Raw genomic sequence first — 56,950 nt, 5'->3', positions numbered from 1 at the left:
CGGTGAACTCCAGCTGAATGTCGAGGCCGTGCGGCGCACCGGTCAGGGCCGGCTCTACGAAGCCTTTCTGCGACTGAAGGCGCAACTCGAGGCCGAAGGGCTCTTCGACCCCGAGCGCAAACGCGCGCTGCCCTCGCATCCGCGCGCCATCGGCGTGATTACGTCGATGCAGGCCGCCGCGTTGCGCGACGTGCTCACCACGCTGTGCCGGCGTGCGCCGCACGTGCCGGTGATCGTCTATCCCGCGCCGGTGCAGGGCGCGGGCTCGGCCGAAAAGCTTACGACAATGCTGGAGACAGCGAACGCGCGCAACGAAGTGGACGTGCTCGTGCTGTGCCGCGGCGGCGGCTCGATCGAGGACCTGTGGTCATTCAACGACGAAGCGCTGGCCCGCGCGATCGCGGCCAGCGCCATTCCCGTGGTGAGCGGCGTAGGGCACGAAACCGATTCCACGATTGCCGATTTTGCCGCCGACATGCGCGCGCCGACCCCCACTGGCGCGGCTGAACTCGTCAGCCCGCAGCGCACGCTGCTGCTGCGCGACCTCGACCAGCGCCATGCCGCGCTCGCGCGCGATTTCGGCCGCCTGCTCGAGCGGCGCTCGCAGCAACTCGACTGGCTGGCGCGCCGGCTCGTTTCTCCCGTCGAGCGCCTTGCGCAGCAGCGCACGCATTTGCGCCAATTGACGATACGGCTCGCCTCGGCGGGCTCCCGCGCCACCGCCGAGGCCCGTGCGCGCCTGAACGTCATGCAGATGCGCTGGCAGCGCGCGCGGCCCGACGCCGCCGCGCAGCGCGCTCAACTGGAGTCGCTTGGCCGGCGTCTGGACGCCGCCTTCGCGCGCACGCGCGAGCGCGAAGCGGCGCGCGTATCGGAACTCACGGCGCGGCTCGAAGTGCTGAGTCCGCAGCGCACGTTCGAGCGCGGCTATGCAGCGCTGCTCGACGCGCAAAGCGGCGCGGCTGTGCGCTCGCCCGCCACGCTAAAGCCTGGCAAGCGGCTTACGGTGCACCTCGCGCAAGGCAGCGCCGACGTTGCGCTCGCCGATGTCCAGCCGCGCCTCGCTGACGGTTTCTGAGCCGGGCTCGCTGTTTGCTGCGCAAGGAAGAACCGGCGCGATCGCCTGCTCCACGACGAAAAATCGTGGCGGCGAGCGATTGTGGCAGTCTCGTTGCAGGAAGTTTGCATGGCGATTGCGCGAAGATTGCAACGCGATTGCAGCCGTCTTGTTTGCGCCCGAAACCGGCTTGGATCGCATGGCTTCGCAAAGTGCTGTTCGAGCGTCATTGCGTCGAGCATCACGTGCTGTGCAATCGGTGCAGCACGGCACCCATGAAGCGGGGAATCGGCACAAAACCGCTTAGCGGTTCATGCGCGAAAGCCCCGCGCAAACGATATCCGGCATAAAGGCCGCGCGTTTGCGGGGTTATTCCAACTCGCCTACAATCGAGTGCTCCATGCCGGCGAATTTGCAGAACTTCACGCAGAACTCCCCATAACACGACGAAGGAACCGCATCATGTCATTTACGCTCCCGCCGCTGCCGTTCGCGAAGAACGCCCTCGCTCCGCACATGTCGGAAGAGACGCTCGAGTTCCACTACGGCAAGCACCACCAGGCTTACGTCACGAATCTGAACAATCTGATCCCGGGCACCGAGTTCGAAAACCTGTCGCTCGAAGAGATCGTCAAGAAGTCGTCGGGTGGCGTGTTCAACAACTCGGCGCAGATCTGGAATCACACGTTCTTCTGGAACAGCCTCTCGCCGCAGGGCGGCGGCGCACCGTCGGGCGCGCTCGGCGACGCGATCAACGCGAAGTGGGGCTCCTACGACGCGTTCAAGGAAGCCTTCACGAAGGCTGCAGTGGGCAACTTCGGTTCGGGCTGGACGTGGCTCGTGAAGAAGGCCGACGGCTCGCTCGACATCGTGTCGACCAGCAACGCCGCCACGCCGCTCACGACCGACGCCAAGGCGCTCCTCACGATCGACGTGTGGGAACATGCTTACTACATCGATTACCGCAACGCACGTCCGAAGTTCGTCGAAGCGTTCTGGAACATCGTGAACTGGAACTTCGCAGCGCAAAACTTCGCGTGAATTTCGCGTAATACGAAGTCCTGTTCGATGTGCCGCAATGGCTGCGGCACATGCAAAAAGCCCTCGATGCGAATCGAGGGCTTTTTTGTTTTGCGCGAAGTGATTTACGCAAAAGCGGCGATGGTTTCCTGCGTCGAGCGCACGTGACCCATGTGCGGGAACAGCTTGTTGAACGAGAAGTGATGCATCTCTTCGTTCAGGCCCGAAGTGGCGTCTTCGACGAACACGAGCTTGAAGCCGAGATCGAACGCCGCGCGCGCGGTGGATTCGACGCCGAAGTTCGTGGCGATCCCGCCGATGACGATGGTGTCGATGCCGCGGCGGCGCAACTGCTGCTCGAGATTGGTGCCGTAGAACGCGCCCCATTGGCGCTTGGCGACGATCACGTCGCCGGCTTGCGCGCCGATCTCGGGCACGAGTTCGGAGGCCTCGGCCGGTGCGGGCGGCGTGTCGGGCGTGCGCCCGGGCGCGTCGGCGGGCAGCGCGAGCAGCTCGTTCAGGAGCACGTGGACCCAGACGACGGTGCCGCCCTTGGCGCGCAGGGCGTCGGCGAGCGGCTTGGCCTTGGCCACGACCTGTGCGCCGCTATAGGGCGCGACCTGGCGGCCGACGATACCGTGCTGGAGGTCGATCATCACGAGCGCCGTGGTGCGCGCGTTCAGTGAAAGTGCTTGCGTCATGGTTCACCTATATGTGAGGATGGCTTCACATAATCATACACGAATGTGAAGGAGGCTTCAGATATGGCGGCAGACCCGCTCGCGCGCAAGGAGGCGCAAAAGGAAGACGCACGCGAAAACGCACGGCGCGTGCCGCGTCAGGAACGCGCGGCGCGCACCGTAGACACGCTGCTCGAAGCCGCGGGCGAAGCCTTTGCCGAGCGCGGCTTCGAAGCGGCGACGATGACGCAGATCGCCCAGCAGGCGGGCGTTTCGGTGGGCGCGGCGTACCAGTACTTCCCGAACAAGGAGGCGCTGGCGCTGGCGCTGCGCAAACGCTACGGCGACGAAATGGACGCGCGCTGGAGTGCGCTCATCGCGGCGCACGACGATGCGGGCAAGCTGCCGCTTGCGCAACTGGTCGAGCGCCTGTTCGACCTGATGGTCGATCTGATGCACGACTATCCCGCGTATTTGCCCCTGCTTTCCGTGCCGCTCGGCTTCAAGCGCGATGCGGCCGTGCGCAATCTGCTGCGCCAGCGTTTCACGGCGCTCTTCCTGCGTTATCAGCCGGTGCTTTCGTCCGACGAGGCCTATCGCGTGGCCGAAGTCATGCTGCAGGTCATCAAGAGCCTCAACCCGCTCTACGCCGCGGCGAAACCGAAAGAACGCAAGCTGCTGGTCGCCGAGTACAAGGGCGTGCTGGCGGCGTGGCTCGCCGTGCGGCTCGCGTGAGAGCGCGAGCCGCCTGCGCCCACACCGCTCCCTAGCGCAGTAGCGGCTCTTCGCGCGACGTCAGCACACGGTCGATCAGGCCATATTCCGCGGCCGCCTGCGCCGACATGAAATTGTCGCGATCGCTGTCGTGGGCGATCTGCTCGATACCGCGTCCGGTGCGCTCGGCGAGCATCGCGTTCAGGCGCTCGCGCAGGTAAAGGATCTCGCGTGCCTGCAACTCGACATCGGCAGCGGTGCCCTGGCCGCCTCCCGAAGGCTGATGGATCATGATGCGCGCATTGGGTAGTGCGAAGCGTTTTCCGTGTGCGCCCGCTGCGAGCAGGAACGACCCCATGCTGGCCGCGAAACCCGTGCACAGCGTCGAGACATCGGGCTTGATGAACTGCATCGTGTCGTAGATCGCGAGTCCGTCGTACACCGAACCGCCCGGCGAGTTGATATAGAGGCTGATGTCCTTGTCCGCGTTTTCCGCTTCGAGAAAGAGCAGTTGCGCGACCACGAGGCTCGCGCTTTGCTCGGTCACCGGCCCAACGAGGAACACGATGCGCTCGCGCAAGAGGCGAGAGTAGATGTCGTAGGCACGCTCGCCGCGCCCCGACGTTTCGATCACGGTCGGGACGAGATTGAGCGCGCTTGGCGGCATTGCTGCATGATTCAGTGCAAAGGATGGCATGAATGGCCTCGCGTTTTTCCGTTGACGGCTGTTGGCGTTGGCGGCGCGATCGCGCCGCAGCTGCCATGACGCCCGGCGAAGCCGTCGCGTGACGAGAATATTTTTGCGTGGGGCTGTCACGCCGGCCTTGCGCCGAACGTCATGAGGGGAACGGGCGGGATCGGGCACGCATGGCGAAGGAGCGAAGCGAATGACGCAGGCGATCGACACAATCGAAGGAACAAGTCTGGAGGGCGCTGGGCGCAATGAGGCTGCGACCCCAGCGGGCGAGGCAGCCGGGCCCCGCGAACAAGCGTGGACTGACGCGCGCCGCGCCGCCGCCTTCGGCGAGGCGCGCGGGCGGCTCATTGCGCTGGCAATGCGCGTGCTGGGCAGCCGCGCGGAGGCCGAGGACGTCGTGCAGGACGCATGGTTCCGCTGGCGCGACGCCGACGCGCAAGCGTTGCGCGCGCCGCAGGCGTGGCTCGCCACGGTGACGGTGCGCCTCGCGATCGACCGGCTGCGGCGCTTGCGCCGGGAGAATGCGGGCGAACACGAAGCTGCATGGCTCGACGACGCGGCGCCCTCGGCAGAAGAGGCGGGATTGCGCGCGCGGCGGTTTTCGGACGCGCTGCTGCTCCTGCTCGAAAGGCTGGGACCGCTCGAACAGGCGGTGTTCGTGTTGCGCGAGGCCTTCGACTGCGACTACGCGCAGATCGGCGCGCTCACCGGCTGCACGAACGAACATTGCCGGCAGATCGTGCGGCGCGCCCGTGTGCGGCTCGCGCGCGAGGCCGCGCCGCAAGCGGCTCCTGCCGACAAAGTGCAGCACGCGCGCACGGCTGAGCGATTGCGCGACGTGCTGCATGCGCAGGATCGCGTGGGATTGATGGACTTGCTGGGCGTGACGGCAACGGCGCTGGTCGCGTCGAGCGTGGCCGGAGCCGCTCATCGTCACGGCACGCAGGTGGCGCCGCCCGCGCACATCCTGCGCACCGAGGCGCTCGTGTTGGACGGCGAGCCGGGCGTGGCGCTCGTCGCGCAGGACGGTGCGCTCGCGGCGTGGCTGCATGTGCGCGACGACCGCTACGGGTTGCCCGAGCCCGTCGTTTGTGTCGCGGCAATGGAAGAGGGGAGCGCGCTCCAGGCGGCCAACCGGGCTTTTGGCGGCGATGCCGTGCGCAAGCTGCTCGCCCGGCTCGCCTCGAGCGACGGCGCGGCGTGCGTGTCTACGCTCCGTGTCACCGCGCAAGCGTTCACCACGCACGACTGCGCGACGCTGCTCGCGCAGCCTCTCGTCGTGGCCTGAACCCAGGCGTGAACGCTAGTCAGCCGCGCTAGCCGCGCAAGGCGGCGTCCCAGTTGATGTCGACGCACAGCACCTGCACGCCGTGTTCCGTCTGCACGGCGACCGACGCCGTGACGCACAGGTGCGCCTCGTTGATCGACAGATAAGGGGGTGTGAACTGCACGCGGCCCGGCGCCTTCATCGCACCGATGAAGTAGGGCCGCCGCTCCCAGCTCGCGCCTTCCGAATGCAGCAGCGGCCGGAAGCGCTTGGCGCGTTGCGACGTGCGGCCGTCGGGCAGCACGTTGTCGCCGATCTGGCGGCCCGACGCGTCGAGCAGGAAGCAGCGCGCCGTGTCGTCGAGGCCGAGCAGCGGCAGCGTCGCGTCGCTCATGTTCACGCCCGCGGCAAGCTGTTTCGCCGCCGCTTCGATGGCGCTCACATACGGCGCGAGACGCGCGGACTGCGAACGCTCGCGCGCGGCCACGCGCTCGCGCAGGCGCGCCGATAGATCGTCCATGAGCTGCGCGGCCTTGGCCGGCGGCACCGGCTCGACGTCGGGCCGCGCGAAATACGCGCCCTGCACGAAGTCGGCGTTGCTCTCCAGCGCGATCAGCGCGTCGCGCTCGGTCGAAAGGCCGCCCACGAGCACGAGCTGACCCGACTCGTGCAGCATCGAGACAAGCCCCGGCAGCACGCGCTCGATATGCGCATGGCGGCTCGCTTGGGCGAGCAGGCTGCGGTCGAGCGTGACGATGTCGGGCCGCAGCTGCCACACACGGTCGATGTTCGAATGCTTCGCGCCAAAGCCGTCCAGCGCGATCACGAAGCCCGCCTTGCGCAATCCGTCGATGATTTCCGCGAAGCGCGAATTCTCGCCGCCTGCCTGCTCCGACACTTCGAGCACCACGCGCTGCGGCTGCAGGCCGAGCGCCTTGAGGCCGGCGAGCAGGGCGTCGCCGTAGCTCGTGTCCATCAGCGCGGCCGGATGCAGGCTCAGAAAGAGCCATTCGTCATGCGAATCGAACGCATTGAAGTTGCCCAGATGCAGCGATTCCGCGAGGCGCCCCAGTTCGAGCAGGTCGCCGCGGCGCGCCGCCTGCGTGAACACTTCCTGCGACGGCGCCTGCTGACCCTGCTCGTCATGCGCGCGCAGCGACGCGTGATAGCCGATCGCGCGCCGGTGCGCGACCGAAAACACGGGCTGGAACACGCTGAAGACGGTGTAGCCGCCGTACAGCACGGTGCGGCGGGCGCCTTCTTCGCCGGCAATGGGGCGAGACTGGAAGCCGGGGGGATCGATGTCGATCATGCTGGTCATTTCGTTTCGATGGCACGCGGGACGGACGGGCGGGACGCGTGAGCGTCAAGTTTACAGGATAGGACAGCAAAAAGTATGCAAGTCCCAAGTCCCGCGGCCATTGGCCTGTGTGTTGGCGCACGCGCTATTTCGGGACGGTGCCCGCGATGTTCCTGTGTTGGTGCCTGAACGCCGCGCGAACGCCGGCGACGCACGGCCGCGAGGCGCGCCGCACCTTTGCGGTGCGCGCGCCGCCGCCCGGCGATCCAACTGCAACGACCGCTGCAGCGGCCGCGGCGTATCAGGCCCGCTCGGACGGATCGGTCTTTTTCGCAGTGCGCCGCAGGTCCGACGAGAGCTGCGCGAAGATCCACGACGACCCTGCCGTGATGATGCCCACGCAAATGAACGTCGCGTGGAAGGCCGGAATTACGTTCTCGCCTGTCTTGTGGCCCATGATGCCCGTGAAGGTCGTAAGCAACGCGCCCGCGACGGTGACGCCCAGGCTCATCGAGAGCATCTGCACGAGCGAGAAGAGGCTGTTGCCGCTGCTCGCGCCGCCCGTGCCCAGGTCTTTGAGCGTGAGTGTGTTCATCGCTGTGAACTGCATCGAGTTCACGCCGCCGAAAATCGCCAGTTGCGCGATGCGCATCCACAGCGGCTCGTTAGGCGTGGAAAGCGCGAAGCTCGCCATCATGAGGCCCACGAGCACGGTGTTCGAGACCAGCACGCTGCGGTAGCCGTAACGCATGATGAGGTATGTCACGAGGCGCTTGGAGAACATGCCCGCCGCGGCGGTGGGCAGCATCATGAGGCCGGCCTCGAATGCCGTGTAGCCGAGCGCCACCTGCAGGAGCAGCGGAATCAGATACGGCATCGCGCCGCTGCCGATGCGCGCGAACAGATTGCCGAGCAGGCCCACGCTGAAGGTGTGGATCTTGAAGAGATCGAGCGAAAAGATCGGCTGCGGCGTGCGTACCGCGTGCAGACCGTAGGCCACGAACGCGGCGAGCGAGAGGATGAACAGCACGAGCACGGTGGCGTGCTGGATGCCGAACTCGCTGCGCCCGTCGAGCGCGAAGGAAATCGCGAGCATGCCGATGACGAGCAGCAGGTAGCCCGGCAGGTCGAAGCGCGGCGTGTCGGGGTTGCGGCTGTCGGGCATGAAGATGAAGGTGGCCACGCACCCCACCACGCCCACCGGCACGTTGATGAGAAAGATCCAGTGCCACGAGGCGATCTGCACGAGCCAGCCGCCGAGCGTCGGACCGATGAGCGGGCCGATCAGCCCCGGAATCGCCACGAACGAGAGCGCAGGCAGATAGCGCTCGGCGGGAAACGTGCGCAGCACGGCAAGCCGGCCGACCGGCAGCAGCATCGCGCCGCCCACGCCCTGAGCGACGCGCGAGACCACGAGCTGGTTCAGCGTATGCGCGCTCGCGCACAGGAGCGAGCCGACCGCGAATACGAAAATCGCGCCGAGAAACACACGCCGGGTGCCGAGTTTGTCCGCGAGCCAGCCCGATACGGGAATCATCACCGCCATGGTGAGCGAATACGCGATCACGACTGATTGCATGCGCAACGGTAATTCGCCCAGACTCTTCGCCATCGCCGGCAAGGCCGTGTTGACGATGGTCGAATCGAGGGTCTGCATGAAGAAGCCGGTGGCGACGAGCCACAGCATCACGGACAACGAGCGGGGCGACGGGGCGGTGCTGGATGCAGCAGTGGATTCGGACATGGGCGAGGAGTGGGGCGCGCAGGCAAGCGCCATTGTAGGGAAAACGGCGTGCGCGCGCAGACCGCAGGGCCCGCTGCCACGCATTTGCCAAGCCTGCGCGCTTATCCGGGCAGACGCGGCGCCGCCGCGAAGAACGCCTGCGCGCGCGGGTCGAGCGTGAGCGCCACGTTGATGCGAATCCACGGGCTCGCCTCGCCATGCGGGCGGAAGTGGCTGCCCGGCGAGACCGCAACGCCGAGCGGCTCGCCGCAGGCCGCGAGCCGCGCCGAATCCTCCACGTGCGGTACGCGCGCCCAGACGAACTTGCCGCCCGTTTGCGCGTAGCCGCGTGCCGCGGGCGACGCTGCCGCGCCGCCGAACAGCTCCCACCCATGCGCTTCGAGCGTGCGCGTGGCCGACCCCTGCGCCTCGGCGATGCGCCGGCGCAGCCGTTCGAGGTATTTGCGGTACGCACCGCGCTCGAGCAGCGTGGCGGCCACGGCCTGCGTGAAGCGCGAGCCGCTGATGGTGGTCAGCGCCTTGATGGCCGCGAGGTCGCGCACGATCGCTGCGTTGGCCACCACGTAGCCCACGCGCAGCGCCGAGGAGAGCGTTTTTGAGAGCCCGCCCACGTACACGACGTGTTCGAACTGGTCGAGCGCGGCGAGGCGGTCGGTGGGATCGGCCTGGAAATCGGCGTAGATGTCGTCCTCGACGATCGTGAAGCGGTGCTCGCGCGCGAGCTGCAGCAAGCGGAACGCCACCGGCGGCGAGATCGTCGAGCCGGTCGGGTTGTGGAAGACCGTGTTGACGAAGAAAGCGCGCGGGCGGTGCTCCGCGAGCATCGCGTGCAAATGGTCGATGTCGGGCCCGCTCGCCGTGCGGCGGATACCCACGAGGCGCACGCCGTGCAGTTTCAGCAGACCGTACAGGTTGTAGTAGCCGGGGTCTTCGACGAAAACCGTGTCGCCGGGCTTGAGCATGTAGCGCATGAGCAGGTCGAGGCCCTCGCTCGCGCCTTCGGTGACGAGGATCTGCTGCGTCTCGGCCACGATGCCGAGCGGCGCGAGCCGGTTGCGCAGATGCTCGCGCAGCGTGGCGTCGCCGGTTGGCGTGCCGTAGTCGACGAGGCTGGAGGGATCGCTGCGCGACACATGGCGGATCGCCTGGCCAAGCGCGTCGATGTCGCGCCAGGCCTGCGGGATCGAGCCGCTGTCGAGCTGGAGCGATTCGTCCGCGCGTTCGAGCTGGCTGAGCAGATGGCCCGACTCGTCGGCGGCGTTCGTGAGGTCGCAGGTGCCCATGCCGGCGAGTCCCGCGCGCGCGTGCTCGCTCACGTAGAAGCCCGAGCCGTGGCGCGAGTCGAGATAGCCGAGCGAGACCAGCCGGTCATAGGCCTCGATCACGGGAAAGCGGCTGATGGCGTAGTCGGCGGCGAACTGGCGGATGGACGGCAGGCGCGAGCCCGGGTGCGCCGCGCGCGAGCGAATCCACGTCTGTACGCCGGTGACGATCTGTTCGGTGAGCGGCACATCGCTCGCGCGGTCGAGTTCGAGTTTCATCTGGGTCTCGGAGGGTACGTGACTGTTCGGTTTTTTCACTGCACAGTTCCAGATGAACTGTTCGGAAGTGTGCATGGGATCGTGCGTCACTGACCGCAATAATGCTCCTACCGGGAAGGCGCTTCAAGTCCTGATCAGCAAGCCTTCCGGAGGCCGCCCGAGGGTGATCGGCGGCCAGTCTGCAAGGAGCACGGCAATGCGCGAAATCCGAATCTTCGAACTGGAACACGGCGAGCCCGTCGAAACCTGGCGGCTCGCAGAGGCTATGCAATTGCATGTGAGCGAAGGCGAAATCTGGCTCACGATCGCCGGCGACGCCGGCGACTACTGGCTGCGCGCCGGCGAATCGATTGGGCTTGCGGCGGGCGTGCGCGTTCACGTGAGCGCAGGCCGCGAGGGCGCGCGTTTCGTGCTGGCGCTGGGCGGCGCAACCGCCGAAGCGCCGGCGCGGACGTTCGCACCCGTCGACATGGAGCGCGTACGCGCGGCGGGCGCGAGCAGTGTTGCGGCGCGCATCGGCGAGGCGTTGCGCGACTGGGCGCAGCGCGGGCAGTGGGGTGTGCGGGCGGCGGGTTGAGCGTGTTGCTCGTTGCTTTTCGCTCCGGTTACGCGATGTGCCTGCCAACGTGCCGCACATCGCCGGCCATTTCCCCCACATAACGGGCGCGCGGGCGGATCAACCGGCCATCGGCGGTCTGTTCGAGCGCATGCGCAATCCAGCCCGTCACGCGGCCGGCGGCGAACAGCGTGAACGCCGCGCCGCGCGGCAGTCCCAGCACGCGTTCGATCGCCGCGAGCGCGTAGTCGAGCGTCGGGCGCGCGCCGCTCGTCTCGGCCACGGCCTGGGCGAGCGCGTCGACTTCGTCCATGGGCGAGCGCGCCGGCGCACGCTGTGCGAGCAGGTCCAGCAACAGGCGCGCGCGTGGGTCGCCATCGGGATAGAGCGGGTGGCCAAAGCCGGACAGCGGCACCGCCGCGCCGAGGTCGTCGGGCGCGAGGCGGTCGGCCAGATAGCGATGCAGGTCGTCGGCGCGTGCAGCTTCGTCGAAGAGCGCGGCCACGCGCGTGGTCTCGCCGCCGTGGCGCGGCCCGGCCAGGGCGGCCAGGCCGCCCGTTGCCGCGCCGAACAGATGCGTGCCGGTCGAGGTGATACAGCGCACCGTGAACGTCGAGGCATTCAGTTCGTGGTCCGCGCACAGCACGAGCGCCGCGCGCAGCAGGTCGGATTGCGCGCGCGAACGCACGCCCCACGCTTCGCCTAGCTGGCGGTGCAGTGGCTCGTTCGACGGCGCGGCGGAAACGAGCGCCGCCGCGAGCAGACGCATGAGCATCGCGCCGGTGTCGATTTGCGCGTCGCGGCCCTGCGCCCAGATGCGCGGCATTTGCGCGGCGGCGGCCGGCAACAGCACGAGCGCACGTTCGAGCGGCGTGTGCCCACTCCAGATCTTCAGCCATGCCGACCATTGCGCGGCCGCGATGGGCGCCTCGGGCGCCTGCAGCACGCGGCGCGGCGCGCATTGCCAGAGCAGCGCCGCGACGTCTTCGAGCGAAGCCTCGCGCGCGAGCGCGATGGCGTCCTGGCCGCGATAAAAGAGCTTGCCGTCGGCGATCAGCGTGATCGACGACTCGAGCACGGGCACGCCCCAGTCGAGCACTTTCTGTGCGACCTTGCCTGCGCGCTTGCCGTCGGCCTTGCGGCGCGCGAGGCGCCGCACCTCGGCGGCGTCGTAGCGGTTGTGGCGGCCATTGGGCGAGGGCGCTGAGGCGATGAGCCCGCGGCTCACATAGGCGTAGAGCGTGGCCCGGCTGATGCCGAGTTCGGCGGCGGCTTCTTCCGCGGTCATATAGCTCGACATGGTGGCTCGCCTCCTGGAACCGGAGAAATCAATCTATGTTGATCATGATAATCAAGATTGATCCAGGATTCGAGCGGCGCGACGATTCGTGACATCAATTCAGCCCGTTTTCTCCACGCTCTCCTAGCAAAAGGACTCCACACCATGACGCCACGCGACGCGCTCGAACACCTCTGGATGCTGGCGGGCTGCGACCCGTCCGCGCTCGGCTGGCTCGATATGGAAGGCGGCGATCCGGGCCTGCCGTCGATCTTTCGCGTGGGCACGCTCGCGGCGGCCAGCATTGGCGCGGCGGGGCTCGCGGCGGCGCAGCTGCACACGTTGCGCACGGGCCGGCAGCAGCGTGTGGCGATCGACGTGCGCCGGGCGCTTGCCGCGTTTCGCAGCGAACGTTATTTGAGCGTGGACGGCAAGCCGCCCACGGAACTGCGTCATCCCGTGACCGGCCACTTCCCGACCGGCGACGGCCGCTGGATCCAGTTGCACGCGAACTTTCCGCATCACCTTGCGGGCATCCTGCGCGTGCTCCAATGCGCGGACGACCGCGACGCCGTGGCGCGAGCGATCCTCGGCTGGGAAGGCGCGGCGCTCGACGACGCGCTCGCGCAAGCGGGGCTGTGCGCCGCGCTCGTGCGTGCGCCGCGCGAATGGGCCGCGCATGAGCAGGCGAAGGCGGTGGCGAGCCTGCCGCTCTTCGAGATCGAACGTATTGGCGACGCACCCGCCGAGTCGCCGCAAGCGGGCGCCGGTGCGCGTCCTCTGAAAGGCGTGCGCGTGCTCGACCTCACGCGCATCATCGCGGGGCCGGTTGCGGGGCGCACGCTCGGTCAACACGGCGCGGACGTGCTGCTCATCAACGGTCCGCATTTGCCGAACATCGCGCCGCTCGTAATCGATAACGGCCGCAGCAAGCGCTCGGCCACGCTCGACCTGCGCGATGAAGCCGCGTGCGAGCAATTGCGCACACTTGTGCGCGACGCCGATGTGTTCGTTCAAGGCTACCGGCCGGGCGCGCTCGCCGCGCGCGGCTTCGCACCCGAAGCGCTCGCGCAGTTGCGGCCCGGCATCGTGTGCGTGTCGATCAGTGCGTATGGGCATCGCGGACCGTGGCGCGAGCGGCGCGGTTTCGACAGCCTCGTGCAGTCGGCGAGCGGCATTGTGTGGGCCGAGAGCGCCGCCGCGGCGAAACATGGCGATGGCGGCCGCGAAACCGCGCAGCCATTCGCCAAGGCCCGTCCGCTGCCGTGTCAGGCGCTCGATCACGCCACTGGGTATCTCGCGGCATTCGGCGCGATGGTCGCGCTCGCGCGGCGCGCACGTGAAGGCGGCAGCTGGCACGTGCGCCTTTCGCTCGCGCAAACGGGTCGCTGGCTGCAGACGATGGGCACGCTCGAAGACGGCCAACGCGTGCCCGACGTGGGCGTCGCCGATCTCGCCGATTGTCTGGAGGAAATGGAGTCGCCGTTCGGACGCGTGCGCGCGGTGGCGCCCGCCGAACGGCTCGAACTCACACCCGCGTTTCACGCGCGGCCACCGGTGCCGATCGGCAGCGATGCGCCGGTGTGGAGCGCGCGGTAGAACGAACAGGCGCAAACAGGCGCGATCACGCGCCTGCGCGCGTTTTAGCAAGCTACTTGCGCAATTCCGCGACGAAATCGTAGTAGTCGTTGCGGCAGTACGTATCGGTGAGTTCGATGGCGCGCTGATCGGCGGTGTAGCCCACGCGCGTGATGAGCAGCAGCGCCTCGTTGGGCGCGATGCTCATCTGCCGTGCGATTTCCTCACTCGCGTTCACGGCGCGAAAGTGTTGCAGCGCGCGCACGATCGACAGTCCGCGCTGTTCGAGAAAGCTATAGAGCGAGTCGCCGATCGCGTTCGGGTCGGGAATCAGCGCAGCGGGGAAGGTGGAGTTCTCGACGGCCATGACGATGCCGTCGGCCAGACGCAGGCGCTTCAGGCGCGTGACGGCGGCTGCCGGCGAAAGGCCGAGCTGGATCACCTCGTCGCGGCTCGCGGGCTGGATTTCACGCGAGAGCCAGCGCGAGCTGGGCGTGAAGCCGCGTTGGCGCAGCATCTCGCTGAAGCTCGTGAGGCGCGAGAGCGGGTCTTCAATACGCGGCGTGATGAAGCTGCCCGCGCCTTGCGTGCGGCGAATCAGGCCCTGCTCGACGAGCAGCGCGATCGCCTTGCGCGCCGTGATGCGCGAAACGCCGAGAGACTCCGCGAGTACGCGTTCCGAAGGCAGGGCTTCGCCCGCGTTCCAGCGATTGTCGTGAATCGCGACGCTCAGCTTGCGTGCGAGCTGCAGATAGAGCGGCGTGTCGTTGTCCGGGTCCGGGCGCAGGTCGCGCCAGCGGTCTTCCGTGGGTGCGTTCATGGGAGGCGTGCATGAAAGGCGAACGGCAATTTTATGTCATCGGCGTGCGATCACGGAAATGAACGGCTTGCGAGAGTGCGTATGACCGCATTGCGCGCGAGGCGATACACTGGCCGTTCGTTGCCAGTCAGCGCCGTTGCAGCGCGCAAAGGGAGATCATGACGACCGATATCGCTAGCGTCGCATTGCCGGACGGCGAACGCATTCCGAAGCTCGGGCAGGGCACGTGGGAAATGGGCGAGCGCAGCGCGCATCGCGCGGCGGAAATCGCCGCGTTGCGCGAGGGCGTGGCGCTCGGCATGACGCTCATCGACACCGCCGAGATGTACGGCGACGGCGCGACCGAGCGCCTCGTCGGCGAGGCCTTGCAGGGTTTGCGCGACGAAGTGTTTCTCGTGAGCAAGGTGTATCCGCACAACGCGAGCCGCAACGGCGTGGTGCGCGCGTGCGAGTCGAGCCTGAAACGCCTCGGCACGGACCGGCTCGATCTTTATTTGCTGCACTGGCGTGGCGGCGTGCCGCTCGAAGAGACGGTCGAAGGGTTCGAAGCGCTTGTGCGCGCGGGCAAGATCCGCCACTGGGGCGTGAGCAACTTCGACACCGACGACATGGAGGAACTGTTCGCCACACCCGGCGGCGACGCGTGCGCGACCAACCAGATCCTCTACAACATCGCGCGGCGCGGCGCCGAATTCGACCTGCTGCCGTGGAGCGCCGCGCATCGCATGCCGGTGATGGCGTATAGCCCCGTCGATCACGCGCGCCTGCCCAGGCGCTCGCCGCTCGACGACATCGCTCATGCGCACGGTGTCTCGGTGTATCGCGTGGCGATGGCGTGGGTCCTGGGTCAAAGCGGGGTCTGTGCGATTCCGAAGGCAGGACGCGTGGAGCACGTGCGCGACAACCGCGCGGCGCTCGATCTCGTGCTCGGCGCAGAAGAGCACGCGGCGCTCGACGCCTATTTCAAGCCGCCGCGCAGCAAGCGTCCGTTGGAGATGCTGTAACGAGCGATTGAGGTACGCGCTTCTCGCGCGCTGTCATCGCCGGCGCCTGCGTATCGCGAGCAGACAGCCCGCATGGCCGCGTGGGAACGCCACACGTGTCGCGCATCCGGCGACCGGCCCACGGCGGCGGTGCCCGGCCGGGGGACCGGGACGCCGCCGCCGACGCCAGGACTGGCGCGCCTGGCCATCGCGCCAGATCGGGGTGGCAGCAGCGGTTTGCCTGCACCGCCGTACAGGCTCAATGACCGCTGCCATGGCCGCCACCGTGTCCGCCGCCGTACCCGCCGCCCGGGCCGCCCGACGGTCCACCCTTGCCGAATCCACCTCCGAAACCACCGCCGAAGCCGCCGAAACCCCCGCCAAAGCCGCCGCCGAATCCGCCCGATGGGCCGCTCGCCGATCCGCCGTGGCTGCCACAGCCACACCCGCCTGAACTGCCGCCGCCGTTGTTGCCTCCACCGTTGTTGCCACCACCGTTGTTGCCGCCACCGTTGTTGCCACCACCGTTGTTGCCACCACCGTTGTTGCCACCACCGTTGTTGCCACCACCGCCTTTCCCGCCGCCGGAGTTGCTGGAACCGCCTCCCGAACCGCTCGGTCCCGTCCCTCCTACGCCAGAACTGCCGCTGCGGCCAAGCCCTCCCGTGCTGGCCGTAGCGGCGCCCGCGCCGCCGCCGCTGCTTCCGTTGCTGCCGCTCGACGACCCCGAGCCGCCGTGGCCGCCGCCGTTGCCTCGAAAACACGCGCTGCCTGTCGTACGGCTAATGCAATCGTTCGGCGCGAACACGGTAGAAACGTCGCTCGCCAGGATGGTTGAATCGGAGTCCGAATCAGTTTTCGATAAGGTGCCTGCAGCAGGCGACTCCTCAGCAACCGGCGCGCTGAAGGCCCCGAAGCCTTCTGCCCCGCTCGCGGGCATGGGTGCGTCCGCGAGCAGGATCACCGGATTGATGGTGTCGCCTGCGGCGCGGGCGGTGACCGCGGTGAACAGAACACCCGCGCCCACCGCACACATTCCCGCTCCCCGACTTATCCAGTAGTAGTACTGATGATTATTCGTCTTGTTCATCTTGTTCTCCCCGCGAGGCGGCAGTGGTGATGCCCTGCCTTCCCTCATGCCCCCGTGCAGGCTGCACGCCTTGTGCGCGTGCGCCGACTCCATCAGGCTCGCAATCCGCTTTGCGCCGGCGTGGATAATGTTTCGATCCGGCTCGCGCGGTACTCGCCAAACAAAAGGCACCCGGTCAGGTCGCGCGCAGGATGACCGGTTTGTGCAGGACTACTTGTGGATTGTCGGGGCCCATGGTGTGGGACGGCAGATTACAAGCGCGTCGAGCGGCCGGTCATCCGTTCGCCCGGTGCGACACCCCGCGTGTGTCGGGGCGGATTGCACTGGATTGCAGCGGCCGGATGCCTGGTGCCGATGTAGCCAGTTTTGTGCCATCGGCCGGGGAGGGGCGTGCAGGGTGGACTTAACAATTGATGTGTCACCCGCGTGGCAGAAAAAACGCGGAAAACGTTACGGGGATGAAACGCGCGCGCCGAATGGCGCGATTTGCGTTGCGAAAGCGGACAGCGCAACGAACCGGGCGCGCGATACGAGCGCTATCGCACGTTCAGGTTGCCGCTTGTATGGACGGGGTGGCGCGCTGTTGCGCACGCAATTCGTCTACGGGAATGTGGCAAAGAATGCGATGATCGCTGCCCGCATCGGCGAGCGGCGGCGGCGCTTCATCGCAAATGGCGCCGACTTTGCGCGGGCAGTGCGCGCTGAAAATGCAGCCGCGCCCTGTGGCCTGCGTGCCGTTTGCCGAAGCCACGCCCAGCGCGCGCGCGGCCAGCAGCGTTTCTGTATACGGATGCCACGGGCCGTCGAACACCGCGCCAGCGAGACCGCTTTCGACGATGCGGCCCGCGTAGAGCACGACGATGCGATCGGCGAGATAGCGCACGACATCGAGGTCGTGCGAGATGAACAGGTAGCTCACGCCGCGTTCGCGCTGCAGGCGTGCAAGCAGGTTGAGAATCGCGGCCTGCACGGAGACGTCGAGCGCCGAAGTGGGCTCGTCGCAGATCACGATGCGCGGCTCGCCCGCAAACGCCTGGGCAATCGCCACGCGCTGCTTGAGGCCGCCCGACAGTTGCCGCGCGCGCGCCACGAGATAGCGCGCCGGCACGCGCACGGCTTCGAGCAGCCCCGCGATGCGCGATTCGTCTGAGGCTTGGTGGTCTGCCGCCGTGTCCTCACGCGGCCGGGAAAGCGCACGCTCGATCAGCCGTTTCACCGGCAGCGCACGATTGAGCGAGGCGTCCGGATGCTGGAACACGACGCGCAGCGCCGCACGTTCGTCGGCGCGACGGCGCGCGACTTGAGCGTGCAGGCGTTTGCCGTCGAGTTCAACGGCGCCGCCCGCGTCGGGCGCGTGCAGGCCGAGCAGCATGCGCGCGAGTGTCGTCTTGCCGCTGCCCGATTCGCCTACAAGGCCGAGCGTCTCGCCCGCATGCAGCTCGATCGACACGCCGTCGAGCGCACGCACGGCTTGCGCGCCGTGTCCGAAGGTGCGCGAGACGTCGAGCGCCCGCAGTACGACGCGCGGTTCGGTATCGGCGTTCGTTGGGCTATGGCTCGATGGCAGCGAGCCCTCGCCGCCGCCGATCAAATTGCCGAACGGCAATTCGATCGCGCGCTCGTGGTAGTGGCAGCGCGACATCTGCTCACCGTGCGGCGACGTCATGCGATGCGGCGGCGGCGCTTCCACGTGGCAACGCGTGTCGGCGAGGCGGCAGCGCGGGGCATAGATGCAGCCGGGCGCGCTCGCGCCGGGCGCCGGCAACTCGCCCGGTATCGTGTCGAGCGCGCCTGCGTGCTTGTTGCGCCCATGCGCCGGCAGGCAGCGCAGCAGGCCCACCGTGTACGGATGCCGCGCGCGCTCGAACACGTCGCGCGTGATGCCTTCCTCGACCAGCCGCCCCGCGTAGAGCACGCCCACGCGTTCGCACATGCGCCCGATCACCGCGAGGTCGTGGCTGATGAGCAGCACCGCCATCCCCAGCTCCGCGCGCAGCTTGGCGATGAGGTCGAGCACCTCGGCCTCGACGGTGGCGTCGAGGCCCGTGGTCGGTTCGTCGAGGATCAGGAGCGCGGGGTTCGACGCGAGCGCCATCGCAATCACCACGCGTTGCTGCATGCCGCCCGATAGCTGATGCGGATAGCTCGCCAGCACGCGGCCCGGATCGGCGATGCGCACGCGTTCGAGCATCGCATGCGAGCGCGAACGGGCCACGCTCGCGTCGGCGCCCGCGGCTTCGAACGCTTCGTTCAACTGGCGGGCGATCGTGAGCGTGGGATTGAGCGCACTGGCGGGGTCCTGATAGACCATCGACACGGCGTTGGCGCGCAGCGTGCGCAGACCGTCGGCGTCGAGCGCGAGCACGTCGTCGCCCGCAATCGCGATGCGCCCCGCTTTCACGCGGCCGTTGCGCGGGAGATAGCGCAGTGCGGCGAGCGCAACCGTCGACTTGCCGCAGCCCGATTCGCCCACGAGCCCGTACGCTTCGCCGCGCCGGATGCACAGCGAGACGTCGGTGAGCACGTCGCGCTCGCGCCCGCGCACGCGGTAAGCGACGGTGAGGCCGACGAGCGCAAGCGCGTCGTCGTCGCGCGGCGCGCTAAAGGTGGCGAGAGCAGGGCGTGAAGAGGCGGGGCGGTTCACGATTGAAGCACCTCGCGCAGGCTGTCGGCAATGAGGTTCACGGCCACCACGAGCGAGGCGATGGCGAGCGCGTCGAATGCCACGGTCCACCAGGCGCCGCCCGCGAGCAGCGTGTACGACTCGGCGAGCGCGAGCCCCCAGTCGGCGGAAGGCGGCTGGATGCCGAAGCCGAGGAACGAGAGCGTCGCCACCGCGAAGATCGCATAGCCGAGGCGCACCGTCGCTTCGACGACGATGGGCGGCCAGACGTTCGGCAGGATCTCGCTGAACATCACGTCGAGCGCGTTCGCGCCGCGCAAACGCGCCGCCGCCACGTAGTCGAGATGGCGCTCGGCGAGCACGGCCGCGCGCACTGTGCGTGCGATGAGCGGCGCAAACGTAATGCCGATCACGAGCACCACGGCGAGATTCGAGGCGCCCACGGCCGCGAGCACGAGCAGCGCGACGATCACGAGCGGCAGCGCGAGTACCGCGTCGAGCGTGCGCGCGACGAGGGTGCCGAATGCGCCTTCGAAATAGCCCGTCACCAGGCCGAGCGCTGCGCCTGCGAGCGTGCCGACGAGCGTGGCGAGCGGCGCGATCGTGAGGATGTCGCGCGCGCCCACGATCACACGCGAGCAGATGTCGCGGCCAAGCTGATCGGTGCCGCACCAGTGCGTGTGGTCGGGCGGCAGGAGCGAGCTGAGCGGGTCGGACGCGTAGGCGTCGTGCGGCGCGAACCACGGGCCCGCGAGTGCGCAGACGATCCACCACACGAGGATCAACGCACCCGCGACGAACGAGGGCGAGCGCAGCAGCAGATGCAGCGTGTCGCGCAAACGCGTGTCGGCAAGCGCTTCTTCGCCGGGCTCGCCGGGCGGCTGCGCATCGGACGGCTTGCCGCCTGAGGAAATTGATTCGGATGCCATATCGTCTATGCGCCTCCCGGCGTGCGCAGGCGCGGGTCAAGGAGCGCGTGCAGCGCATCGGCGGCGAGATTGGCGAGGGTGTAGACCGCGCCCACCGCGAGCACGCCCGCTTCGAGCAACGGGAAGTCCTTGGTTTTCGCAGCGTTGAAGATGAGCGAACCTACACCCGGATAGCGGAACAACGATTCGACCACGACGAGCCCGCCGATCAAATAACCGAGCTGCGTGGCCGCCACGGTCACGCTGGGCAAGAGCGCATTGCGCAGGACGTGTCGCACGATCACGACGTGGCTCGGCAGCCCTTTGAGAATCGCGGTGCGCGTGTAGTCGGCATCGAGCGCCGTGATCGTGCCTGCGCGCGCAATGCGCGCGAGATAGCCGAAGAACACCAGCACGAGAGGCAGCACGGGCAGCACGAGGTGACGCAATTGTTCGAGCGCGCCCGCGCCGCTGGGCGCGGTGGCTTCGATAGGCAGCCAGCGCAGCCACACGCCGAAAATGAGGATCAGCACGATCGACGAGACGAACTCCGGCACGGCGCTCGCGCATAGGCCGCCGGTGCTGATCGCGCGGTCGATCAGGCGGCCTTCGTGGAGCGCCGCCCACACGCCGCCCGCAATGCCGAGCGGCACCACGACCACGAACGCGAGCAGGCCGAGCTTCGCCGACTGCAGGAGCGCGTCGCCCACGAACGGCGCCACGGGTTCTTTGTAGCTCCACGACATGCCGAAGTCGCCGCGCAGCGCATGCGTGATCCACGAGGCGTACTGATCGAGCACGGGCCGGTCGGCGCCCAGTTCATGATTGAGCGCGGCCACGGCGCGCGCGTCGGCGAGCGGCCCGAGCACGGCGCGGCCGATGTCGCCTGGCAGCAGCTGGCCGCCCGCGAACACGAGCACCGAAAGCAGCCAGAGCGTGTAGATCGCCCACGCGGCGCGCCTGCCAAGAAAGCGCGCGACGCCCGCACGCGGGGCGAATGCGCGCGCGGCGCCGGTCGGCTTCGACATGGGCGGGAGCGGAGTAGCCATCGGACCTCCGTTGCGGGTGCGCCAGCCTCGCTTGCCGGCTCAGGCGGCGAGCGTCGCGCGGTCGAAGTAGAGCTGGGCGAGCGCCGTGAAGCGCACGCCGGAAAGCACGGCGCGCTGCGCGATCAACTGGTCGTAGAAGTACGGGATGATCACGGGCGTCTCGTCGAGCAACAGCGTCTGGATCTGCCGCGCCACCTGCTTCTGGGCCGCCACGTCGAGCGTTGCTGCGAACTGCGCGACCAGCTTGTCGTACTCGGCGTTGCGAAAGTGCGCAGCATTCCACGTGCCGCCCGAGGTGAGCGGCGCGTTGAGAAACACGTTCGGCACGCCCCGATGCCCGTAGTCGGTTATACCGAGCGGCGAGTCGAGCCAGTCCGATTTGCCGAACGTGCCCGCGCCGTAGTACTGCGACTGGCTCTCCACCTTGAGCGTGATACGAATGCTGACCGCCTTCGCCGCGTTCTGCACGACCACGGCGAGGTCCGGTATCTCCATGTACTTTTCGGTGGTGAGCGTCACGTCGAAGCCGTTGGCCACGCCCGCCTGCGCGAGCAACTGGCGGGCCTTCGCGACATCGATCTTGCGCTGGAGCACGTCGGTTGCCGTAGAAGGAAAGATGGGCGCGAACGGACTGTCGTTGCCCACCTCGGCGCGGCCCTTGAAGAGTCCGCGCACGAGCACGTCGCGATCGAGCGCCAGCGCAAGCGCCTGGCGCACCCGCTTGTCCTTGAACGTGGGCGAGTCGTTGCGCATGTGGATCTGGCGATGCGCGCTCGAGCGCACGCCGATCACCTTGAAGTCGGGATTGTTCAGGATGCCGATGCCGCCCTGCACGGTGAACGTGCCCATCACGTCGGCCTGGTGACCTTGCAGCGCGAGCAACTGCGCCTGCTCGTCGGCGTAGAACGCGAATTCCACGCGCGCGGGCAGCGCCTTGTCGCCCCAGTAGTCGGGATTGCGCACGAAGCTCGCGCCGCGCCGCGCTTCGAACTTGCCGAGCTTGAATGGCCCCGTGCCGATGAAGCTCTTTTCGTAATTGCCCGCATAGTTGGCGGGCAGCATCACGGCGTTGTAGTTGTCCGAAGAAACGTAGTAGGCGAAGTTGCCATTGGGCGCGTCGAGATGGAACTCGACCGTGTGGTCGTCGATGGCCTTCGTTCCGCCTTTTGAAAGCACGCCCTTGAGCACCGAGAGCGCCGCCGAGCCGGTTGCCGGATCGGCGAGACGATCGAAGGTCGCCACCACGTCTTTCGCGCCGAACGGCTGGCCGTCGTGGAATTTCACGTTGGGGCGCAGCTTGAACGTCCAGACGTCTGCTTTCGCGTTGGCTTGCCACGAGAGCGCGAGGGCGGGTTGCAGATGGCCTTGCGCGTCGTCGTTGGCGAGGAATTCACCGGTCTGGTTCAAGAGACACAGCGCGCCCGCATCGGTCACGGTGAGCGGATCGACAGCGCCCGCAGGCATGAGGTGGGCCACGCGGATCGTTTGCTCGCCGGGCTTGCCCGCGCCTTGGGCGTGCGCGCTGCGTGGCACGCCGAGCCCCGCAAAAGCGGGCAGCGCCGTGAGGCCGACCGCGCTCGCATAGCGCAGCAGCTCGCGGCGCGTAAGGCGCCCGGCGACGAATTCGTCGAGAGCATGGTTGCCATGGTCGCCGGCCTGAGGGCGCAGCGCTTCGAGGCGGCAGAGGAGCGGACGGCGGGACTGCGGTCGTTTCATCGGTGCGGGTTTCCGTGCGATTCCGTTCAGGGGACGCGCGAGGCCCGGGGGCGTGCGCGACGGCGGCATGCGGTACGGCAGACGACGAAGGGGTGCAGCTAAGGCAGCGAATTGAAACTGAGCGAAACGATTGATGAGTCTATTGCGCGCAATAGCTGGGGCTAGTTTACGCGCTTTCGGCAATCGAGGCGAAGGGTAGGGGTTTCGCGGGGTTGCGCGCCGAGCGAGAAACAGCGCGTGCGTTTTAGCGGACCGCAGCGGGACGGCGCCAGCGATGGAAGAGCACCGAGCCGATCCAGCACGCGATGAACGCCGCGACGATGCCGTAGCCCAGCTCGCCGAAGCGCGCGTTCAGGCCGGCGATGAGCGTCCACGCGCCGCCGCTGGCGCCGAGCTTGTCGGCGATGAGTCCGAGCGCTTCCACGCCGCCGATCACGATCGCCACGAGCGCGGAGACGAATGTGATGCTCGCGTTGTAGTAGAGCTTGCGCCTCGGGTCGTCCATGGCCCAGCCGTAGGCGTGGACCATCAGCACGTTGTCGGTGGAGTCGACGAGCGTCATGCCCGCGGTGAAAAGCGCGGGGAACACGAGAATCGAATACATCGGCAAGCCCTTGCCCGCTTCGGCAGCGGCGATGGCGAGCAGGCCGATTTCGGTGGCCGTGTCGAAGCCGAGGCCGAACAGCACACCCACGGGATACAGGTGCCAGCTCTTCGTGACGAGTGCGAAGAGCGGACGCAGTGCGCGCGAAAAGAGGCCGGCGGGAGCGGGCGCGGCGGCGGCCGCGAGCGTCGCGTCGTCGCCCTGTTGCGCGCGGCGGTAGCGCATCCATACGTCGCGCAGGATCACGAGGTTCACGCCCGCGAGCACGAGCAGGAATGTCGACGAAACGAGCGTGCCGATCGTCGAGCCGATCTCGTGGAACCGCTCGAAGCGGCCATGCAGCGAGAGCGCCGTGAGCGCGATGCCGAGCGTGGCGGCGATCACGACCGTGGAGTGGCCGAGCGAGAACGCGAGTCCCACCCCGAGCGGGCGCTCGCCTCGCTGCATGAGCTTGCGCGTGACGGCGTCGATGGCGGCGATATGGTCGGCGTCCACCGCGTGGCGCAGGCCGAAGCCGTAGGCGAGCAACGCCGTGCCGAGCAGCAGCGGGTAGTGGCGAAACGCGATCAGCGCCCACGCCCACGCGCCGAGATTGGCGGCGATGAGCGCGGCATAAAGCGCAATCAGGCGAGGGCGTAGCGAGGCGGTGGGTGTCGTCATCGCGTAAGTAGGGGCGCTTGCGGCCGGGCGTTCAATGGTCGTGCGGATGGCGGTGGATCGGATCGACCCAGTACACGGTTTCAGGAGCTTCTACAGCATCGATGTTCAGGTTCACCACCACGGCCTCGTTGTCGCTGCGCACGAGCACGCATTCGAGCGGATCGTCGGTGCTCGCGTTGATCTCCTGGTGCGGCACGTAGGGCGGCACGAAGATGAAGTCGCCTGGGCCCGCCTCCGCCGTGAACTCCAGATGCTCGCCCCAGCGCATGCGCGCGTGACCGCGCACGACGTAGATCACGCTTTCCAGCGCGCCGTGATGATGCGCGCCCGTCTTCGCGTTCGGATGGATCGTCACCGTGCCCGCCCAGATCTTTTGCGCGCCCACGCGCGCCGCGTTGATCGCGGCAGCGCGGTTCATGCCGGGCGTTTGTGCGGTGTTCGTGTCGAGCTGATCGCCGCGTATCACCTTGACGCCGTTTTCGCGCCAGTCGACCGGTGCGTTGTCGTGAGGGTGGTCATGAGGATGCTCATGGTCGGGGTCGTGACTCATCGTCGTGTCTCCTTGACTGTGTGCGTCGCAGCGTTATCGCCGCATTGTGGCACGGTCAAAATTGCGCCGTGCGCATGTAAAAAAGCCCGTCCGCAAGGGGACGGGCTTTCGTGTGCGCGGCAACGCCTGCACGTTGCCGGCGCTTTGCCTACGTTACGCCTTCTTCGCGTTGATGACCGCTTCGGCCACGTTCTGCGGTGTTTCCGCGTAGTGCTTGAACTCCATCGTGTACGTGGCGCGGCCTTGTGTGAGCGAGCGCAGCGACGTGGAGTAGCCGAACATCTCCGAGAGCGGCACTTCGGCGCGCACGATCTTGCCGCCTCCGCCCGCGATGTCCTCCATGCCCTGCACGATGCCGCGGCGGCTGGAGAGATCGCCCATCACGTTGCCCATGAAGTCCTCGGGCGTTTCCACTTCCACGGCCATCATCGGTTCGAGCAGAACGGGCTTGGCCTTGCGCATCGCTTCCTTGAAGGCCATCGAACCGGCCATGCGGAAGGCGTTTTCGTTCGAGTCCACGTCGTGGTACGAGCCGAACGTGAGCGTGACCTTCGTGTCGACCACGGGGTAGCCCGCGAGCACGCCGGCCTTCAGCGTCTCCTGAATGCCCTTGTCGACAGCCGGGATGAACTCGCGCGGAATCACGCCGCCCTTGATGGCGTCGACGAACTCGTAGCCCTTGCCCGGCGGCTGCGGTTCGAGCGTGATGACGGCGTGGCCATACTGGCCGCGCCCGCCCGACTGCTTCACGAACTTGCCTTCCACATCTTCGACCTTGTTCTTCACGGTCTCGCGATACGCGACCTGCGGTTTGCCGACCGTCGCCTCCACGCCGAACTCGCGTTTCATGCGGTCGACGAGAATTTCCAGGTGCAGCTCGCCCATGCCCGAGATGATGGTCTGGCCCGACTCTTCGTCGGTTTGCACGCGGAACGACGGGTCTTCCTGCGCAAGACGGTTGAGCGCGATGCCCATCTTTTCCTGGTCGGCCTTGGTCTTCGGCTCGACGGCCTGCGAGATCACGGGCTCGGGGAAGATCATCCGTTCGAGCACGATGGCATGCGCCGGGTCGCAGAGCGTGTCGCCCGTCGTCGCTTCTTTCAGGCCCACTGCGGCCGCGATGTCGCCCGCGCGCACTTCCTTGATTTCCTTGCGCTCGTTCGCGTGCATCTGCAGGATGCGGCCGAGGCGCTCCTTCTTGTCCTTGGTCGCGTTGAGCACCGTGTCGCCCGAATTCACCACGCCCGAATAGACGCGGAAGAAGATCAGTTGCCCGACGAACGGGTCGGTCATGATCTTGAAGGCGAGCGCGGAGAACGGCTCGTCGTCGCTCGGGTGGCGCTCGATTTCCTTGTCGTGGAGGTCGTGGCCGAGAATCGCGGGCACGTCCACCGGCGAGGGCAGATAGTCGATCACGGCGTCGAGCATGGCCTGCACGCCCTTGTTCTTGAACGCGCTGCCACAAAGCATCGGCACGATCTCATTGGCGATCGTGCGTTTGCGCAGGCCGCCCTTGATTTCCTCTTCGGTCAGGCTCTCGTGGTCGTGAAGATACTTTTCGAGCAGTGTTTCGTCGGCTTCGGCGGCGGCCTCGACCATCTTCTCGCGCCATTCATGCGCAAGCTCGACGAGATTCGCGGGGATGTCCTCATACTCGAACTTCACGCCCTGGCTCTCGTCGTCCCACACGATCGCCTTCATCTTCACGAGGTCGACCACGCCCTGGAAGTGATCTTCCGCGCCCACCGGAATCTGGATAGGCACGGCCACGCCTTTGAGGCGCTCGCCGATTTGCCGCTGCACGCGGAAAAAGTCCGCGCCCACGCGGTCCATCTTGTTGACGAACGCAATGCGCGGGACCTTGTACTTGTTCGCCTGGCGCCACACGGTCTCCGACTGCGGCTGCACGCCGCCCACGGAGTCGTACACCATGCACGCGCCGTCGAGTACGCGCATGGAGCGCTCCACTTCGATCGTGAAGTCCACGTGCCCCGGCGTGTCGATGATGTTGATGCGGTGTTCGGGGTAGTTGCCGGCCATGCCTTTCCAGAACGCGGTGGTCGCGGCCGAGGTGATCGTGATGCCGCGCTCCTGTTCCTGCTCCATCCAGTCCATGGTCGCCGCGCCGTCGTGAACCTCGCCGAGCTTGTGATTCACGCCGGTGTAGAAAAGGATGCGCTCGGTCGTCGTGGTTTTGCCGGCGTCGATGTGAGCGCTGATCCCGATGTTGCGATAGCGCTCGATGGGGGTCTTGCGAGGCACGGTGATCTCCTTGGAATGACGCGCCATGGAAGCTGCCGGGCGGCACGCGGCGCGGCCAGCGCGCGGCCCGATGCGCCGCACGGCGCGCGCGGTCTTGGCACGCGCGATGCGGGGGGATTAATAGGATAGCGCTTGCGCGCCGGTTTTGCAGGGCGCATGTCGCAGCGCGGGAAGGAGGGCGCAGCGTGGCGCCGCCGAGCGCTCCCGCGCCCGGCGGGGCGCCGCGCGTGCGGGCGCCGGCGTGGCGCTTATGGGTGCCATGCGTGAAGCGCAACGCGGGCGCAAAAAAACCGGCGCCGCGTGCGTGCGGGGCCGGCTTGTGCTTTTCGCGCTGCGCGCGTTGGGCAACCGCTTACTGCAGCGGCGGCAGTCCCTGAATCACCATACCAGGCTTGATGCCCTTGGCCGTGAACCAGCCCTTGGGCATTTCGAGCGCGAAGGTGCCGTTATTGCGCGGGCAGTGGTTGTTGGTCGTTTCGGCCTGCATCTCGTCGATGTCGGTGATCGTGCCGTCGGCGCGAATGAAGGCGATCGACAACGGGATCAGCGTGTTCTTCATCCAGAAGCAGTGCACGGCGTTTTCGCCGAACACGAACAGCATGCCTTCATTGGGCCCGAGCTGCGAGCGGTACATGAGGCCTTGTTCGCGGTCCGCGTCGTTGGCGGCGACCGCGGCGTCGATCACGAACATGCCTGCCGTGAGCTTCACGCGCGGAAATTCGCTGGGCTGCTTGGCCCCCGGCGGCATCTGCTGCGCCAGCGCGATATTCGACGTCGCCGCCGCGGTGAACGTGAGCGCCGCGAAAGCGGCGAATGGCAATGCGACGACAAGCGCGCAGCGCACGAAGAACGAGCGCAGGGAAAATCGCACGAGAGACTCCTTGCTGTAGGTTAATCCGCGCATGTTACGCGACCAGGTCAGAACGGGTCAAAATGCGCGGCGCGGTTCACGTCGTCTTTCGTGTCATCGACGTGATGCGGTGAGCGCGCATGTCAAAAAAGCCTGTAAATCATGCAGCCAAACAAAAAGGCAGAACGCCTTGCGGCGCTCTGCCTTTCGTCGCGCTGAAGAGCGGCAGCGAATGCCGTTCCTCGGTGCGTCTTACAGCAAGCTTACTCCGAAGCTGCCGAAGCGGCTTCAGCCTTCGCTGCCTTCTTGTGCGACGACTTCTTGTGCGACTTCTTGTGTGCCGACTTGTGAGCAGCCGAAGCAGCAGCAGCCGGAGCAGCCGAAGCAGCTTCCGGAGCCGAAGCTTGTGCGAATGCAGCCGATGCGAAGAGGCCAGCGACCAGAGCAGCGATCAGTTTGTTCATGTTGTGAATCCTCAAGCTTGAGTTAATTAACCAAATGACCCGGTTTTTGGAGTCAGGTCGGTAAACGTGCCATCCACCTTTCGGTTGACAGTCGCTTTCGACAAATTCGCGTGAATTTGATTTCTGCTTCTGCCAGCGGTCAGGACCGTGCATTGCTGCGAGGACCCGGAAGGCTGAATGCCGGACAGCTTCTGGCGGCATCTGCGTCGAATAACGCACGGTCTCGCGAGACGGTTGACGCAAACTTGTTATTTGCTTCGTAACGAGACGCAACAGAAAGGTGGGGGACGTGTCGCGTGATTCGAAAAAAATCGGTCAAAAAGTGAAAAGTGCTTGCGCAACAATCACTTGTGTTTACGAGACACGTTTTGCCAGGGCGCATTGGTGGGCACGTCGATGCTTTCGCCGGGCGCGAGACCAAGCGAAAAAATATCGAGAGCACCAATCGCGACGCGTACGAGCCGCAACGTTGGATAGCCGACTGCCGCGGTCATGCGTCGCACCTGCCTGTTCTTGCCTTCGCTGATCGCAATCTCCACCCACGTGGTGGGTATTGACGCGCGATAACGAATCGGCGGATTGCGCGGCCACAAATGCTCTGGCGTAGCAATGATTCTTGTTCGACACGGTTGTGTCACGAAGTCGCCGAGATCGACGCCGCGCTCGAGCGCGGCAAGCGCAGCCGCGTCGGGCTCGCCTTCCACTTGCGCCCAATAGCGCTTCACGAGTTTGCGTTTCGGTTCGGCAATGCGCGCCTGCAATGCGCCGTCGTCGGTGAGGAGCAGGAGACCTTCGCTATCGGAGTCAAGCCGGCCTGCCGGATAGACGCCCGGCACCTTCACCCAGTCCGCGAGTGACTGGCGTGTTTCGTGCGGCGAAAACTGACAGATCGTGCCGAACGGTTTATTGAGGGCGATCAAACGCATGACGGAGGCGACGGGTACGGATGGAGGACTGGTTAGCGCCGTGATCTTAATGCATATTGCGCATCGCCGATTTTTATCTCTTATATAAGACATAAGACATGGGTGCGCCTCGCGCTGGCGTCCGTGTGAAGTGTGCGGCACGCTGGCGCGAGGCGTGGGCTAGAATAGCCGCCAGACCCTCACGCCGACGGGCCGCTCGCGCCGCGTGGCAAGCCGCTCGTTAAGCCGCTTGCTCCGCTCGGTTGCGCGCAGTGCGCCGCGTGTTCCTGGACAGTCTTGCTGCGAATATTGACCGCGTGTCGAGCGCGCCGGTCGTCGAGAAGCCGCATCGGCGAGATACCTCTCTTGCCGGGCGAAACGGCTTCGCCGCCGCCGCGAGGCGCCGGGCGCCGCGTCAAACCCGCTACAACAGCCTTGCCCTTACTGGAGTCGATCATGCCGTATCAGCACATCCTGGTTCCGACCGGCGGTGAAAAGATCACCGTCAATCCGGACTTCTCGCTCAACGTCTCGGATCAGCCAATCATTCCGTACATCGAAGGCGATGGCACGGGCGTGGACATCACGCCGGTCATGCTGAAGGTGGTCGACGCAGCGGTTGAAAAGGCCTACGGCGGCAAGCGCAAGATTCACTGGATGGAAATTTACGCGGGCGAGAAAGCGACGCGGGTGTACGGTCCCGACGTGTGGCTGCCCGAAGAAACGCTCGAAGTGGTGAAGGATTACGTGGTGTCGATCAAGGGGCCGCTCACGACGCCTGTTGGCGGCGGCATCCGGTCGCTGAACGTCGCGCTGCGTCAGCAACTCGATTTGTACGTGTGCCTGCGCCCGGTGCAGTACTTCAAGGGCGTGCCTTCGCCGGTGCGCGCGCCGGAGAAGGTCAACATGGTCATTTTCCGCGAGAACTCGGAGGATATTTATGCGGGCATCGAATGGCCCGCCGAATCCGAAGGCGCGAAGAAGCTCATCAAGTTCCTGCGCGAAGAGATGGGCGTGGCGAAGATCCGCTTTCCGGACAGCTCGGGCGTGGGCGTGAAGCCGGTGTCGCGTGAGGGCACGGAGCGTCTCGTGCGCAAGGCGATCCAGTATGCGATCGACAACGAGCGCCGTTCCGTTACGCTCGTGCACAAGGGCAACATCATGAAGTTCACCGAAGGCGCGTTCCGCGACTACGGTTATGCGCTCGCGCAGAAGGAGTTCGCGGCGGAACTGATCGATGGCGGCCCGTGGATGAAGATCAAGAATCCGAAGACGGGTGGCGATATCGTGATCAAGGACGTGATCGCCGATGCCTTCCTCCAGCAGATCCTGCTGCGCCCGGCCGAATACGACGTGATCGCCACGCTGAACCTGAATGGCGACTACATTTCCGACGCGCTGGCGGCGCAAGTGGGCGGCATCGGTATCGCACCGGGTGCGAATCTTTCGGACTCCGTTGCGATGTTCGAAGCCACTCACGGTACGGCGCCGAAATATGCGGGCAAGGACTATGTGAATCCGGGCTCCGAGATTCTCTCGGCGGAAATGATGCTGCGCCATCTCGGCTGGGTTGAAGCGGCGAATCTCATCATTGCGTCGATGGAGAAGTCGATTCTGCAGAAGCGCGTGACTTACGACTTCGCACGGCTGATGGAAGGGGCGACCCAAGTGTCGTGCTCGGGCTTCGGGCAGGTGATGATCGAGAATATGTAAGAGAATTTGCTAGATTCAAGCAGGACGGAATGCAAAAACCCCGGCGGACCTCTGGTTCGCCCGGGGTTTTTCTATTTGCGCCTCACTCCGTGAGCTTCGTAATCTTCTGCCCTTGCACGCCGAGCCCGGCCATCAGCCCGGTCTGGCCGAAGACGAACGCATACACATCCGAACGCACCGTGGTGGTCGAAAAGTCTTTGGCCATGCCCGTATCGGCGAGCACGACGCTCGGGCCCGCGCCGACCGACCAGCCGTCGCTGCTATCGAGATATTGCTTCGCGCCAGGCGTCATGAGAAACATCGCCTCCGAGAAGTTTTGCGCTCCGGCCTGCAATCCATAGGAGAGGGCGCTGACGTTGTAATAGCCGAGCACTCTGCCATCCTTCGAAAACAGCACACCATCGCCGCCCGCGCCGCCAACCAGGAAGCCTGCTTTAAGAATTCCCGGGAAAATAAGAATACCGAATGAATTGTCGGCCAACGACTTCGCGTGCGGTGTGCTGGCATACAGGCTGTTCATGGCCTGGCGTGCATCGTGAACGAGTTGCGTGCGCGAGTCAGCGCTACTTGATGAACTTGCCGAGGTCATGGGGTTAGGCATGGAGCAAGCCGCGACGAGCAGCGTGGCGAGAACAGCGGCAATGCGCAGGATTTTTCGTGACATGGTGGATCTTCCCAGTGTTATCTGTGCGGCACCGGCCCGCGTCGTGCGTGCGGGCAGGGCTTGAGCGATCCTGGCGGCCTTTCATGCCGTTGTCTTTGTCCTGGACACGGTGCGCGGCACGCTGTCGCGTGCGTCGCGATGTCTGCTGTGCGATATGATGATGCGTATCAACCTGGTTAGTCCTTCGCCCAAGTCGCATGCGTTTTTTGTGCCGCCTCTTTCTTGCTTGCCTGTTCGCGCTTTTTGCCGTGCGCGGCGCGACGGCTTGCGAGCATTCGCAGCGAATCGGGCTGGCGGCGCACAGCATGGCGGTGGCCGCCGCTCATTGCGGCACGGCGAAATCCGGCGACATGCCGAACACGAGCGGCCACGGCTCGCACGGCGCGTGCGGCACGAGTTGCTGTGTCGTGGGCTGCGGCGTGCATTGCGGCGCGCCGACCGTTGCGTTGGCATTGGGTATGCAAGCGCCCGATGGCGCCGCGCTCAATGTTCTTCCCGCCCCGCTGCGTGCCGGGATTACCCACGCTCCTCCATTACCTCCTCCGATCGTCTGAGTCGTTCGAAGTGCTTCGCATGCGCGAAGCGAACGGCCGCACGCGCGGCGTGCCTGCTATTGCGCGCCACGTGCTCTGGCATGAACGAGGTATGAGGAATTCATCGATGAAACGACGAGCATTTATTTCCGGCGCGTTGAGCGCCGCCACCGCGACCCTGTTCGCGCGCCGCGTATTCGCGCTAGGTGCGGACGATGGCATGCACGCGATGCACGGCATGTCGGATATGCCATCGATGTCGGGCGCCATGATGCAGGCGCAAACGCCGCTAGCCGCTGCCGATGCGTTGCCCGCCGGCGCGCCGCTTGCCGCGCTGCGCACGCTTGCCAATCAGAGCCGCGAGCCGGGCCAGTTTCGCGCGACGCTGATCGCGCAGCCGGCTGCACGTGCGCTGCTGCCCGGAAAACCGCAAACGGTCTTCTGGCAATACGACGCGCTCGGCGCGGGAGCCGCGACGGAAAACGACGGGCCCGTCATCGGTCCGTTGATCGACGTGCGCGAGGGCGATACCGTCGAAATCACTTTCGTGAACCGGCTGCCGCAGCCTTCGACAATCCACTGGCACGGCCTGCCCGTGCCGCCCGATCAGGACGGCAATCCGTCGAAACCTGTCGCGCCGGGCGAGCAGCACGTTTATCGCTTCACGCTGCCGCAGGGCAGTGCGGGCACCTACTGGTATCACCCGCATCCCCATATGCTGAGTTCGGAGCAGGTGTTCCGCGGGCTGGCAGGCCCGTTCATCGTGCGCGCCGCGGGCGATCCGCTCGCAGCGTCGTGGCCTGAGCGGCATCTGTTCGTTTCCGACCTGAAGCTCGCGGCAGACGGCACGATTCCCGCGAACAGCATGATGGACTGGATGAACGGCCGCGAAGGCCAGTACGTGCTCGTGAACGGGGCGCGCGAGCCGCACATCGAGGTCGTGCGCGACGAGCGCTGGCGCGTCTGGAATGGCTGTAACGCGCGCTATCTGCAACTCGCCTTCGATGACGGCCGCGCTTTCGCGCAGGTGGGCACGGACGGCGGGCTGCTGGGCGCGCCGCGCGAGGGCGTCACCGCGCTTTTGCTGGCACCGGGCGAGCGCGCGGAGCTGATCGTGCGCGTGGGGCAGGGCGCCTCGCGTGCGTGGCTGATCGCCGCGCAATACGATCGCCACAAGATGGCGATGACACACGGCAGTTTGCCTGCGGGGCCATCGCTGATCCTGGCGAACGTTGGCTTCACACCGGCAGGCGCAACAGCGCAACCGGCGTTGCCGGATCGACTGCGCAAGCTTGCGCCGCTCGTTTCATCAGGTCCGCTAACGATTCCGAAAAAAAGCGTGGTGTTCAGCGAAGCCATGGACATGAAAGCGATGCACGCACCGGGTGCGTCCGCGCAGGCGATGCCGCGCGGCATGCAGTTCATGGTGAACGGAGCGGTCTTCGATCCGGCGCGCGTGACGTTGGCGAGCCGGCGCGGCGAAGTCGAGCACTGGGCGATCGCAAACGGCACGGACATGGATCATCCGTTTCATCTGCACGGGACGCAATTTCAGGTGATGGCGCGCGAGCGTGGCGGCGTGCGCAAGGAAGAGGAACTGCTGGCGTGGCGCGACACGGTGAACGTGCGGCCGGGCGAAACGGTGCACATCGCAACCGTCCAGCACGAGGCGGGCGACCGCATGTTTCATTGCCACATCCTCGAGCACGAGGATCTCGGCATGATGGGCACGTTACGCGTGAGCTAACACTCAAACGTTAAAAAACGATGACGCCAAAAAGAAACCCGGCCGAAGCCGGGTTTCCAAGGTACGGGTACCGAACAGATCAGGCGGCTGCCTGAATGTTCGATGCCTGTTTACCCTTCGGGCCTTGCACGACCTCGAAGCTCACCTTCTGACCTTCTTTGAGGGTCTTGAAGCCATTCATTTGAATAGCCGAAAAGTGAGCGAACAGGTCCTCGCCGCCTTCATCCGGCGTGATGAACCCGAAACCCTTCGCGTCGTTGAACCACTTGACCGTACCGGTTGCCATACCAACTTCCCCTGTAACTCATGTCACTACCACGAGCAGTTCGAAAAGCTAAACGATCGCGGTGCGATCGCCCCCTCCTCACAAGCTCACCAACGGCATTTTTTCGAATTTAAGGCGGTTGAAAAAAGTGCCAGCTTGATTGTTGAGGGTCTTTATTCTGCTGTCAAGAATATTTTGAGACGCTGTTTGACGCGTTGTAAAGAGCGCATTTCCAGGGTTTTTCCTGCTTTTCGCCGACGCTGGGCGCCGGTGCACAAAGTGGTGTGCATGAGCCATCTTGAAAAAGCACGCAAGCGACGCATATGCGATGCACCGCACCATGGAATCTGACACTGAGCGTGCGGGCGCCTACAGTCGCTTCCCACGACAACGTCAAGGTTGTGCGATACTCGATTCAACGGTGGCGTGAAAGCTGCTCAGTGCAGGATTGTGTACCGGCCCCGCAGCCGGTCCAAGGGATCGGGGCCGGGCCAGGGTGCATGAATTGCTTGCAGCGGGTCGCAGGTCGGGAGCGCCGGGTTCACCGGCCGGCCGGTCAGGTTACGGCAGGATTGCGGGCCTGTCCGAGTTGTTTAGAATGGGTGTATGGCGATTATCCCGGACAAGCAGGATTCAACCGTACTGGAGCGGCAGGAGCAAAAGGTCAAACCGCCCTCCATGTACAAGGTCGTGCTAATGAATGACGACTACACGCCGATGGAATTCGTCGTGATGGTCGTGCAGGAATATTTCAATAAGGACCGCGAGACCGCAACGCAGATCATGTTGAAGGTGCATCGCGAGGGCAGGGGCGTTTGTGGGGTCTATACGCGAGACATCGCGTCGACCAAAGTTGAGCAAGTCGTTACCCATGCACGGCAGGCCGGGCATCCGCTGCAGTGTGTGATGGAGGAAGCATGATTGCCCAGGAACTGGAAGTCAGCCTGCACATGGCGTTCATGGAAGCACGTCAGGCACGGCACGAGTTCATAACGGTCGAGCATCTGCTGCTGGCGCTGTTGGACAACCCAACAGCGGCGGAAGTGTTGCGTGCGTGTGCCGCCAATATCGAAGACCTGCGACAGAACCTGCGCAACTTCATTCACGACAATACGCCTACGGTTCCCGGCACGGATGACGTCGATACGCAGCCGACGCTCGGGTTCCAGCGCGTGATCCAGCGCGCGATCATGCACGTCCAGTCCACTTCCAACGGCAAGAAGGAAGTGACGGGCGCGAATGTGCTGGTCGCCATCTTCGGCGAGAAGGATTCGCACGCGGTGTACTACCTGCAGCAGCAGGGCGTCACGCGTCTGGACGTCGTGAATTTCATTTCGCACGGTATCGCGAAGACGGGCAGCGGCGAAGCAGCCAAGGCCAGCGACGCGAACGCCGAAGCCGAAGACGCCGCCGGCCAGAAGGAAACCCCGCTCGCCCAGTTCACGCAGAACCTGAACCAGATGGCGAAGGACGGCCGGATCGATCCGCTCATTGGTCGCGAACTGGAAGTGGAGCGCGTGGTGCAGGTGCTGTGCCGCCGCCGCAAGAACAATCCGCTGCTCGTGGGCGAGGCCGGTGTCGGCAAGACCGCGATCGCGGAAGGGCTCGCCTGGCGCATCACGCGCGGCGAAGTGCCGGACATTCTCGCAGACGCCCAAGTCTACTCGCTCGATATGGGTGCACTGCTTGCGGGCACGAAGTATCGCGGCGACTTCGAGCAGCGCCTCAAAACGGTGCTCAAGGAACTGAAAGAACGTCCGCACGCCATTCTGTTCATCGACGAAATTCATACGCTGATCGGTGCAGGCGCCGCGTCGGGTGGCACGCTCGATGCGTCGAACCTGCTCAAGCCGGCGCTCTCGTCGGGCACGCTCAAGTGCATTGGCGCGACGACGTTCACGGAATACCGCGGCATCTTCGAGAAGGACGCGGCGCTGTCGCGGCGCTTCCAGAAGGTCGACGTGGTCGAGCCGACTGTCGAGCAGACCGTGGCGATCCTGCGTGGCCTGAAGTCGCGCTTCGAAGAGCACCACGGCGTGAAGTATTCGTCGGGCGCCCTGAACGCGGCCGCTGAACTGTCGGCACGCTTCATCACCGACCGTCACTTGCCCGACAAGGCAATCGACGTGATCGACGAAGCGGGCGCGGCCCAGCGCATCCTGCCGAAGTCGAAGCAGAAGAAGACCATCGGCAAGAGCGAGATCGAAGAGATCATCTCGAAGATCGCGCGCGTGCCGGCGCAAAGCGTCTCGCAAGACGATCGCAGCAAGCTGCAAACGCTCGACCGCGACCTGAAGGCCGTGGTGTTCGGCCAGGATCCGGCTATCGATGCGCTTTCGGCTTCGATCAAGATGGCGCGCGCGGGTCTCGGCAAGACGGACAAGCCAATCGGCTCGTTCCTGTTCTCGGGCCCGACCGGCGTCGGCAAGACCGAAGTGGCGCGCCAGCTCGCGTTCACGCTCGGTATCGAGCTGATCCGCTTCGACATGTCCGAGTACATGGAGCGCCATGCGGTGAGCCGTTTGATCGGCGCGCCGCCGGGCTACGTCGGGTTCGACCAGGGTGGTCTGCTGACCGAAGCCGTCACGAAGAAGCCGCACTGCGTGCTGCTGCTCGACGAAATCGAGAAGGCGCACCCGGACATCTTCAACGTGCTGCTGCAGGTCATGGACCATGGCACGCTGACCGACAACAACGGCCGCAAGGCGGATTTCCGCAACGTCATCATCATCATGACGACGAACGCGGGCGCCGAGGCGATGAACAAGTCGACGATCGGCTTCACGACCCGGCGCGAGCAGGGCGACGAGCTGGCCGATATCAAGCGCCTGTTCACGCCGGAGTTCCGCAACCGGCTCGATCAGACGATCAGCTTCCGTGCGCTCGATGAGGAAATCATCATGCGCGTGGTCGACAAGTTCCTCATGCAACTGGAAGACCAACTGCACGAGAAGAAGGTCGACGCGGTCTTCACCGACGCACTGCGCAAGCATCTGGCAAAGCATGGCTTCGACCCGCTCATGGGCGCGCGGCCGATGCAGCGCCTGATCCAGGACACGATCCGCCGTGCGCTCGCCGACGAACTGCTGTTCGGCAAGCTCATGAACGGCGGCCGCGTGACCGTGGACGTCGATGCGGACGACAAGGTCCAGCTCACGTTCGACGAGCAGCCGGCGCCGCGCAATCCGGAAGCGGTGGAAGTGGAGTAAGCGGCAGCGCGAAAGCGCGCACAGAGCCTTCAGGCAAGACGGCGCAGTCCGAAAGGACTGCGCCGTTTTTTCTTTTGGGCTGGCTGGCCGGTTCAGGTGTTGCGCCATGCCGTGCAAGTGGCCGAGCCGTCAGCCGGTAAAATACGCATTTGTCCCGCCGTCGGCGTTTTCTTGATGCGCAGCGCTTCAGTAGCGCTTCGCGCGAAGCAGGGGTGTAACAGTGGTACCACGTAAATCGGGCGCGTTCGAAGCCATCGTCGAGCGCGAACAAGGGCTGCGCCAGGGCCTGTCCGCCGGGCAGATGACGATGATCGCCATTGGCGGCGCAGTCGGCACCGGGCTCTTTCTCGGCAGCGGCTTTGCGATCTCTTTCGCCGGTCCGGGCGTGCTCATTTCCTACGCGATCGGCGCGCTGATCGCCTTGCTGTTGATGGGCGCACTGGCCGAAATGACCGTTGCGCATCCTGTGGCGGGCTCGTTCGGCGCGTATGCCGAGCACTACATCGGGCCGCTCGCCGGCTTCGTCGTGCGTTACGCGTACTGGTCGGCCTATGTGCTGGCTGTCGGCACCGAGGTCGCGGCGATCGCCGTCTACATGAAGTTCTGGTTTCCCCACGTGCCGGGGCTTTACTGGATCATCGGATTCTCAGCAGCGCTGATCGTTGTGAACGCAATGAGTGTGCGCGCTTATGGCACCATCGAATACCTTTTTTCGAGCCTCAAGATCGCGGCCATCGTGGCGTTCATCGTGCTGGGCGCCTGGTTCGTTTGGCGGGCACCAGCCGGCTCGGGCGTGGGCTTAGCGAACTACACGTCGCACGGCGGATTGCTGCCGCATGGATGGTGGGGCGTGTGGGTGGGCACGATCGTCTCGCTCTTCAGCTACCTCGGGGTGGAGACGATCGCCGTGGCGGCTGCCGAGGCGCAGGACCCGCAGCGCGCCGTCACGCGTGCGTTTCGCGCGACCGTGCTGCGGCTCGTGCTGTTCTATCTGCTCACGCTCGCGCTCATGCTCGCCATCGTGCCGTGGACTCAGGCGGGCGGCAACGAGAGCCCGTTCGTGAAGGTGATGGCCGCGACCGGCGTGCCTTATGCAGCGGGCGCGATCAACTTCATCGTGCTCGTGGCGGCGCTCTCCGCCATGAACAGCCAGCTTTACATCACCACGCGCATGATGTTCAGCCTTTCGCGCGCGGGCTATGCGCCCGCGGCGTTCGGGAGGCTCACGCGCCACGGCGTGCCGACCGCTGCGCTTTCGCTGTCCACTATCGGCATCGCGGTGGCGGCCGTGCTCAACGCACTCTGGCCGCAGGCGGCGTTCACGCTGATGATGTCGATCGCCATGTTCGGCGCGATGTTCACGTGGTTCATGATCTTCGTCACGCAGATCTTTTTCCGCATGCGCCAGGCGCGCGAAGGCGCTGCGCCGCTGGCGTTCCGCATGTGGGGTTTCCCGTTCACGAGCGTGCTGGGCGCGCTGTTGATGCTCGGCATTCTGGCTGGCACGGCCTTTACGCGCGAATTCCGCATGACGCTGGTCTACGGCCTCGCGTTTCTCGCGGTGCTCGTGGTGGTCTATGCGCTCTGGTATCGCCGGCGTCCGGGCGCCGCGCAGCGAACCGAAGCCTCCGTCTAAACGAAAAAAAGCACGCCTTGGCGTGCTTTTTTGTTGTCAGCGCAACCGCTAGGGTTAGTGCTTACCCGTGCTGCCGAAGCCGCCCGCGCCGCGCTCGCTCGCCTCGAAGTCGTCGACGATGTTGAACTGCGCCTGCACGACCGGCACGATCACGAGCTGCGCGAGGCGCTCCAGCGGGTTGAGCGTGAAGGTGGTGTGGCCGCGGTTCCAGGTCGAAATCATCAGTTCGCCCTGGTAGTCCGAGTCGATCAGGCCGACCAGGTTGCCGAGCACGATGCCGTGCTTGTGACCAAGGCCCGAGCGCGGCAGGATCAGTGCCGCGTAGCCGGGGTCGGCCACGTGGATGGCGAGACCCGTCGGCACGAGCTTCGTTTCGCCCGGTTCGAGCGTGATCGGCGCGTCGAGGCACGCGCGCAGGTCGAGGCCGGCGCTGCCCGGCGTGGCGTAGTGGGGCAGCTGGTCGCGCATGCGCTCGTTCAGGATCTTGATGTCGATTTTCATGAAGTCAGGGTGATGGGGCGGTGGTGGTTCGCTCAGGCGCGAGGCAGCTGGAACGCCTCGGCGAGCAGTTCATAGGAGCGCAGACGAGCCTTGTAGCTGCCCGCAACGGTCAGCACGATCAGTTCGTCGGCGCGAAAGTTGTCCTTGATCGCAAGAAGGCGCTCCGTGACGCTCTCCGGCGTGCCGATCACGCTGCGCGGCTTCTCACGGTCGATCACGATCTGCTCGCGCTCGCCGTATTCCTGCGCGCGCCCTTGCTCGAGGCTCGGAATTGGCGCGTTCAGCCCGTAGGCCATCTGCACGCGGCGCAGGTCGACGGCCTTTTCGAGGTCGGCGGCTTCGGCTTCGGTGTCGGCGCAGATCGCGAACACGGCGCACGCGAGATACGGCTTCGCCTCGTGGCCCGGCTTGAAGCGGTCGAGATACGCCTCTGCCACGAGGTGCCCGAAGTGCGCGTTGATGAAGTGCGCGAACGAGAAGCGCAGCCCGAGCTGCGCGGCAAGAATGCCGCCGAAGTCGCTCGAACCGAGCACCCAGAGCTGCGGGCGCGTGTCGATTTGCGGCTGAAGCACCACGCCGTGCGCGAGGTGGTCGGCTGGGAGGTTGCCGTCCATCAGGCCGACGAGATCCTGCACTTGCTGCGTGAACTGGTCGCCGCGGTTGTAGGCGCCCGCAGCCACAGCCTGCGCGGTGCGCATGTCGCCGCCCGGCGCGCGACCGACGCCGAGATCGACGCGTCCCGGAAAGAGCGCCTCGAGCATCATGAACTGCTCGGCGACCTTGAACGGGCTGTAATAGGGCAGCATGATCCCGCCCGAGCCGATGCGGATGCGCTTCGTCACACTGCCAAGGCGCGCGAGCATGACTTCGGGGCTGGGGTTGCACACGCCCAGCAGGCCGTGGTGTTCGGCGCACCAGTAGCGCGTGTAGCCGAGGTCGTCGGCAAGCTGCGCGAGTTCGATGGTAGCGGCGATGGCATCCGCCGCGCTGTGCCCGGCGATGACGGGCGACTGGTCGAGTACGGAAAGCAGTGTCATGGCAGTACTGCTCCTTGCCTGTGTTCGCGGCGCCGCGCGCCGGCACACGGGTGCGCCGGCGCGTGCGTCACGAGATGATGCTCTGGTCGGGCAGACGCCGCGCGATCTCGGCGACGATCGTCTGCGCGAGCGCCTGCTTGGCCGCGCGCGGCAGCGGCGTGCGGCCGGCCGCCTCGAACAGCACGACTTCATTGTCGTCCTGGCCGAAGGTGAGCGGGCCGAGATTGCCGATCAGGAGCGGCACTTTCTTGCGTGCGCGTTTTTCTTCGCCGTGCACGTCGAGATTGCCGCTTTCGGCGGCGAAGCCCACGCAGTACGGCGGATTCGGCAGGGCCGCGACCGAGGCGAGGATGTCCGGGTTCTCGACGAACGTGAACGTCGGCATGCGGTGCTCGGCCGTTTTCTTGATCTTGTGCTCGGCGACATGGTCGACGCGCCAGTCGGCCACAGCCGCCACGCCGATGAAGACATCGGCGTCGGTGGCGGCGCGCATGACCGCGTCGTACATCTGCCGGGCGGTCTGAACGTCTTCGCGATACACGCCCCACGGCGTTTGCAGCGCGACCGGGCCCGCGACCAGATGCACCTCGGCGCCCGCCTGCTGCGCGGCGCGCGCGAGCGCGAAGCCCATTTTGCCGCTCGAACGGTTGGTGATGCCGCGCACGGGATCGAGCGGCTCGAAGGTCGGGCCGGCGGTGATCAGGAGCTTGCGGCCCGCGAGCACCTTCGGCGCGAAGAAGGAGACGATCGCCTCGTACACGGCTTCGGGTTCGAGCATGCGCCCGTCGCCGATCTCGCCGCACGCCTGCGGGCCGGAATCGGGGCCGAGCGTTTCGATGCCGTCCGCGCGCAGCTGCGCGACGTTGCGCTGCGTTGCCGGGTTTTGCCACATCTGCCGGTTCATCGCGGGTACGACGAGCAGCGGGCAGTCGCGCGCCACGCACAGCGTGGAGAGCAGGTCGTCGGCGAAACCGTGCGCGAGTTTGGCGAGGAAGTCGGTGGAGGCAGGCGCGATGACGATGGCGTCGGCCTCGCGTGAGAGGTCGATGTGCGCCATGTTGTTCGGCACGCGCGCATCCCACTGGCTCGTGTAGACGGGGCGGCCCGAGAGCGCCTGCATCGTGACCGGCGTAATGAACTGCGTGGCCGCCTCGGTCATCACGACCTGCACGGTCGCGCCTGCCTTGGTCAGGAGGCGCGTGAGCTCGGCGATCTTGTAGCAGGCAATGCCGCCCGTCATGCCGAGCACGAGGTGGCGGCCGGCCAGTTCGCCTGGGTTTGCAGCGGACGTGTTCAAGTCACAGCTCCTTTAACCGTGCAGCGGGCACGCTCAGCGCGCGCCGCGCACGCGCCGCAGTTCGTCGAACACCAGCAGCGCCGCGCCGATGCAGATCGCGCTGTCGGCCAGGTTGAATGCCGGCCAGTGCCAGCCGCCCACGTGGAAGTCGAGAAAGTCGATCACGTGGCCGTAGAGCAGGCGGTCGATCACGTTGCCGAGCGCGCCGCCCATGATGAGCGCGAGCGCGGTGCAGAAGAGCTTCTGCGTGGCGTGGCGCTTGAGCAGATAGCAGATCACGAGCGCCGCCACCACGCCGAGCGCCGTGAACGCCCAGCGCTGCCAGCCGCCCGCCGCCGACAGGAAGCTGAACGCCGCGCCCTTGTTGTAGACCAGCACGAGGTTGAAGAACGGCGTGATCACGCGGCCTTCGCCGTAGCTGAACACCTTGTTGATGGCGATTTTCGTGAGCTGGTCGGCGAGGATCACGATGACCGCGATGCCCAGCCACGGCGCGAGCGTGCCGCTTGCGCCGTTCGACCGGGTTTGCTTCGGCAGCGTTTTTGCCATTATGCCGCGCTCCGTTTTTCACCGTCGCCGAACAGATTCACGACGCAGCGGCCGCACAGGCCCGGATGCTCCGCGTTCGCGCCGACGTCCTCGCGGTAGTGCCAGCAGCGCTCGCACTTGAGGTACTTCGAGGTGACCACTTCGACGCCTTCCTCCGCTTCGCTTTCCACCTTCACGACTTCCGCCGCCGAGGTGATGAGCACGAACTTGAGGTCGTCGCCGAGCGAGGTGAGGGCGTCGTAACGCGCGCCGCTTGCGAGAATGCGCACTTCGGCTTGCAGCGACGAGCCGATCTGGTTCGCCACACGCGCCTCTTCGAGCGCCTTCGTCACGTTGCCGCGCACTTCGCGCAGCAGCGTCCACTTGGCGATCAGCTCCGGCGCGCCTTCGACGTCCGGGAAGGCGTGGAAGGTTTCGGTGAAGATGGTTTCGCTTTGCGGCTGGAACACCTTCCACGCTTCTTCGGCCGTGAACGAAAGGAACGGAGCGAGGATGCGCAACAGGCTATGCGTGATGTGGTGCAGCGCCGTTTGTGCGCCGCGGCGGGCCTTCGAGTCCGCCGCGCTCGTGTAGAGGCGGTCCTTCAGCACGTCGAGATAGAAGCCGCCCAGGTCTTCCGAGCAGAACGTCTGCAGCTTGGCCACGACCGGGTGGAACTCATAGCGGTCGAAGTGCGAGAGCACGTCGTTTTGCAGCGTGTGCGTGAGCGCGACGGCATAACGGTCGATCTCGAGCCATTCGCTCGCGGGCAGCGCGTGCTTCTCGAAGTCGAAGTCCGACAGGTTCGAGAGCAGGAAGCGCAGCGTGTTGCGGATACGGCGATAGCCTTCCGTCACGCGCTTCAGGATCTCTTCCGAGATGGCAAGCTCCCCCGAATAGTCGGTCGAGGCGATCCACAGACGGATGATTTCCGCGCCCAGGCGGTTCGCCACTTCATGCGGATCGACGCCGTTGCCGAGCGACTTCGACATCTTGCGGCCTTCGCCGTCCACGGTGAAGCCGTGCGTGAGCAGCGCGTTGTAGGGCGGGCGGCCGTCGAGCATCGAAGCCGTGAGCAGCGACGAGTGGAACCAGCCGCGGTGCTGGTCCGAGCCTTCCAGGTACAGGTCGGCCGGGAACTGCAGCTCGTCCTTGTGCGAGCCGCGCAGCACGTGCCAGTGCGTCGTGCCCGAGTCGAACCACACGTCGAGCGTGTCGCGGTTCTTCTCGTACAGGTTCGCGTCGTCGCCGATCAGTTCGCGCGGGTCGAGCGTTTGCCACGCTTCGATGCCCGCCTTTTCCACGCGCTGCGCGACCTGTTCGAGCAGCTCCAGCGTGCGCGGATGCAGTTCGCCAGTTTCCTTGTGCACGAAGAACGCCATAGGCACGCCCCATTGGCGCTGGCGCGAGAGCGTCCAGTCCGGGCGGTTGGCGATCATCGAATACAGGCGCTGCTTGCCCCACGACGGGTAGAACGCCGTCGCCTCGATGCCTTCGAGCGCGGTTTCACGCAGCGTCTTGCCGCCGTCCTTGGGCGTGACGTCCATGCCTGCGAACCACTGCGACGTGGCGCGGTAGATGATGGGCGTCTTGTGGCGCCAGCAGTGCATGTAGCTGTGCAGGTACTTTTCGCTGCGCAGGAGCGTGCCGGCGGCGTCGAGCGCGTCGACGATCTTCGGGTTCGCCGCCCAGATCGAGAGGCCGCCGAAGAGCGGCAGCGACTCGATATAGCGGCCGTCGCCCATCACCGGGCTGATGATGTCCGAGTCGGCCATGTTGTGCGCCTTGCACGACACGAAGTCTTCCACGCCATAGGCGGGCGCCGAGTGCACGATGCCCGTGCCGGTATCGGTCGTCACATAGTCGCCGAGATAGATCGGCGAGGTGCGCTTGTAGCCCGGGTGCGCCGAGGCGAGCGGGTGGTTGAAGCGCAGCAGCGAGAGCTTTTCGCCCTTCGTCGTGGCGACGATCTTGCCCTCGAGGCCGAATTCCTTCATGCACGCTTCCACGCGCTCGACCGCGAGGATCAGCAGGCCGCGCTGCGTGTCGACGAGCGCGTAGTCGATTTCCGGATGCACGTTCAGCGCCTGGTTCGACGGGATCGTCCAGGGCGTGGTGGTCCAGATCACGATGCCGCCTTCTTCGCGCGGCAGGGCGGCGAGGCCGAACGCGGCCGCCGTTTCAGCCGGCTGCGCGAACGTGAACAGCACGTCGATGGTCGGGTCGGTCTTGTCCTTGTACTCGACTTCCGCTTCGGCAAGCGCCGAGCCACAGTCGAAGCACCAGTTCACGGGCTTCAGGCCCCGGAACACGTAGCCCTTCTCGATGATCTTCGCGAGTGCGCGGATCTCGCCGGCCTCGTTCGCGAAGTTCATGGTCTTGTACGGATTGTTCCAGTCGCCGAGCACGCCCAGGCGCTTGAAGCCCTTCTTCTGCGTCTCGATCTGGCCGGCCGCGTATTCGCGCGCCTTCTGCATCACTTCCTGGGCGGGCAGCGACTTGCCGAACTGCTTTTCGATCTGGATTTCGATCGGCATGCCGTGGCAGTCCCAGCCCGGCACATAGACCGCGTCAAAGCCCGCGAGGTTGCGCGCCTTGACGATCATGTCCTTGAGGATCTTGTTCACCGCGTGGCCGAGGTGGATGTCGCCGTTCGCGTACGGGGGACCGTCGTGCAGGATGAACTTCTTGCGGCCCTTCGAGGCCGCGCGGATCTTCTCGTAGACCTGGTTCTCCTCCCACTCCTTGACCCATTGCGGCTCGCGCTTGGGCAGATCGCCGCGCATCGGGAACGGGGTGTCGAGCAGATTGACGGGGTACTTCGATTCGGACTTCTGCGGCTTGCCGGAGGATGCTTTCTTGTCGCTCATGGTGAGATCACGTGGAATTCGGGGGATGCATGGCGTCAGCGTTGCGGCCGATGCCGCGCAACCGTCGCCTCGGGCGCTGCATGCCGTGCGTTCCGCACGCGGCGCCTGGGGGCGGGGCAGCCCGCGCATGCGGGCCGCAGGTCACCTAATTCGGTCGGTGGCCGAGGTGGCGAAGCCGGTGGAGGCGCCGCCGGCCACGCTGGCGCCCGCGGCGGCGAACCACGCGCGGGTGTTCGCCACGTCGCGGGCGATCGCGGCGGTGAGCGTTTCGAGGTCGGGAAACTTCTCCTCGTCGCGCAGTTTCTTGAGAAACTCGACGCGCACGAGCTTGCCGTAGGCGTCGCCGTGCCAATCGAGCAGATGCACTTCGAGCAGCACGCGGCCCGAGTCGTCCACGGTCGGGCGCAGGCCGAGGCTCGCGACGCCGGGCAGCGGGTGGTCGGCGATGCCATGCACCATCACGACGAAAATGCCCTTGAGCGCCGGCCGCTTGTGGCCGATCAGCAGGTTCATCGTGGGGAAGCCGAGGTCGCGGCCGAGCTTCAGGCCATGCGTGACGTGCGCGCTGATGTGATAGCCGCGGCCAAGCGAGGCGCGCGCGGCGTCGAGGTCGCCCGCGTGCAGTTGCGCGCGCACGGCGGAGCTGGAAATGCGCACGCCCGACGGGTCGGCCACGGTCGCCATCTGTTCGACTTCGAAGCCGTACTGCGCGCCCGCGGCCTGCAGCGAGGCGAAGTCGCCCGCGCGCTTCGCGCCATAGCGGAAGTCGTCGCCGATCATCATCCAGCGCGCGTGCAGGCCGCCCACGATGATGCGCTCGACGAACGCCTCGGGCGACTGGCTCGCGAACGTGTGGTTGAAATGCTCGACCACGACGCGGTCCACGCCGTTTTCGCGCAGCGCCTCGAGCTTGTCGCGCAGCATGGCGATGCGCGGCGGGGCGCTGGCCGGGTTGAAGAACTCTCGCGGATGCGGCTCGAAGGTCATCACGCAGACGGGCAGGCCGCGCGCGTCGGCCGCCGCGCGCACGCGCGCGAGCAATGCCTGATGCCCGCGGTGGACACCGTCGAAATTGCCGATGGTCAGCGCGCAGGGCGCGCGGCTTTCGGCATTGGGAAGACCGCGGAAGACTCTCACGATAGCGGAACCTGGTGGAACCTCAAAAAGCGCGCTGGCGCAGCGCGCGTGCTAAGGACCTTCTGACTTGGCCATTCGCGGCCCAAAGACCGCGACGAAACAGAAGATTATAAACGCACGAGGCGACGATCGCCGCCGCACGAGCGTCGAGCAGGCCCCCCGATGATAAAATCCGCGGATGAAAAATCTCGTCATCCTGATTTCGGGGCGGGGCAGCAACATGGAAGCCATCGTGCGCGCTTGCGCGCAGGAGGCTTGGGGCGCGCGCATCGCCGCCGTGATTGCCAACCGTCCTGACGCCGCGGGCCTCGCGTTCGCGGCTTCAAACGGCATTGCCACGGCGGTCGTCGATCACCGCCAGTTTCCCGATCGCGCCAGCTTCGATACGGCGCTCGCTCAAGTTATCGACGGCTATGCGCCGGACCTCGTCGTGCTGGCGGGTTTCATGCGTGTGCTGACCGAATCGTTTGTCGGCCATTATGCGGGTCGGATGCTCAATATCCATCCCTCGCTGCTGCCGATGTTTCCGGGCCTGAAGACGCACCAGCAGGCGCTCGACGCGGGCTGCCGCGTGCACGGCGCGACGGTGCATTTCGTGACGCCCACGCTGGATCATGGCCCGATCGTCGCGCAGTCGGTGGTGCCGGTGCGCGCGGGCGACGACGCCGCGGCGCTCTCCGCGCGCGTGCTCAAGACCGAACATGTAATGTATCCGCGCGCAGTGCGCTGGTTCGTCGAAGGGCGCCTCGCGCTCGACGGCGAACGCGTGACGCTCACGCCGGCCGAGCCACAGTGGCTCTTCTTTGACGACTCGCAAGCCGCCGGGGAGGGCGCATGAGACTGCATGGTTTTCTGATTGGACAGACTGAAACGTTGCTCGCCGACGTCCTCAAATTCACGGGCCCGGCCGACGCGGTGACGAGCCGTTTCTTCCGCGAGCATCCGAAGCTCGGCCACGCCGAGCGCGGCGTGATCGCCGAAGCCGTGTTCGCCGTGCTGCGCCGGCGCATGGAGTTCGCGCACCTGGCCGAAAGCGGCTCGGGCAGCCCGACGCGCCGCCTCACGCTGCTTGGCCTCATGGCGACGGCGGGCCGCTCGGCGATCCGTCCGTTCGTTTCCGACGCCGAGGCCAGCTGGCTCGAGCATGTTTCGAAGATCGACCCGGCGAGCCTGCCGCAGCGCGTGCAGCTGAATCTGCCGGAGTGGATCATGAAGGCGCTGGAAACGCGCTTCGAGCCGGCCGAACTCGCACAACTGGCCGCCGCGCTGAATTACCCGGCGCCGCTCGATCTGCGCGCCAATCCCATTAAGGCGAACCGCGAGGAACTGATCCGTGCGCTGTCCGCTTCGGGCATCGAAGGCGGCGAAACGCCGTTCGCGCCGTTCGGCGTACGTGTGACGGGCAAGCCCGCGCTCTCGAAACTCGACGCGTTCAAGGACGGCTGGTTCGAGGTGCAGGACGAAGGCAGCCAGCTGCTGTGCACGCTGCTCGCGCCGCGCCGCGGCGAGATGGTCGTGGACTTCTGCGCGGGCGCGGGCGGCAAGACGCTGGCGCTCGGCGCGATGATGCGCTCGACGGGCCGGCTCTACGCCTTCGACGTGTCCGACCGGCGCCTTGCCAAGCTCAAGCCGCGTCTCGCGCGCAGCGGCCTGTCGAACGTCAATCCGGTGCTGATCGACAGCGAGCACGACGCCAAGATCAAGCGACTGATCGGCAAGATTGACCGCGTGCTCGTGGACGCGCCGTGCTCGGGCCTCGGCACGCTGCGCCGCAACCCCGACCTCAAGTGGCGCCAGTCGCCCGAGTCGATTGCCGAGCTTGCGCCCAAGCAACTGTCGATTCTCACGAGTGCCGCGCGCCTGCTCAAGCGCGGCGGCCGTCTCGTCTACGCGACCTGCAGCATTCTCGACGCCGAGAACGAAGCGGTCGTGAAGCAGTTCCTCGAGGCGCACCCCGACTACGTGCTGGTGAGCGCGCGCGACGTGCTGGCCGAGCAGCGTGTGGGCCTCGACACGGGCGACTACCTCTCGCTGTGGCCGCACCGCCACGCCACCGACGGTTTCTTTGCCGCCGTGCTGGAACGGCGCGGCGATGCGAAGCCGAAGACGAAGGCGGCCGGCGCGCAGACCACGCCTGAAGAAGCCGCGGCGGTGCAGGAAACGTCCGACGCAATCGCGAAGGCGCAGGAAAGCGAAGCCGCCGAGCCGGACGCCGCGCTGGAGTAAGCGCTCGGCAGGCAGCCGCGATGCGGGACCGTCCGGCCTACACAGGCCGGGCGGTCCGAGATAGCGGGTACGCGAGGTCGTGCCGCGTCACGGCTGACCCCTCGTTGCGTATTGGCGACACCGTCAGGCAGGCGGTATTCAGGTTGGGATGTGGATGTGGCATCGAGACCTGATTCCCGACGACCATCGCATCCCATTGAATTTTCGCGCGACGCCACCCAACTTGAGCCAGAATTCTGGTTAGAAGGCGCGGAACATGGGATCGCGATACCGCTGCTCAACGCGAGGTGCGGATTGCAGTGAAAGATTAGATGGGGACAGATACTTCGGAAAGGGCCGGTTGGGGTGCGGCAAAGCGCCTCAAAACGTCCTTCAGACGTTGACGCCGTAACCATTAAAGAAAAAAATCTTCCTTTGTTACAAACACTTGGAACGGTTCTAGTAGAATGCCGTCCAACGCATCTAGTCGCTTTCACTTTCTTGACACCGGCGCCGGGCTGAAAGGCCGACGCGCTTCGCTTCACAGGTAAATGCCTTGTTGAACTCCCTGCTTGATTTCCTCGCCCACGGCGTGCTCCATTTCTCGTGGTGGCAGATCGTGCTGTTCGCGGCGGTGGTCACCCATATCACGATTATCGGCGTGACGGTGTACCTGCACCGCTGCCAGGCGCACCGCGCGCTGGACCTGCACCCCATTGCGAGCCACTTCTTCCGTTTCTGGCTGTGGATGACCACGGGCATGCTCACGGGCCAGTGGGCGGCGATTCACCGCAAGCACCACGCCAAGTGCGAAACGGAAGAAGATCCGCACAGCCCGCAAACGCGCGGCATCTGGAAGGTGCTGCTCGAGGGCGCCGAACTCTATCGCGCCGAAGCGAAGAACGAAGAAACGCTGCGCCGCTTCAGCCACGGCACGCCCAACGACTGGATGGAGCGCAACGTCTATACGCGCTACCCCATTCTCGGCGTGAGCATCATGATGGTGATCGACGTCGCGCTGTTCGGCGCGGTCGGCCTGACCGTGTGGGCCGTGCAAATGGCGTGGATCCCGTTCTGGGCCGCTGGCGTCGTGAATGGCCTCGGTCACTTCTGGGGCTACCGCAACTTCAATTCGTCCGACGCAAGCACGAACCTTCTTCCGTTCGGCATCATCATCGGCGGCGAGGAACTGCACAACAACCACCACACGTTCGCGACTTCCGCGAAGCTCTCGAACAAGTGGTACGAGTTCGACATCGGCTGGATGTACATCCGCATGATGCAAGCGGTGGGTCTTGCCAAGGTGAAGAAGGTCGCGCCCACGCCGCGCCTGACCAAGGGCAAGCTGGTGCCGGATCACGAAACGCTGCAGGCCGTGCTGTCCAATCGCTACGAAGTGATGGCGCGTTACGGCAAGGCCGTGAAGCAGGCGTACCGCCAGGAACTCGCGCACCTCAAGGAAGTGGGCGAGCGCGAGAAGTACAAGGTCATGCGTGGTGCACGCAAGTGGTTCGACAAGGAAGAAGCCAGCCTGAACGAGCCGCAGAAGCGCCAGCTTCCGCAAATTTTCGCGAACAGCCAGAAGCTGCGCACGTACATCGAACTGCGCAACGAACTGGCCGCAATCTGGGAACGTTCGAGCGCCTCGCGCGAACAACTGCTCACGCAGCTCCAGGATTGGTGCCATCGCGCTGAACAAAGCGGTATCAAGGCGCTGCAGGAATTCGCGTCGCGTCTGCGCCGTTACGCCTGATTGGCCTCATCGTCCGGAGGGGATTTTGGCCCCTCAGTAGGGCGTAAGAAAATCCTTTAGAATGACGAGACGTCACAAAACCCCGCGCTGGCGGGGTTTTTCTTTTTGGGCCGCAAAAAAGCCGGAGTCCCCACAATGGCTTCAATGGCGCGGCGATCGGTAGGGGCAGGAGATCATGAGTCAGGCAATCAGGAAGGTCGAATACGACCGGCCGCAGGGTGCCGTCTGCAGCGTTGGACAGGCTTGGGCGCGCGTGCCCGACGCACCGTCCACGGCAGAGCGCGTTGCATTGAAGGAGCGGATTCGCGCGTTGCTCAAGCGCGAGAAGGCGGTGCTCGTCGCGCACTATTATGTGGACCCCGAATTGCAGGAGCTCGCCGACGAAACGGGCGGCTGCGTGGCCGATTCGCTCGAGATGGCGCGCTTCGGCCGCGACCACGAGGCACAGACGCTCGTCGTGGCGGGCGTGCGCTTCATGGGTGAGACGGCGAAGATTCTGAGTCCGAACAAGCGCATTCTCATGCCCGATCTCGATGCGACCTGTTCGCTCGATCTCGGCTGCCCGATCGACGAATTCTCCGCGTTTTGCGATGAGCATCCGGACCGTACCGTCGTCGTTTATGCGAACACGAGTGCGGCTGTGAAGGCGCGTGCGGACTGGATGGTCACGTCGTCCATCGGCCTCGAGATCGTCGCCGACCTGCACGCCAAGGGCGAAAAAATTCTGTGGGCGCCGGACCGCCACCTGGGCAGCTACATCCAGAAGAAGACCGGCGCGGACATGTTGCTGTGGCAGGGCTCGTGCCTCGTGCACGACGAGTTCAAGGGCATCGAGCTCGATCTGCTGCGCGCGGAATACCCGGACGCAAAGATTCTCGTCCACCCCGAATCGCCGGAAGGGGTCGTTGCGCTTGCGGATGTGGTCGGCTCGACCACGCAGCTGATCGACGCCGCCGTGAAGCTCGACGCGCAGCGCTTCATCGTCGCGACCGATTTAGGCATCCTGCACAAGATGCGTCTCGCGGCGCCGGGCAAGACCTTCATCGAAGCGCCCACGGCCGGCAACAGCGCCACCTGCAAGAGCTGCGCGCATTGCCCGTGGATGGCCATGAACGGCCTCGCGAATCTCGCCGACGTGCTCGAGCGCGGCCACAACGAGATTCACGTCGACACCGCGATCGGTGAACGCGCGCGTCTGCCGATCGACCGCATGCTGGCGTTCGCGGCGGAGCACAAGCGCCGCGTGCAGGCGAGCGGCGACCTTGCGCGCGACACCGCGTTGTTCTCGCAAGTGGGGGCGGCGTAAATGGGTGCACTCGAATTGCTCGCAGTCGATGCCGTTTCGCCCGTGCTCGATGAAGTGCGCGCGCAGTACGGCGCAGCGTTCGACGCCGCGATCGTGCGCAATGTGGCCGACGCGCTAGAGGAAGACGTAGGCCCTGGCGACCAGACCGGCCGCCTCGTGCCCGCCGACGAAATGCGCGACGCACGCATCATCGTGCGCGAAGAGGCCGTGCTGTGCGGCGTGCTCTGGTTCGACGGCGTAGTGAAGCAGGTCGATCCGCGCATCGAGGTGCGCTGGCATTATCGCGAAGGCGACCGCATGGCCGCCGACACGACCGTTTGCTCGCTGCGCGGTCCGGCGCGCTCGCTGCTCACGGCCGAGCGCAACGCGATGAACTTCCTGCAACTTCTTTCGGGCGTGGCGAGCGTGACGCGCCGCTATGTCGACATGATCGCGCATACGAGCACGCGTATTCTGGACACGCGCAAGACGCTGCCCGGCCTGCGCCTCGCGCAGAAGTACGCAGTGCGCGTGGGCGGCGGCGCAAACCAGCGCCTCGCGCTTTACGACGGCATCCTGATCAAGGAAAACCACATCGCGGCAGCGGGCGGCGTGGACGCGGCAATGGACGCTGCGCTCGCGCTCGATGCGGGCGTGCCGATCCAGATCGAAGTCGAGACGCTCGAACAGCTCGAAACGGCGCTCGCGCACGGCGCCAAATCGGTCCTGCTCGACAACTTCTCGTTCGACATGATGCGCGACGCGGTGAAGCTCACGGCGGGGCGCGCAGTGCTCGAAGTCTCGGGCGGCGTGAACTTCGACACGGTGCGCACGATCGCGGAAACGGGCGTGGACCGGGTGTCGATCGGCGCTTTGACGAAAGATGTGCGCGCGACGGACTTTTCGATGCGCATTGTCTGAATCGGCAAATGCGTTGAGCTGAACCGAAACGAAAAGGCCGCCTCGCGATGAGGCGGCCTTTGTTTTTGCGGCGCGCTTGCTACGTAGGTCTTAAGAAACCGTGCGATTGCGTACGCGCTCCGGTGCGAGCACGGTCGGCAGCGCCTTGGGCAGCGAGTTCTGCCAGTCGCGGCTGTAGTGCAGGCCGCGGCTCTCGCGGCGCGAGCGCGCACTTTCCACGATCAGCGAAGCGACTTCGACGAGGTTGCGCAATTCGAGCAGGTCGCGCGTGACGCGGAAATTCGCGTAGTACTCGAGAATTTCATCGCGCAGCAGGGCGATGCGATGCTGTGCGCGCTCGAGCCGCTTGTCGGTGCGCACGATGCCGACGTAATTCCACATCAGCCGGCGCAGCTCGTCCCAGTTGTGGGCAACGACGACTTCTTCGTCGGAATCGGAAACGCGGCTTTCGTCCCAGTCGGGCAGCGGTGCATGCGCGCCAGCGCTGAAGCCTTCTTCCTCAATCGCCTCGGCCGCCGAGCGGCCGATCACGAGGCACTCCAGCAGCGAATTGCTCGCGAGCCGGTTCGCGCCGTGCAGGCCGGTGTACGAGGTCTCGCCCACGGCGTACAGGCCCGCGAGATCGGTGCGCCCGGCCAGATCGGTGACGACGCCGCCACAGGTGTAGTGCGCGGCGGGCACGACCGGAATCGGCTCCTTCGTGATGTCGATGCCGAACTCGCGGCAGCGCGCGAGGATGGTCGGGAAGTGCTCTTCAAGAAACGCCGGCGGCTGATGGCTGATGTCGAGATGCACGCAGTCGATGCCGTGCTTCTTGATCTCGAAGTCGATCGCGCGGGCGACGATGTCGCGCGGCGCCAGTTCGGCACGCTCGTCGTGCTCGGGCATGAAGCGCGTGCCGTCGGGCAGGCGCAGCACGCCGCCTTCGCCGCGCACGGCTTCCGAAATCAGGAACGACTTGGCATGCGGATGGAAAAGGCAAGTGGGGTGGAACTGGATGAACTCCATGTTCGCCACGCGGCAGCCCGCGCGCCATGCCATGGCGATGCCGTCGCCGGTGGCCGTGTCGGGGTTCGTCGTGTAGAGGTAGACCTTGCCCGCGCCGCCCGTGGCGAGCACCGTGTGCGGCGCCTGGATCGTCACCGTGCGGTCGTTCTTCAGATCGAGCGCATACAGTCCGTGGCAGCGACGGCCCGGCAGTCCCAGACGGTCGGACGTGATGACGTCGATTGCCTGATGGTCTTCGAGGATCGTGATGTTCGGGTGCGAGCGGGCGCGCTCGAGCAGCGTTTGCACGACCGCGTGGCCGGTGGCGTCGGCAGCGTGGATGATGCGGCGATGGCTGTGGCCACCTTCGCGCGTGAGGTGAAAGCCGAGTTCGGCGGCGGCGTCCTTCGTGAACGGCACGTCCTGGGCGATCAGCCATTCGATCGCCTCGCGGCCATGCTCGACGATGTAGCGCGTGGCCGCCTCGTCGCACAAGCCACCGCCGGCGACGAGCGTATCGTCCACGTGGTTCTCCACGCTGTCGGCCGAGTCGAGCACGGCGGCAATGCCGCCTTGCGCGCGGTCGCTCGCGCCTTCGGTCATCGCGCGCTTGGCGATGATGACCACACGACGCGAGTCGGCGAGATTCAGCGCGACGCTCAGTCCTGCGAGGCCGCTGCCGACGATCGCTACATCGAAATTCATGATCCTGCTTCTCCGTCTCTCTTGTTCTACGCATTCCGGCCGGCGCATTTGCCGCGGTCCTGCGCCGTCGCGGACGTATGACACGCGTGTGGCAGCCGGTATAAAGCGGGAAGCATACTCCGAGAGACGAGCGAAGGGGTAGCGGCAGTTTGGGCGCTGCAGTTAAAACACCTTTGCACGGCGCGAACCTAGGCGCGGTGGTGTCCAGGACCGGCGCGCAAAAAGAAAAACCCCGCTAAAAAGCGGGGTTTTTCTGTCTTCGTCAGGCTCGAAACCGATCAATTACTTGATCTTGGTTTCCTTGTACTCGACGTGCTTGCGAACAACCGGGTCGAACTTCTTGATCGACATTTTTTCCGGCATGTTGCGCTTGTTCTTCGTGGTCGTGTAGAAGTGACCCGTGCCTGCGGTCGACTCGAGCTTGATCTTGTCGCGAATACCCTTGGCCATGATTTACTCCTTACAGTTCGCCGCGTGCGCGCAGGTCTGCGAGCACGGAATCGATGCCGTTCTTGTCGATCAGGCGCAGGCCTGCGTTCGAGATGCGCAGACGCACCCAACGGTTTTCGCTTTCAACCCAGAAACGGCGGTTTTGCAGATTCGGGAGGAAACGGCGCTTGGTTTTGTTGTTAGCGTGGGAAACGTTGTTGCCGCTCATCGGCGCTTTCCCAGTGACTTGGCATACACGTGCCATGAGACACTCCTACGGAAATTCTGAGTTCGAGAGCCGCTTAAGTTTCCCAGGCGAGAAATGGCCGGAATAAGAGCGCGCTCACGTATGGATGAGAGACAACCTCGAACCCAGGCCGTATTTCCCCTGGAAGACCTCGATGGGCTTCGGAACAGGGTTGGAAATAGGCAAACCGTGAGTCTAGCAGAAAAATGCCAGGAAAATCAAACACGATTTGCGGATATCGTTGTGCGCTGCCGCGGTTGCTCGCAGTTTCCTGCAGCTGTCCGCGGGTGCCACCACGCGTGCGCGGCCGCCTCAGCTCCAGCCCTGGCGCGCGAAGGAAAACGTCTCGCGCGTGCCAATGACCAGGTGATCGATGAGTTGAACCTCCACGAGCGCCAGCGTTTCGCGCAACACCCGCGTGAGGCGCCGGTCGCTCGCGCTCGGCTGCACCGCGCCCGAAGGGTGATTATGGGCGACGATGAGGCTCGCGGCATTAAGGGTTAGCGCACGCCGCACGATTTCACGAGGATACACCGCCATGCGCGTGAGCGAGCCGCGCGAGCTTTCCTCCGAGCGGATCAGCCGATGGCGCGCATCCAGAAAGAGGCAGACGAACACCTCGTGCGGCCGCCCGCCGATCAAGAGACGCAAATAGTCCTCGACCGCGCCCGGAGAGTCGACGAGCGGCTTGTCGTCGAGCGCTTCGGCGAGCGCGCGCCGCGCAAGTTCGGTCACCGCCTGCAGCATCGAGGCTTTCGCGGGCCCGATGCCGCGCAAGGCCAGGAATTCTTCGCGCTGCGCGTCGAGCATGGCGCGCAGCGATCCGAATTGGGCCAGCAGCGTGCGGGCCACTTCGAAGACATCGTGGCCCGGCAAGCCGGAGCCGAGCAGGATTGCTAGCAGTTCCGCGTCCGATAGCGCGGCCGCGCCCGCCGTGCGCAGCCGCTCGCGTGGCATGTCGCGGCGTCGTGCCGCAGCCCCGCTGTTGCGAACCGGCACCGCAGGCGTAGCCGGCGCGGGAAGGGCGGCGTCGCCTGGGCCGCGCTCCGCGCAACCCAGGCCGTGCGGGCGGCCGGCGAAGGTGCCGGCAATCGTGCTGGGCGCCGTGTCTGGCAGGCAGGCAAGTTCGGTCATGGCAATCTCCACAGACAAATAAGGAGCGCGCGGCGTACGCGAGCGCGGGTGGTGGCAGCGCACAATCGTGCCGCGACCGCCCCGGCCAAGTGGCTTACAATAGATGTTTTCCGGCCGCCCAAGGCAAGCCGGACCGGCGCCTTGCGGCGCGCACGCGCGAAGCGCGCGTTCCGACGAAAAGAGTTACGCATGAGCATCATCGACATCTCCGAAGTGAAACCCGGTTCCCACGTGACGCTGCATTACCGGCTTTCGCTCGCCGATGGCACCGAAATCGTCAATACCTTTGTCGACCGTCCCGCCACTCTGCTGATGGGAGCTGGCCAGCTCGCGCCGCCGCTGGAAGATATTTTGCAGGGCCTGAAGGTGGGGCACCACTCGACCTTTCAGCTAGAACCGGGCGTCGCTTTCGGCCAGCGCAACCCCGACCTGATCCAGCGCGTCTCGCTCAAGACCCTGCGCGAGAACGGCATGATCGGCGAGGAGTTCAGCCCGGGCGACCTGATCGAGTTCAATGCGCCCAACGGCGGCCGCTACGCGGGGGTGCTCAAGGAAGTGAACGAGACCTCCGCGCTGTTCGATTTCAACCATCCGCTCGCTGGCCAGGCGGTTGCGTTCGAAGTGCAAATCATCGGAATCCTTTAAAGCCCATGACCAACACGGACACGTCCCTCATCGCAGACCTGACGGAAGCGGAAATCCTGCTCGCCCAGCCGCGTGGCTTCTGCGCCGGCGTCGATCGGGCCATCGAGATCGTCGAACGCGCGATCCAGCTTCACGGCGCACCGATCTACGTGCGTCACGAAATCGTCCACAACGCGTATGTCGTCGAAGACCTGCGCAAGAAGGGCGCGATCTTCATCGAGCAGCTCGATGAGGTCCCGTCCGGCAACACGGTGATCTTCAGTGCGCACGGCGTCTCCAAGTCGGTGCGTGCCGATGCCGAGGCGCGCGGACTGCGCGTGTATGACGCGACCTGCCCGCTCGTCACGAAGGTGCACGTGGAAGTCGCGAAGATGCGCGACGAAGGGCTCGACATCGTCATGATCGGGCACAAGGGCCATCCAGAAGTGGAGGGCACGATGGGGCAGGTGGCCGAGGGGATGTACCTCGTCGAAGACATTGCCGACGTCGAGGCGCTCAAGCTGCGCGATCCGCAGCGCGTGGCGTTCGTCACCCAAACCACGCTGTCGGTGGACGACGCCGCGGAAATCATCGCCGCGCTCAAGA

50 protein-coding genes (2 of these 50 only partly in view) are annotated in these 56,950 nt (G+C 65.6%); 19 read left to right on the top strand and 31 right to left on the bottom strand.

The genetic code is table 11. The features are described from left to right. Nucleotides 1-1,078, top strand: the 3' portion of a protein-coding gene (gene xseA, locus U5A65_RS20620) for an exodeoxyribonuclease VII large subunit (RefSeq protein WP_321947155.1). The gene continues 299 nt to the left of window position 1, outside the view; 1,078 of the gene's 1,377 nt are visible here — the last part of the coding sequence; its start codon lies beyond the left edge, outside the window; its stop codon occupies nt 1,076-1,078. A 441-nt stretch (nt 1,079-1,519) separates the two neighbouring features. Beyond that, nucleotides 1,520-2,098 carry a superoxide dismutase [Fe] gene (sodB, locus tag U5A65_RS20615; RefSeq protein ID WP_321913810.1) on the top strand — a complete coding sequence of 193 codons (579 nt, stop codon included), beginning with the start codon at nt 1,520-1,522 and terminating at the stop codon, nt 2,096-2,098. Between the two features lie 104 nt (nt 2,099-2,202). On the opposite strand, the gene U5A65_RS20610 is transcribed toward sodB, so the two are convergent. Then, nucleotides 2,203-2,778: an isochorismatase family protein gene (locus U5A65_RS20610; protein ID WP_321913811.1), complete on the bottom strand. Its 576-nt coding sequence runs from the start codon at nt 2,776-2,778 to the stop codon at nt 2,203-2,205. 63 nt (nt 2,779-2,841) lie between these two features. On the opposite strand from U5A65_RS20610, the gene U5A65_RS20605 reads away from it, so the two are divergent. Next, the gene (locus U5A65_RS20605; RefSeq protein WP_321947153.1) at nt 2,842-3,492 is read left to right on the top strand and encodes a TetR/AcrR family transcriptional regulator; all 651 of its coding nucleotides are present in this window, start codon (nt 2,842-2,844) and stop codon (nt 3,490-3,492) included. Between the two features lie 31 nt (nt 3,493-3,523). Here U5A65_RS20605 and clpP read toward each other — a convergent pair whose 3' ends face one another. Further along, nucleotides 3,524-4,168: an ATP-dependent Clp endopeptidase proteolytic subunit ClpP gene (gene clpP / locus U5A65_RS20600; RefSeq protein ID WP_321947151.1), complete on the bottom strand. Its 645-nt coding sequence runs from the start codon at nt 4,166-4,168 to the stop codon at nt 3,524-3,526. A gap of 190 nt (nt 4,169-4,358) precedes the next feature. Here clpP and U5A65_RS20595 point away from each other — a divergent pair, with 190 nt between their 5' ends. Continuing rightward, nucleotides 4,359-5,456: a sigma-70 family RNA polymerase sigma factor gene (locus U5A65_RS20595; protein WP_321947150.1), complete on the top strand. Its 1,098-nt coding sequence runs from the start codon at nt 4,359-4,361 to the stop codon at nt 5,454-5,456. A 28-nt stretch (nt 5,457-5,484) separates the two neighbouring features. Here U5A65_RS20595 and U5A65_RS20590 read toward each other — a convergent pair whose 3' ends face one another. The 3 genes from U5A65_RS20590 to U5A65_RS20580 form a co-directional block, all read right to left on the bottom strand. Next, nucleotides 5,485-6,756 carry an EAL domain-containing protein gene (locus U5A65_RS20590; protein WP_321947148.1) on the bottom strand — a complete coding sequence of 424 codons (1,272 nt, stop codon included), beginning with the start codon at nt 6,754-6,756 and terminating at the stop codon, nt 5,485-5,487. Nucleotides 6,757-7,036: 280 nt separating this feature from the next. Then, nucleotides 7,037-8,479 (bottom strand): multidrug transporter subunit MdtD, encoded by a 1,443-nt coding sequence (gene mdtD / locus U5A65_RS20585; protein ID WP_415765270.1) that lies wholly within the window; start codon nt 8,477-8,479, stop codon nt 7,037-7,039. Between the two features lie 101 nt (nt 8,480-8,580). After that, nucleotides 8,581-10,020: a PLP-dependent aminotransferase family protein gene (locus U5A65_RS20580; protein WP_321935086.1), complete on the bottom strand. Its 1,440-nt coding sequence runs from the start codon at nt 10,018-10,020 to the stop codon at nt 8,581-8,583. 196 nt (nt 10,021-10,216) lie between these two features. On the opposite strand from U5A65_RS20580, the gene U5A65_RS20575 reads away from it, so the two are divergent. After that, nucleotides 10,217-10,597 carry a DUF2917 domain-containing protein gene (locus tag U5A65_RS20575; protein ID WP_321913818.1) on the top strand — a complete coding sequence of 127 codons (381 nt, stop codon included), beginning with the start codon at nt 10,217-10,219 and terminating at the stop codon, nt 10,595-10,597. Nucleotides 10,598-10,625: 28 nt separating this feature from the next. Here U5A65_RS20575 and U5A65_RS20570 read toward each other — a convergent pair whose 3' ends face one another. Then, on the bottom strand, nt 10,626-11,876 hold the full coding sequence (locus U5A65_RS20570) for a citrate synthase family protein (RefSeq protein WP_321913819.1): 1,251 nt from the start codon (nt 11,874-11,876) through the stop codon (nt 10,626-10,628). A gap of 144 nt (nt 11,877-12,020) precedes the next feature. On the opposite strand from U5A65_RS20570, the gene U5A65_RS20565 reads away from it, so the two are divergent. Next, nucleotides 12,021-13,454 (top strand): CoA transferase, encoded by a 1,434-nt coding sequence (locus U5A65_RS20565; RefSeq protein ID WP_321947146.1) that lies wholly within the window; start codon nt 12,021-12,023, stop codon nt 13,452-13,454. A gap of 52 nt (nt 13,455-13,506) precedes the next feature. Here the strand turns inward: U5A65_RS20565 and U5A65_RS20560 are convergent, their stop codons facing one another. Further along, on the bottom strand, nt 13,507-14,253 hold the full coding sequence (locus U5A65_RS20560; RefSeq protein WP_233882636.1) for a GntR family transcriptional regulator: 747 nt from the start codon (nt 14,251-14,253) through the stop codon (nt 13,507-13,509). A gap of 158 nt (nt 14,254-14,411) precedes the next feature. Between U5A65_RS20560 and U5A65_RS20555 the strand changes: the two genes are divergently transcribed. After that, nucleotides 14,412-15,257: an aldo/keto reductase gene (locus U5A65_RS20555; RefSeq protein ID WP_321947145.1), complete on the top strand. Its 846-nt coding sequence runs from the start codon at nt 14,412-14,414 to the stop codon at nt 15,255-15,257. A 238-nt stretch (nt 15,258-15,495) separates the two neighbouring features. On the opposite strand, the gene U5A65_RS20550 is transcribed toward U5A65_RS20555, so the two are convergent. The 11 genes from U5A65_RS20550 to U5A65_RS20500 all read right to left on the bottom strand — a co-directional run bounded on the left by U5A65_RS20550 (nt 15,496) and on the right by U5A65_RS20500 (nt 28,938). Next, nucleotides 15,496-16,326 carry a hypothetical protein gene (locus tag U5A65_RS20550; RefSeq protein WP_321947143.1) on the bottom strand — a complete coding sequence of 277 codons (831 nt, stop codon included), beginning with the start codon at nt 16,324-16,326 and terminating at the stop codon, nt 15,496-15,498. A gap of 547 nt (nt 16,327-16,873) precedes the next feature. Next, on the bottom strand, nt 16,874-18,970 hold the full coding sequence (locus tag U5A65_RS20545; protein WP_321947141.1) for an ABC transporter ATP-binding protein: 2,097 nt from the start codon (nt 18,968-18,970) through the stop codon (nt 16,874-16,876). After that, entirely contained in the window at nt 18,967-19,878 is a 912-nt protein-coding gene (locus tag U5A65_RS20540; RefSeq protein ID WP_415765267.1) for an ABC transporter permease, read from the bottom strand. The genes U5A65_RS20545 and U5A65_RS20540 overlap by 4 nt, the downstream gene beginning before the upstream one ends. Before the next feature lie 5 nt (nt 19,879-19,883). After that, on the bottom strand, nt 19,884-20,885 hold the full coding sequence (locus U5A65_RS20535) for an ABC transporter permease (RefSeq protein WP_415765342.1): 1,002 nt from the start codon (nt 20,883-20,885) through the stop codon (nt 19,884-19,886). A 60-nt stretch (nt 20,886-20,945) separates the two neighbouring features. After that, nucleotides 20,946-22,622 carry an ABC transporter substrate-binding protein gene (locus tag U5A65_RS20530; protein ID WP_321947137.1) on the bottom strand — a complete coding sequence of 559 codons (1,677 nt, stop codon included), beginning with the start codon at nt 22,620-22,622 and terminating at the stop codon, nt 20,946-20,948. Between the two features lie 244 nt (nt 22,623-22,866). Beyond that, on the bottom strand, nt 22,867-23,886 hold the full coding sequence (locus U5A65_RS20525; RefSeq protein ID WP_321913981.1) for a HoxN/HupN/NixA family nickel/cobalt transporter: 1,020 nt from the start codon (nt 23,884-23,886) through the stop codon (nt 22,867-22,869). Between the two features lie 31 nt (nt 23,887-23,917). Beyond that, on the bottom strand, nt 23,918-24,436 hold the full coding sequence (locus U5A65_RS20520) for a cupin domain-containing protein (protein WP_321913980.1): 519 nt from the start codon (nt 24,434-24,436) through the stop codon (nt 23,918-23,920). Nucleotides 24,437-24,589: 153 nt separating this feature from the next. Beyond that, nucleotides 24,590-26,698, bottom strand: a complete 2,109-nt coding sequence (fusA, locus tag U5A65_RS20515) for an elongation factor G (protein WP_321913979.1) — start codon at nt 26,696-26,698, stop codon at nt 24,590-24,592. A gap of 352 nt (nt 26,699-27,050) precedes the next feature. Beyond that, a complete protein-coding gene (locus U5A65_RS20510) occupies nt 27,051-27,569 on the bottom strand; it encodes a DUF192 domain-containing protein (protein ID WP_321947135.1) in 519 nt (172 codons plus the stop codon). Nucleotides 27,570-27,811: 242 nt separating this feature from the next. Further along, nucleotides 27,812-28,012, bottom strand: coding sequence for a hypothetical protein (locus U5A65_RS20505; protein ID WP_321913977.1), 201 nt, complete (start codon nt 28,010-28,012; stop codon nt 27,812-27,814). A 344-nt stretch (nt 28,013-28,356) separates the two neighbouring features. Further along, complete coding sequence (locus U5A65_RS20500) at nt 28,357-28,938, bottom strand: pseudouridine synthase (protein ID WP_321913976.1); 582 nt, start codon at nt 28,936-28,938, stop codon at nt 28,357-28,359. A gap of 435 nt (nt 28,939-29,373) precedes the next feature. Between U5A65_RS20500 and icd the strand changes: the two genes are divergently transcribed. Next, entirely contained in the window at nt 29,374-30,630 is a 1,257-nt protein-coding gene (icd, locus tag U5A65_RS20495) for an NADP-dependent isocitrate dehydrogenase (protein ID WP_321913974.1), read from the top strand. Between the two features lie 82 nt (nt 30,631-30,712). Here icd and U5A65_RS20490 read toward each other — a convergent pair whose 3' ends face one another. Next, nucleotides 30,713-31,294, bottom strand: coding sequence for a lipid-binding SYLF domain-containing protein (locus tag U5A65_RS20490; protein ID WP_321913973.1), 582 nt, complete (start codon nt 31,292-31,294; stop codon nt 30,713-30,715). A gap of 322 nt (nt 31,295-31,616) precedes the next feature. After that, nucleotides 31,617-31,781, bottom strand: coding sequence for a hypothetical protein (locus U5A65_RS20485; protein ID WP_321947133.1), 165 nt, complete (start codon nt 31,779-31,781; stop codon nt 31,617-31,619). A gap of 173 nt (nt 31,782-31,954) precedes the next feature. Here U5A65_RS20485 and U5A65_RS20480 point away from each other — a divergent pair, with 173 nt between their 5' ends. Next, nucleotides 31,955-33,574 carry a multicopper oxidase family protein gene (locus U5A65_RS20480; RefSeq protein ID WP_321947131.1) on the top strand — a complete coding sequence of 540 codons (1,620 nt, stop codon included), beginning with the start codon at nt 31,955-31,957 and terminating at the stop codon, nt 33,572-33,574. Between the two features lie 79 nt (nt 33,575-33,653). On the opposite strand, the gene cspD is transcribed toward U5A65_RS20480, so the two are convergent. Further along, nucleotides 33,654-33,860, bottom strand: a complete 207-nt coding sequence (gene cspD, locus U5A65_RS20475; protein WP_017776809.1) for a cold shock domain-containing protein CspD — start codon at nt 33,858-33,860, stop codon at nt 33,654-33,656. A 585-nt stretch (nt 33,861-34,445) separates the two neighbouring features. On the opposite strand from cspD, the gene clpS reads away from it, so the two are divergent. The 3 genes from clpS to U5A65_RS20460 all read left to right on the top strand — a co-directional run bounded on the left by clpS (nt 34,446) and on the right by U5A65_RS20460 (nt 38,684). Continuing rightward, nucleotides 34,446-34,760 (top strand): ATP-dependent Clp protease adapter ClpS, encoded by a 315-nt coding sequence (gene clpS / locus U5A65_RS20470; protein ID WP_028213389.1) that lies wholly within the window; start codon nt 34,446-34,448, stop codon nt 34,758-34,760. Further along, the gene (gene clpA, locus U5A65_RS20465) at nt 34,757-37,048 is read left to right on the top strand and encodes an ATP-dependent Clp protease ATP-binding subunit ClpA (RefSeq protein WP_321913971.1); all 2,292 of its coding nucleotides are present in this window, start codon (nt 34,757-34,759) and stop codon (nt 37,046-37,048) included. The genes clpS and clpA overlap by 4 nt, the downstream gene beginning before the upstream one ends. Nucleotides 37,049-37,268: 220 nt before the next feature. Next, on the top strand, nt 37,269-38,684 hold the full coding sequence (locus tag U5A65_RS20460; protein WP_321935096.1) for an amino acid permease: 1,416 nt from the start codon (nt 37,269-37,271) through the stop codon (nt 38,682-38,684). A gap of 54 nt (nt 38,685-38,738) precedes the next feature. Here U5A65_RS20460 and dut read toward each other — a convergent pair whose 3' ends face one another. The 6 genes from dut to U5A65_RS20430 all read right to left on the bottom strand — a co-directional run bounded on the left by dut (nt 38,739) and on the right by U5A65_RS20430 (nt 46,054). Beyond that, complete coding sequence (gene dut / locus U5A65_RS20455; protein WP_028205273.1) at nt 38,739-39,185, bottom strand: dUTP diphosphatase; 447 nt, start codon at nt 39,183-39,185, stop codon at nt 38,739-38,741. 32 nt (nt 39,186-39,217) lie between these two features. Beyond that, a complete protein-coding gene (locus U5A65_RS20450) occupies nt 39,218-40,222 on the bottom strand; it encodes an LLM class flavin-dependent oxidoreductase (protein WP_321913969.1) in 1,005 nt (334 codons plus the stop codon). Between the two features lie 67 nt (nt 40,223-40,289). After that, on the bottom strand, nt 40,290-41,519 hold the full coding sequence (coaBC, locus tag U5A65_RS20445; RefSeq protein WP_321935098.1) for a bifunctional phosphopantothenoylcysteine decarboxylase/phosphopantothenate--cysteine ligase CoaBC: 1,230 nt from the start codon (nt 41,517-41,519) through the stop codon (nt 40,290-40,292). A gap of 33 nt (nt 41,520-41,552) precedes the next feature. Continuing rightward, nucleotides 41,553-42,068 carry a signal peptidase II gene (gene lspA / locus U5A65_RS20440; protein ID WP_321913967.1) on the bottom strand — a complete coding sequence of 172 codons (516 nt, stop codon included), beginning with the start codon at nt 42,066-42,068 and terminating at the stop codon, nt 41,553-41,555. Further along, nucleotides 42,068-44,917, bottom strand: a complete 2,850-nt coding sequence (gene ileS / locus U5A65_RS20435) for an isoleucine--tRNA ligase (RefSeq protein WP_321947129.1) — start codon at nt 44,915-44,917, stop codon at nt 42,068-42,070. The genes lspA and ileS overlap by 1 nt, the downstream gene beginning before the upstream one ends. Before the next feature lie 141 nt (nt 44,918-45,058). After that, nucleotides 45,059-46,054 (bottom strand): bifunctional riboflavin kinase/FAD synthetase, encoded by a 996-nt coding sequence (locus U5A65_RS20430; protein WP_321913965.1) that lies wholly within the window; start codon nt 46,052-46,054, stop codon nt 45,059-45,061. 178 nt (nt 46,055-46,232) lie between these two features. Here U5A65_RS20430 and purN point away from each other — a divergent pair, with 178 nt between their 5' ends. From purN to nadC, 5 genes are all read left to right on the top strand, one after another. After that, nucleotides 46,233-46,892, top strand: a complete 660-nt coding sequence (purN, locus tag U5A65_RS20425) for a phosphoribosylglycinamide formyltransferase (protein WP_321935100.1) — start codon at nt 46,233-46,235, stop codon at nt 46,890-46,892. Then, the gene (locus U5A65_RS20420) at nt 46,889-48,280 is read left to right on the top strand and encodes an RsmB/NOP family class I SAM-dependent RNA methyltransferase (RefSeq protein WP_321913963.1); all 1,392 of its coding nucleotides are present in this window, start codon (nt 46,889-46,891) and stop codon (nt 48,278-48,280) included. Before purN ends, U5A65_RS20420 begins: the two co-directional genes overlap by 4 nt. A gap of 535 nt (nt 48,281-48,815) precedes the next feature. Further along, complete coding sequence (locus U5A65_RS20415; protein ID WP_321913962.1) at nt 48,816-50,012, top strand: acyl-CoA desaturase; 1,197 nt, start codon at nt 48,816-48,818, stop codon at nt 50,010-50,012. Between the two features lie 175 nt (nt 50,013-50,187). Next, nucleotides 50,188-51,318, top strand: a complete 1,131-nt coding sequence (nadA, locus tag U5A65_RS20410; protein ID WP_321913961.1) for a quinolinate synthase NadA — start codon at nt 50,188-50,190, stop codon at nt 51,316-51,318. After that, nucleotides 51,319-52,218, top strand: a complete 900-nt coding sequence (gene nadC, locus U5A65_RS20405) for a carboxylating nicotinate-nucleotide diphosphorylase (protein WP_321935102.1) — start codon at nt 51,319-51,321, stop codon at nt 52,216-52,218. A gap of 90 nt (nt 52,219-52,308) precedes the next feature. On the opposite strand, the gene nadB is transcribed toward nadC, so the two are convergent. The 4 genes from nadB to radC all read right to left on the bottom strand — a co-directional run bounded on the left by nadB (nt 52,309) and on the right by radC (nt 55,720). Further along, complete coding sequence (gene nadB, locus U5A65_RS20400) at nt 52,309-53,910, bottom strand: L-aspartate oxidase (RefSeq protein WP_321913959.1); 1,602 nt, start codon at nt 53,908-53,910, stop codon at nt 52,309-52,311. Nucleotides 53,911-54,192: 282 nt separating this feature from the next. After that, the gene (gene rpmG / locus U5A65_RS20395; protein WP_027817504.1) at nt 54,193-54,360 is read right to left on the bottom strand and encodes a 50S ribosomal protein L33; all 168 of its coding nucleotides are present in this window, start codon (nt 54,358-54,360) and stop codon (nt 54,193-54,195) included. A gap of 10 nt (nt 54,361-54,370) precedes the next feature. Continuing rightward, on the bottom strand, nt 54,371-54,604 hold the full coding sequence (gene rpmB / locus U5A65_RS20390; protein WP_027794135.1) for a 50S ribosomal protein L28: 234 nt from the start codon (nt 54,602-54,604) through the stop codon (nt 54,371-54,373). A gap of 294 nt (nt 54,605-54,898) precedes the next feature. Further along, the gene (radC, locus tag U5A65_RS20385) at nt 54,899-55,720 is read right to left on the bottom strand and encodes a RadC family protein (protein ID WP_321947127.1); all 822 of its coding nucleotides are present in this window, start codon (nt 55,718-55,720) and stop codon (nt 54,899-54,901) included. 189 nt (nt 55,721-55,909) lie between these two features. On the opposite strand from radC, the gene U5A65_RS20380 reads away from it, so the two are divergent. Together U5A65_RS20380 and ispH are read left to right on the top strand one after the other, a co-directional pair. After that, complete coding sequence (locus U5A65_RS20380; RefSeq protein WP_201695416.1) at nt 55,910-56,365, top strand: FKBP-type peptidyl-prolyl cis-trans isomerase; 456 nt, start codon at nt 55,910-55,912, stop codon at nt 56,363-56,365. A 5-nt stretch (nt 56,366-56,370) separates the two neighbouring features. Next, nucleotides 56,371-56,950: the 5' portion of a 4-hydroxy-3-methylbut-2-enyl diphosphate reductase gene (gene ispH, locus U5A65_RS20375; protein ID WP_321913957.1), read on the top strand. The gene runs 392 nt beyond the window's last position; 580 of the gene's 972 nt are visible here — the first part of the coding sequence; its start codon is at nt 56,371-56,373; its stop codon lies beyond the right edge, outside the window.

This window comes from Paraburkholderia sp. J10-1, from assembly GCF_905220165.1.
GTDB lineage: Bacteria > Pseudomonadota > Gammaproteobacteria > Burkholderiales > Burkholderiaceae > Paraburkholderia.
The sequence above is the reverse complement of the archived record's forward strand: the minus strand, read 5'-3'. Positions and strand labels throughout refer to the sequence as shown.

What these genes read in the sequence shown, in the direction of transcription:
- clpA (WP_321913971.1), top strand. Translation starts at nt 34,757, where the DNA reads ATGATTGCCCAGGAACTGGAAGTCAGCCTGCACATGGCGTTCATGGAA.
- U5A65_RS20595 (WP_321947150.1), top strand. Translation starts at nt 4,359, where the DNA reads ATGACGCAGGCGATCGACACAATCGAAGGAACAAGTCTGGAGGGCGCT.
- U5A65_RS20535 (WP_415765342.1), bottom strand. Translation starts at nt 20,885, where the DNA reads ATGTCGAAGCCGACCGGCGCCGCGCGCGCATTCGCCCCGCGTGCGGGC.
- U5A65_RS20590 (WP_321947148.1), bottom strand. Translation starts at nt 6,756, where the DNA reads ATGACCAGCATGATCGACATCGATCCCCCCGGCTTCCAGTCTCGCCCC.
- U5A65_RS20570 (WP_321913819.1), bottom strand. Translation starts at nt 11,876, where the DNA reads ATGTCGAGCTATATGACCGCGGAAGAAGCCGCCGCCGAACTCGGCATC.
- U5A65_RS20450 (WP_321913969.1), bottom strand. Translation starts at nt 40,222, where the DNA reads ATGACACTGCTTTCCGTACTCGACCAGTCGCCCGTCATCGCCGGGCAC.
- U5A65_RS20555 (WP_321947145.1), top strand. Translation starts at nt 14,412, where the DNA reads ATGACGACCGATATCGCTAGCGTCGCATTGCCGGACGGCGAACGCATT.
- U5A65_RS20500 (WP_321913976.1), bottom strand. Translation starts at nt 28,938, where the DNA reads ATGCGTTTGATCGCCCTCAATAAACCGTTCGGCACGATCTGTCAGTTT.
- lspA (WP_321913967.1), bottom strand. Translation starts at nt 42,068, where the DNA reads ATGGCAAAAACGCTGCCGAAGCAAACCCGGTCGAACGGCGCAAGCGGC.
- U5A65_RS20540 (WP_415765267.1), bottom strand. Translation starts at nt 19,878, where the DNA reads ATGGCATCCGAATCAATTTCCTCAGGCGGCAAGCCGTCCGATGCGCAG.
- U5A65_RS20605 (WP_321947153.1), top strand. Translation starts at nt 2,842, where the DNA reads ATGGCGGCAGACCCGCTCGCGCGCAAGGAGGCGCAAAAGGAAGACGCA.
- U5A65_RS20530 (WP_321947137.1), bottom strand. Translation starts at nt 22,622, where the DNA reads ATGAAACGACCGCAGTCCCGCCGTCCGCTCCTCTGCCGCCTCGAAGCG.
- mdtD (WP_415765270.1), bottom strand. Translation starts at nt 8,479, where the DNA reads ATGTCCGAATCCACTGCTGCATCCAGCACCGCCCCGTCGCCCCGCTCG.
- U5A65_RS20525 (WP_321913981.1), bottom strand. Translation starts at nt 23,886, where the DNA reads ATGACGACACCCACCGCCTCGCTACGCCCTCGCCTGATTGCGCTTTAT.
- U5A65_RS20490 (WP_321913973.1), bottom strand. Translation starts at nt 31,294, where the DNA reads ATGTCACGAAAAATCCTGCGCATTGCCGCTGTTCTCGCCACGCTGCTC.
- ileS (WP_321947129.1), bottom strand. Translation starts at nt 44,917, where the DNA reads ATGAGCGACAAGAAAGCATCCTCCGGCAAGCCGCAGAAGTCCGAATCG.
- sodB (WP_321913810.1), top strand. Translation starts at nt 1,520, where the DNA reads ATGTCATTTACGCTCCCGCCGCTGCCGTTCGCGAAGAACGCCCTCGCT.
- U5A65_RS20560 (WP_233882636.1), bottom strand. Translation starts at nt 14,253, where the DNA reads ATGAACGCACCCACGGAAGACCGCTGGCGCGACCTGCGCCCGGACCCG.
- nadB (WP_321913959.1), bottom strand. Translation starts at nt 53,910, where the DNA reads ATGAATTTCGATGTAGCGATCGTCGGCAGCGGCCTCGCAGGACTGAGC.
- cspD (WP_017776809.1), bottom strand. Translation starts at nt 33,860, where the DNA reads ATGGCAACCGGTACGGTCAAGTGGTTCAACGACGCGAAGGGTTTCGGG.
- U5A65_RS20480 (WP_321947131.1), top strand. Translation starts at nt 31,955, where the DNA reads ATGAAACGACGAGCATTTATTTCCGGCGCGTTGAGCGCCGCCACCGCG.
- U5A65_RS20610 (WP_321913811.1), bottom strand. Translation starts at nt 2,778, where the DNA reads ATGACGCAAGCACTTTCACTGAACGCGCGCACCACGGCGCTCGTGATG.
- clpP (WP_321947151.1), bottom strand. Translation starts at nt 4,168, where the DNA reads ATGCCATCCTTTGCACTGAATCATGCAGCAATGCCGCCAAGCGCGCTC.
- U5A65_RS20505 (WP_321913977.1), bottom strand. Translation starts at nt 28,012, where the DNA reads ATGAACAAACTGATCGCTGCTCTGGTCGCTGGCCTCTTCGCATCGGCT.
- rpmB (WP_027794135.1), bottom strand. Translation starts at nt 54,604, where the DNA reads ATGGCACGTGTATGCCAAGTCACTGGGAAAGCGCCGATGAGCGGCAAC.
- U5A65_RS20380 (WP_201695416.1), top strand. Translation starts at nt 55,910, where the DNA reads ATGAGCATCATCGACATCTCCGAAGTGAAACCCGGTTCCCACGTGACG.
- rpmG (WP_027817504.1), bottom strand. Translation starts at nt 54,360, where the DNA reads ATGGCCAAGGGTATTCGCGACAAGATCAAGCTCGAGTCGACCGCAGGC.
- radC (WP_321947127.1), bottom strand. Translation starts at nt 55,720, where the DNA reads ATGACCGAACTTGCCTGCCTGCCAGACACGGCGCCCAGCACGATTGCC.
- U5A65_RS20420 (WP_321913963.1), top strand. Translation starts at nt 46,889, where the DNA reads ATGAGACTGCATGGTTTTCTGATTGGACAGACTGAAACGTTGCTCGCC.
- U5A65_RS20520 (WP_321913980.1), bottom strand. Translation starts at nt 24,436, where the DNA reads ATGAGTCACGACCCCGACCATGAGCATCCTCATGACCACCCTCACGAC.
- nadC (WP_321935102.1), top strand. Translation starts at nt 51,319, where the DNA reads ATGGGTGCACTCGAATTGCTCGCAGTCGATGCCGTTTCGCCCGTGCTC.
- U5A65_RS20565 (WP_321947146.1), top strand. Translation starts at nt 12,021, where the DNA reads ATGACGCCACGCGACGCGCTCGAACACCTCTGGATGCTGGCGGGCTGC.
- nadA (WP_321913961.1), top strand. Translation starts at nt 50,188, where the DNA reads ATGAGTCAGGCAATCAGGAAGGTCGAATACGACCGGCCGCAGGGTGCC.
- dut (WP_028205273.1), bottom strand. Translation starts at nt 39,185, where the DNA reads ATGAAAATCGACATCAAGATCCTGAACGAGCGCATGCGCGACCAGCTG.
- purN (WP_321935100.1), top strand. Translation starts at nt 46,233, where the DNA reads ATGAAAAATCTCGTCATCCTGATTTCGGGGCGGGGCAGCAACATGGAA.
- U5A65_RS20550 (WP_321947143.1), bottom strand. Translation starts at nt 16,326, where the DNA reads ATGAACAAGACGAATAATCATCAGTACTACTACTGGATAAGTCGGGGA.
- U5A65_RS20580 (WP_321935086.1), bottom strand. Translation starts at nt 10,020, where the DNA reads ATGAAACTCGAACTCGACCGCGCGAGCGATGTGCCGCTCACCGAACAG.
- U5A65_RS20575 (WP_321913818.1), top strand. Translation starts at nt 10,217, where the DNA reads ATGCGCGAAATCCGAATCTTCGAACTGGAACACGGCGAGCCCGTCGAA.
- icd (WP_321913974.1), top strand. Translation starts at nt 29,374, where the DNA reads ATGCCGTATCAGCACATCCTGGTTCCGACCGGCGGTGAAAAGATCACC.
- clpS (WP_028213389.1), top strand. Translation starts at nt 34,446, where the DNA reads ATGGCGATTATCCCGGACAAGCAGGATTCAACCGTACTGGAGCGGCAG.